Source organism: Mangrovihabitans endophyticus (assembly GCF_014646155.1).
Lineage (GTDB): Bacteria > Actinomycetota > Actinomycetes > Mycobacteriales > Micromonosporaceae > Actinoplanes > Actinoplanes endophyticus.
Genome location: NZ_BMMX01000010.1, coordinates 121873 through 176576, shown reverse-complemented (window position 1 = coordinate 176576; position 54704 = coordinate 121873). Strand labels below are relative to the sequence as shown.

68 protein-coding genes, 4 tRNA genes and 1 riboswitch (2 of these 73 only partly in view) are annotated in these 54704 nt (G+C 67.3%); of the genes, 66 read left to right on the top strand and 6 right to left on the bottom strand.

Features of this window, described 5'->3' with window-relative positions:
• Window positions 1–1038 carry the 3' portion of a DUF262 domain-containing protein gene (locus IEY73_RS14410; RefSeq protein WP_189079690.1) on the top strand. 771 nt of this gene lie to the left of the window's left edge, so the window shows 1038 of its 1809 coding nt (coding positions 772–1809); its start codon lies beyond the left edge, outside the window; its stop codon occupies window positions 1036–1038.
• Between the two features lie 19 nt (window positions 1039–1057).
• Here IEY73_RS14410 and IEY73_RS14405 read toward each other — a convergent pair whose 3' ends face one another.
• Together IEY73_RS14405 and IEY73_RS14400 are read right to left on the bottom strand one after the other, a co-directional pair.
• Window positions 1058–1570 (bottom strand): GNAT family N-acetyltransferase, encoded by a 513-nt coding sequence (locus IEY73_RS14405; RefSeq protein ID WP_189079689.1) that lies wholly within the window; start codon window positions 1568–1570, stop codon window positions 1058–1060.
• Window positions 1567–2076, bottom strand: a complete 510-nt coding sequence (locus IEY73_RS14400; protein WP_229715829.1) for a UTRA domain-containing protein — start codon at window positions 2074–2076, stop codon at window positions 1567–1569. Before IEY73_RS14400 ends, IEY73_RS14405 begins: the two co-directional genes overlap by 4 nt.
• A 9-nt stretch (window positions 2077–2085) precedes the next feature.
• Here IEY73_RS14400 and IEY73_RS33535 point away from each other — a divergent pair, with 9 nt between their 5' ends.
• The gene (locus tag IEY73_RS33535; protein WP_229715828.1) at window positions 2086–2970 is read left to right on the top strand and encodes a tyrosine-type recombinase/integrase; all 885 of its coding nucleotides are present in this window, start codon (window positions 2086–2088) and stop codon (window positions 2968–2970) included.
• Window positions 2971–3832: 862 nt separating this feature from the next.
• Here IEY73_RS33535 and IEY73_RS14395 read toward each other — a convergent pair.
• The gene (locus IEY73_RS14395) at window positions 3833–4657 is read right to left on the bottom strand and encodes a hypothetical protein (RefSeq protein WP_189079688.1); all 825 of its coding nucleotides are present in this window, start codon (window positions 4655–4657) and stop codon (window positions 3833–3835) included.
• A gap of 368 nt (window positions 4658–5025) precedes the next feature.
• Window positions 5026–5109, bottom strand: a tRNA-Tyr gene (locus tag IEY73_RS14390).
• A 143-nt stretch (window positions 5110–5252) separates the two neighbouring features.
• On the opposite strand from IEY73_RS14390, the gene IEY73_RS14385 reads away from it, so the two are divergent.
• Together IEY73_RS14385 and IEY73_RS14380 are read left to right on the top strand one after the other, a co-directional pair.
• The gene (locus tag IEY73_RS14385; protein ID WP_189079687.1) at window positions 5253–5747 is read left to right on the top strand and encodes a YajQ family cyclic di-GMP-binding protein; all 495 of its coding nucleotides are present in this window, start codon (window positions 5253–5255) and stop codon (window positions 5745–5747) included.
• A 30-nt stretch (window positions 5748–5777) separates the two neighbouring features.
• Window positions 5778–6581: a sulfurtransferase gene (locus tag IEY73_RS14380; protein ID WP_189079686.1), complete on the top strand. Its 804-nt coding sequence runs from the start codon at window positions 5778–5780 to the stop codon at window positions 6579–6581.
• Window position 6582: 1 nt separating this feature from the next.
• On the opposite strand, the gene IEY73_RS14375 is transcribed toward IEY73_RS14380, so the two are convergent.
• Window positions 6583–6903: a hypothetical protein gene (locus IEY73_RS14375; RefSeq protein ID WP_229715827.1), complete on the bottom strand. Its 321-nt coding sequence runs from the start codon at window positions 6901–6903 to the stop codon at window positions 6583–6585.
• 252 nt (window positions 6904–7155) lie between these two features.
• On the opposite strand from IEY73_RS14375, the gene IEY73_RS14370 reads away from it, so the two are divergent.
• The 56 genes from IEY73_RS14370 to truA all read left to right on the top strand — a co-directional run bounded on the left by IEY73_RS14370 (window position 7156) and on the right by truA (window position 49057).
• The gene (locus IEY73_RS14370; protein ID WP_189079685.1) at window positions 7156–7323 is read left to right on the top strand and encodes a hypothetical protein; all 168 of its coding nucleotides are present in this window, start codon (window positions 7156–7158) and stop codon (window positions 7321–7323) included.
• Between the two features lie 38 nt (window positions 7324–7361).
• The gene (locus tag IEY73_RS14365) at window positions 7362–9902 is read left to right on the top strand and encodes a putative bifunctional diguanylate cyclase/phosphodiesterase (RefSeq protein WP_373292785.1); all 2541 of its coding nucleotides are present in this window, start codon (window positions 7362–7364) and stop codon (window positions 9900–9902) included.
• Between the two features lie 91 nt (window positions 9903–9993).
• Window positions 9994–10066: transfer RNA gene (locus IEY73_RS14360), tRNA-Thr, on the top strand.
• Window positions 10067–10090: 24 nt separating this feature from the next.
• A tRNA-Met gene (locus tag IEY73_RS14355) sits at window positions 10091–10163 on the top strand.
• A 105-nt stretch (window positions 10164–10268) separates the two neighbouring features.
• On the top strand, window positions 10269–10436 hold the full coding sequence (rpmG, locus tag IEY73_RS14350) for a 50S ribosomal protein L33 (RefSeq protein ID WP_189079684.1): 168 nt from the start codon (window positions 10269–10271) through the stop codon (window positions 10434–10436).
• An 86-nt stretch (window positions 10437–10522) separates the two neighbouring features.
• Window positions 10523–10972, top strand: a complete 450-nt coding sequence (locus IEY73_RS14345; RefSeq protein ID WP_189079683.1) for a MaoC family dehydratase N-terminal domain-containing protein — start codon at window positions 10523–10525, stop codon at window positions 10970–10972.
• Window positions 10969–11367: a MaoC family dehydratase gene (locus IEY73_RS14340; protein ID WP_229715826.1), complete on the top strand. Its 399-nt coding sequence runs from the start codon at window positions 10969–10971 to the stop codon at window positions 11365–11367. Before IEY73_RS14345 ends, IEY73_RS14340 begins: the two co-directional genes overlap by 4 nt.
• Window positions 11368–11488: 121 nt before the next feature.
• Window positions 11489–11561: transfer RNA gene (locus IEY73_RS14335), tRNA-Trp, on the top strand.
• 85 nt (window positions 11562–11646) lie between these two features.
• Window positions 11647–12036, top strand: a complete 390-nt coding sequence (gene secE / locus IEY73_RS14330; RefSeq protein WP_373292784.1) for a preprotein translocase subunit SecE — start codon at window positions 11647–11649, stop codon at window positions 12034–12036.
• Between the two features lie 26 nt (window positions 12037–12062).
• Complete coding sequence (nusG, locus tag IEY73_RS14325; protein ID WP_189079682.1) at window positions 12063–12818, top strand: transcription termination/antitermination protein NusG; 756 nt, start codon at window positions 12063–12065, stop codon at window positions 12816–12818.
• Between the two features lie 74 nt (window positions 12819–12892).
• Window positions 12893–13606, top strand: coding sequence for a 50S ribosomal protein L1 (gene rplA, locus IEY73_RS14320; protein WP_189079681.1), 714 nt, complete (start codon window positions 12893–12895; stop codon window positions 13604–13606).
• Window positions 13607–13676: 70 nt separating this feature from the next.
• Entirely contained in the window at window positions 13677–14399 is a 723-nt protein-coding gene (locus tag IEY73_RS14315; RefSeq protein ID WP_189079680.1) for an ATP-binding cassette domain-containing protein, read from the top strand.
• Window positions 14396–15088 carry a hypothetical protein gene (locus IEY73_RS14310; RefSeq protein ID WP_189079679.1) on the top strand — a complete coding sequence of 231 codons (693 nt, stop codon included), beginning with the start codon at window positions 14396–14398 and terminating at the stop codon, window positions 15086–15088. Before IEY73_RS14315 ends, IEY73_RS14310 begins: the two co-directional genes overlap by 4 nt.
• Window positions 15089–15432: 344 nt before the next feature.
• Window positions 15433–15972, top strand: coding sequence for a 50S ribosomal protein L10 (rplJ, locus tag IEY73_RS14305; RefSeq protein ID WP_189079678.1), 540 nt, complete (start codon window positions 15433–15435; stop codon window positions 15970–15972).
• Window positions 15973–16035: 63 nt separating this feature from the next.
• Window positions 16036–16425, top strand: a complete 390-nt coding sequence (gene rplL, locus IEY73_RS14300) for a 50S ribosomal protein L7/L12 (protein ID WP_189079677.1) — start codon at window positions 16036–16038, stop codon at window positions 16423–16425.
• Window positions 16426–17127: 702 nt separating this feature from the next.
• On the top strand, window positions 17128–20568 hold the full coding sequence (rpoB, locus tag IEY73_RS14295) for a DNA-directed RNA polymerase subunit beta (protein WP_189079676.1): 3441 nt from the start codon (window positions 17128–17130) through the stop codon (window positions 20566–20568).
• A gap of 90 nt (window positions 20569–20658) precedes the next feature.
• Entirely contained in the window at window positions 20659–24546 is a 3888-nt protein-coding gene (locus tag IEY73_RS14290) for a DNA-directed RNA polymerase subunit beta' (protein WP_189079675.1), read from the top strand.
• Between the two features lie 148 nt (window positions 24547–24694).
• Window positions 24695–25006, top strand: coding sequence for a hypothetical protein (locus tag IEY73_RS14285; protein WP_189079713.1), 312 nt, complete (start codon window positions 24695–24697; stop codon window positions 25004–25006).
• A gap of 62 nt (window positions 25007–25068) precedes the next feature.
• Entirely contained in the window at window positions 25069–25527 is a 459-nt protein-coding gene (locus IEY73_RS14280; protein ID WP_229715825.1) for a hypothetical protein, read from the top strand.
• Between the two features lie 384 nt (window positions 25528–25911).
• The gene (gene rpsL, locus IEY73_RS14275) at window positions 25912–26286 is read left to right on the top strand and encodes a 30S ribosomal protein S12 (RefSeq protein WP_014440718.1); all 375 of its coding nucleotides are present in this window, start codon (window positions 25912–25914) and stop codon (window positions 26284–26286) included.
• 1 nt (window position 26287) lies between these two features.
• Entirely contained in the window at window positions 26288–26758 is a 471-nt protein-coding gene (gene rpsG / locus IEY73_RS14270) for a 30S ribosomal protein S7 (protein WP_071803316.1), read from the top strand.
• Between the two features lie 117 nt (window positions 26759–26875).
• Complete coding sequence (gene fusA / locus IEY73_RS14265) at window positions 26876–28972, top strand: elongation factor G (protein ID WP_189079674.1); 2097 nt, start codon at window positions 26876–26878, stop codon at window positions 28970–28972.
• Window positions 28973–29101: 129 nt separating this feature from the next.
• Entirely contained in the window at window positions 29102–30295 is a 1194-nt protein-coding gene (tuf, locus tag IEY73_RS14260; RefSeq protein ID WP_189079673.1) for an elongation factor Tu, read from the top strand.
• A gap of 336 nt (window positions 30296–30631) precedes the next feature.
• A complete protein-coding gene (gene rpsJ, locus IEY73_RS14255) occupies window positions 30632–30940 on the top strand; it encodes a 30S ribosomal protein S10 (protein ID WP_007073037.1) in 309 nt (102 codons plus the stop codon).
• Between the two features lie 12 nt (window positions 30941–30952).
• Window positions 30953–31603, top strand: coding sequence for a 50S ribosomal protein L3 (rplC, locus tag IEY73_RS14250; RefSeq protein ID WP_189079672.1), 651 nt, complete (start codon window positions 30953–30955; stop codon window positions 31601–31603).
• Window positions 31600–32247 (top strand): 50S ribosomal protein L4, encoded by a 648-nt coding sequence (gene rplD / locus IEY73_RS14245; RefSeq protein ID WP_189079671.1) that lies wholly within the window; start codon window positions 31600–31602, stop codon window positions 32245–32247. The genes rplC and rplD overlap by 4 nt, the downstream gene beginning before the upstream one ends.
• Window positions 32244–32546: a 50S ribosomal protein L23 gene (rplW, locus tag IEY73_RS14240; RefSeq protein WP_189079670.1), complete on the top strand. Its 303-nt coding sequence runs from the start codon at window positions 32244–32246 to the stop codon at window positions 32544–32546. The genes rplD and rplW overlap by 4 nt, the downstream gene beginning before the upstream one ends.
• Before the next feature lie 13 nt (window positions 32547–32559).
• The gene (rplB, locus tag IEY73_RS14235; protein ID WP_189079669.1) at window positions 32560–33399 is read left to right on the top strand and encodes a 50S ribosomal protein L2; all 840 of its coding nucleotides are present in this window, start codon (window positions 32560–32562) and stop codon (window positions 33397–33399) included.
• Window positions 33400–33412: 13 nt separating this feature from the next.
• Entirely contained in the window at window positions 33413–33694 is a 282-nt protein-coding gene (gene rpsS, locus IEY73_RS14230) for a 30S ribosomal protein S19 (RefSeq protein WP_071803322.1), read from the top strand.
• A gap of 39 nt (window positions 33695–33733) precedes the next feature.
• Window positions 33734–34207 carry a 50S ribosomal protein L22 gene (gene rplV / locus IEY73_RS14225; protein WP_189079668.1) on the top strand — a complete coding sequence of 158 codons (474 nt, stop codon included), beginning with the start codon at window positions 33734–33736 and terminating at the stop codon, window positions 34205–34207.
• The gene (rpsC, locus tag IEY73_RS14220; RefSeq protein ID WP_189079667.1) at window positions 34207–35082 is read left to right on the top strand and encodes a 30S ribosomal protein S3; all 876 of its coding nucleotides are present in this window, start codon (window positions 34207–34209) and stop codon (window positions 35080–35082) included. Before rplV ends, rpsC begins: the two co-directional genes overlap by 1 nt.
• Before the next feature lie 3 nt (window positions 35083–35085).
• Window positions 35086–35511 (top strand): 50S ribosomal protein L16, encoded by a 426-nt coding sequence (gene rplP / locus IEY73_RS14215; protein ID WP_189079666.1) that lies wholly within the window; start codon window positions 35086–35088, stop codon window positions 35509–35511.
• Complete coding sequence (gene rpmC, locus IEY73_RS14210; RefSeq protein ID WP_189079665.1) at window positions 35511–35744, top strand: 50S ribosomal protein L29; 234 nt, start codon at window positions 35511–35513, stop codon at window positions 35742–35744. The genes rplP and rpmC overlap by 1 nt, the downstream gene beginning before the upstream one ends.
• Before the next feature lie 37 nt (window positions 35745–35781).
• A complete protein-coding gene (gene rpsQ, locus IEY73_RS14205) occupies window positions 35782–36057 on the top strand; it encodes a 30S ribosomal protein S17 (RefSeq protein WP_189079664.1) in 276 nt (91 codons plus the stop codon).
• Between the two features lie 146 nt (window positions 36058–36203).
• Window positions 36204–36572, top strand: coding sequence for a 50S ribosomal protein L14 (gene rplN, locus IEY73_RS14200; protein ID WP_189079663.1), 369 nt, complete (start codon window positions 36204–36206; stop codon window positions 36570–36572).
• Window positions 36569–36889 (top strand): 50S ribosomal protein L24, encoded by a 321-nt coding sequence (gene rplX / locus IEY73_RS14195; RefSeq protein WP_189079711.1) that lies wholly within the window; start codon window positions 36569–36571, stop codon window positions 36887–36889. Before rplN ends, rplX begins: the two co-directional genes overlap by 4 nt.
• Window positions 36889–37458 (top strand): 50S ribosomal protein L5, encoded by a 570-nt coding sequence (gene rplE / locus IEY73_RS14190; protein WP_189079662.1) that lies wholly within the window; start codon window positions 36889–36891, stop codon window positions 37456–37458. The genes rplX and rplE overlap by 1 nt, the downstream gene beginning before the upstream one ends.
• Before the next feature lie 2 nt (window positions 37459–37460).
• Complete coding sequence (locus tag IEY73_RS14185) at window positions 37461–37646, top strand: type Z 30S ribosomal protein S14 (RefSeq protein ID WP_189079661.1); 186 nt, start codon at window positions 37461–37463, stop codon at window positions 37644–37646.
• A 109-nt stretch (window positions 37647–37755) separates the two neighbouring features.
• Complete coding sequence (gene rpsH, locus IEY73_RS14180) at window positions 37756–38163, top strand: 30S ribosomal protein S8 (protein ID WP_189079660.1); 408 nt, start codon at window positions 37756–37758, stop codon at window positions 38161–38163.
• 13 nt (window positions 38164–38176) lie between these two features.
• Window positions 38177–38719 (top strand): 50S ribosomal protein L6, encoded by a 543-nt coding sequence (rplF, locus tag IEY73_RS14175; RefSeq protein WP_189079659.1) that lies wholly within the window; start codon window positions 38177–38179, stop codon window positions 38717–38719.
• Window positions 38716–39111 carry a 50S ribosomal protein L18 gene (gene rplR / locus IEY73_RS14170; RefSeq protein WP_444543374.1) on the top strand — a complete coding sequence of 132 codons (396 nt, stop codon included), beginning with the start codon at window positions 38716–38718 and terminating at the stop codon, window positions 39109–39111. The genes rplF and rplR overlap by 4 nt, the downstream gene beginning before the upstream one ends.
• 12 nt (window positions 39112–39123) lie before the next feature.
• Complete coding sequence (gene rpsE / locus IEY73_RS14165; RefSeq protein ID WP_189079658.1) at window positions 39124–39744, top strand: 30S ribosomal protein S5; 621 nt, start codon at window positions 39124–39126, stop codon at window positions 39742–39744.
• A complete protein-coding gene (gene rpmD, locus IEY73_RS14160) occupies window positions 39744–39926 on the top strand; it encodes a 50S ribosomal protein L30 (RefSeq protein ID WP_189079657.1) in 183 nt (60 codons plus the stop codon). Before rpsE ends, rpmD begins: the two co-directional genes overlap by 1 nt.
• The gene (rplO, locus tag IEY73_RS14155) at window positions 39926–40369 is read left to right on the top strand and encodes a 50S ribosomal protein L15 (protein ID WP_189079656.1); all 444 of its coding nucleotides are present in this window, start codon (window positions 39926–39928) and stop codon (window positions 40367–40369) included. The genes rpmD and rplO overlap by 1 nt, the downstream gene beginning before the upstream one ends.
• A gap of 292 nt (window positions 40370–40661) precedes the next feature.
• Complete coding sequence (secY, locus tag IEY73_RS14150) at window positions 40662–42008, top strand: preprotein translocase subunit SecY (protein WP_189079655.1); 1347 nt, start codon at window positions 40662–40664, stop codon at window positions 42006–42008.
• Between the two features lie 68 nt (window positions 42009–42076).
• Window positions 42077–42730, top strand: coding sequence for an adenylate kinase (locus IEY73_RS14145; protein ID WP_189079654.1), 654 nt, complete (start codon window positions 42077–42079; stop codon window positions 42728–42730).
• Between the two features lies 1 nt (window position 42731).
• Window positions 42732–43580, top strand: a complete 849-nt coding sequence (gene map / locus IEY73_RS14140; RefSeq protein ID WP_189079653.1) for a type I methionyl aminopeptidase — start codon at window positions 42732–42734, stop codon at window positions 43578–43580.
• Between the two features lie 21 nt (window positions 43581–43601).
• Window positions 43602–44069, top strand: coding sequence for a DUF1707 SHOCT-like domain-containing protein (locus IEY73_RS14135; RefSeq protein WP_229715824.1), 468 nt, complete (start codon window positions 43602–43604; stop codon window positions 44067–44069).
• Window positions 44070–44307: 238 nt separating this feature from the next.
• Window positions 44308–44529: a translation initiation factor IF-1 gene (gene infA, locus IEY73_RS14130; protein WP_007073013.1), complete on the top strand. Its 222-nt coding sequence runs from the start codon at window positions 44308–44310 to the stop codon at window positions 44527–44529.
• 38 nt (window positions 44530–44567) lie between these two features.
• Complete coding sequence (gene rpmJ, locus IEY73_RS14125; protein WP_189079652.1) at window positions 44568–44681, top strand: 50S ribosomal protein L36; 114 nt, start codon at window positions 44568–44570, stop codon at window positions 44679–44681.
• Between the two features lie 170 nt (window positions 44682–44851).
• Window positions 44852–45232 carry a 30S ribosomal protein S13 gene (gene rpsM / locus IEY73_RS14120; protein ID WP_189079651.1) on the top strand — a complete coding sequence of 127 codons (381 nt, stop codon included), beginning with the start codon at window positions 44852–44854 and terminating at the stop codon, window positions 45230–45232.
• A gap of 78 nt (window positions 45233–45310) precedes the next feature.
• Window positions 45311–45718 (top strand): 30S ribosomal protein S11, encoded by a 408-nt coding sequence (gene rpsK / locus IEY73_RS14115; RefSeq protein WP_014440747.1) that lies wholly within the window; start codon window positions 45311–45313, stop codon window positions 45716–45718.
• Between the two features lie 16 nt (window positions 45719–45734).
• Window positions 45735–46361, top strand: a complete 627-nt coding sequence (gene rpsD / locus IEY73_RS14110) for a 30S ribosomal protein S4 (protein ID WP_189079650.1) — start codon at window positions 45735–45737, stop codon at window positions 46359–46361.
• Window positions 46362–46453: 92 nt separating this feature from the next.
• Window positions 46454–47476 carry a DNA-directed RNA polymerase subunit alpha gene (locus tag IEY73_RS14105; protein WP_189079649.1) on the top strand — a complete coding sequence of 341 codons (1023 nt, stop codon included), beginning with the start codon at window positions 46454–46456 and terminating at the stop codon, window positions 47474–47476.
• Between the two features lie 43 nt (window positions 47477–47519).
• Window positions 47520–48092 (top strand): 50S ribosomal protein L17, encoded by a 573-nt coding sequence (gene rplQ, locus IEY73_RS14100; protein ID WP_189079648.1) that lies wholly within the window; start codon window positions 47520–47522, stop codon window positions 48090–48092.
• An 89-nt stretch (window positions 48093–48181) separates the two neighbouring features.
• A complete protein-coding gene (gene truA / locus IEY73_RS14095) occupies window positions 48182–49057 on the top strand; it encodes a tRNA pseudouridine(38-40) synthase TruA (protein ID WP_189079647.1) in 876 nt (291 codons plus the stop codon).
• Here truA and IEY73_RS14090 read toward each other — a convergent pair.
• Entirely contained in the window at window positions 49054–49983 is a 930-nt protein-coding gene (locus IEY73_RS14090) for a hypothetical protein (RefSeq protein ID WP_189079646.1), read from the bottom strand. The genes truA and IEY73_RS14090 overlap by 4 nt on opposite strands.
• Before the next feature lie 95 nt (window positions 49984–50078).
• Between IEY73_RS14090 and IEY73_RS14085 the strand changes: the two genes are divergently transcribed.
• From IEY73_RS14085 to IEY73_RS14060, 6 genes are all read left to right on the top strand, one after another.
• A complete protein-coding gene (locus tag IEY73_RS14085) occupies window positions 50079–50687 on the top strand; it encodes a class I SAM-dependent methyltransferase (RefSeq protein ID WP_189079645.1) in 609 nt (202 codons plus the stop codon).
• A gap of 32 nt (window positions 50688–50719) precedes the next feature.
• The gene (locus IEY73_RS14080) at window positions 50720–52366 is read left to right on the top strand and encodes an ABC-F family ATP-binding cassette domain-containing protein (RefSeq protein WP_189079644.1); all 1647 of its coding nucleotides are present in this window, start codon (window positions 50720–50722) and stop codon (window positions 52364–52366) included.
• Between the two features lie 42 nt (window positions 52367–52408).
• Window positions 52409–52520, top strand: a riboswitch (TPP riboswitch).
• Window positions 52514–53152 carry a thiamine phosphate synthase gene (locus tag IEY73_RS14075; protein ID WP_268240447.1) on the top strand — a complete coding sequence of 213 codons (639 nt, stop codon included), beginning with the start codon at window positions 52514–52516 and terminating at the stop codon, window positions 53150–53152. It overlaps the preceding riboswitch by 7 nt.
• Window positions 53149–54180 carry a glycine oxidase ThiO gene (gene thiO, locus IEY73_RS14070; protein WP_189079643.1) on the top strand — a complete coding sequence of 344 codons (1032 nt, stop codon included), beginning with the start codon at window positions 53149–53151 and terminating at the stop codon, window positions 54178–54180. The genes IEY73_RS14075 and thiO overlap by 4 nt, the downstream gene beginning before the upstream one ends.
• Window positions 54171–54371 carry a sulfur carrier protein ThiS gene (gene thiS, locus IEY73_RS14065; RefSeq protein WP_189079642.1) on the top strand — a complete coding sequence of 67 codons (201 nt, stop codon included), beginning with the start codon at window positions 54171–54173 and terminating at the stop codon, window positions 54369–54371. Before thiO ends, thiS begins: the two co-directional genes overlap by 10 nt.
• Window position 54372: 1 nt before the next feature.
• On the top strand, window positions 54373–54704 hold the 5' end (the start) of the coding sequence (locus tag IEY73_RS14060) for a thiazole synthase (protein WP_189079641.1). 409 nt of this gene lie beyond the right edge of the window; the window shows 332 of its 741 coding nt (coding positions 1–332); its start codon is at window positions 54373–54375; the stop codon falls past the right edge of the window.

Here is a 54704-nt window from a genome sequence, read left to right as displayed (position 1 = left end):
AGCAGTGATGCGCGGGATGAATATTATAATTTTTCAGAGAATGTCGAGGGAGAGGACGATAGTGCTCGTTCGTGCCAAATAACGGCGGCCATAACCGCCTATGGCCGTGACGATTTAGAACGAGATGTTATGCGTTCCTACGATGTTCTTAGGGGTGTTCTCGACGATCGTGATGCGCGTTTTGCAACGCTCGTGGGCGTGAGGCGTGGAGGATACTCTCCGCGATACTTCCACGCGATCTTTATGGCGATCTTTGAACTGATGTTTAAGGAGCGCATGCGTGTTAAAGATGCACAGATGATTGCCGACAAACTCTCTGGGATCACCCGGGGCCAAGGCCCACTTTCTATACCCGGCGGCAGCGATTGGACTGGCGATGCCAAAAGGGCTTCGTTCGATGCTGTTAAAGGTGTCCTTCGACCGGCCTTCGAAGATGCGGGCCATTCGGAAGACTTTGGACGCTACGGCTGGGCGTGGCAAGTAGAGACAATTATGGGTAACGCTTTAGTCGAACAGCAAATGTTTGACTGCAAACAAGGTCTTTTGCGACTGGATCAGAGCCGCGAATTTGACTCGTCTTGTCTGGGCAAAATCACTAAGACAATGTCGGCTATGGCTAATATGGGCCGGGATTCTGTCGGTTATATTATGCTGGGAATTGCAGACAAGCAAGAAGACGCCAACCGAATTGCCTCAATTGATGGTATTTCTGTCCAGCACTTTAAAAAGCGATTTGCGATTGTTGGAATTGAGCGCGAGGCGGTCGTTCGAGGCGAAGATATGAACATTTATTGGACATGGTTAATGCAGAAATTGCGAGAGGCGAAAACTTTGGATAGGCGGCTGGCGGCCCAAGTTGTTGCCGATGCACGTCTTGCAAACTATGCAGGTCATCTTGTCGGGATCCTCAAAGTGAGATCAATTGGCGAGCCAGCATTCTATGGTCAAGATCTCTATGAGCGGAGTGGATCGGAAACTCGGAAGCTCTCTACTCCGGATTACACGCGAGTGTTCAGCCGCTTTCTGGGTGCTAACTGATATGGAAATCCCAATGTCTTTAAATGGCCGTACGCTGAAATAGGGCTCCCGAGCCCCGGTGCGCGAGATTGATCACCCTGACAGGCCGGAAGCTTTTCCTTACGTAATATCTGTGTAGTGGTTCGTTGGTGCGCCAAGCGTCTAGCCGCAACCACACCTTGCCCGCCTTCGCCGCCACCGCCTCGGCGTAGTCTAGGAGTAGGCCACCCACGTCCCGCCCTGCTGCGGAACGTTCCACCATCATCCGGTGCACGTAAAGCGCCGTCTCCGGCTTGTCCTCCGCACTCCAGAACTCAGGATCGGCGAAGTCGTCGACGGTGATCGTCCCGATCACGCGGCCGTCTTCTTCGGCTACGTAGCACTCACCCCGGGAGATGGCGTCAGCCAGCCGCCCGCGTACCCGCTCCGGCGGATTGGTCGCCCACTGGTCGGACCCCATCTCGGCGAGCCACTTCCGTGTTGCCCGGAACAGGTCGACCAGGGTGTCGAGGTCGGCCGGCGTGGCTGGCCGGATGGTGGGGGAGTCGGTCATCGTTCGTCGGTGTTCATGCCGTTGCGTTCGTAGACGATGACGTGCCGGTCTCCGGGCAGGATGTTGACCACCACGCGGACCGGGGTGCCGTCCGGGCATACGCCGGTGCAGATGTGGCAGGAGATCGGCGTTCCGGGTGCCAGCTTGAGCCGCTGGATCTCATCGGGTGACGGCATCCGGGCGTAGATCTCGTCCAAGAGTCGCACCTGGGGGTAGCCGGCCTCGGCCAAGACCTCGTTGGCGCCCCGGGCGATGTCCGCCGGCCGCATGATCTCGGTGTTCTGGACCATCGCGAGCGGGAAGTAGCTGTCGTTGGTGTTGAACGGCTCGCCGTCCAGGTAGAGGACCCGCCGGCGCACGGCGGCCAGCTCGCCGTCTGCCAGTTTGAGGCGCTGCTTCAACAAGCCGCGCCGTACGGCCGGACCGCCGCCGGCGGAACTGGCAAGCGCGGTGACGTGGCTTGAGGCCAACACCGTCTCGCTGTCCGACCTGGCGGAACCGGCCACCGTCGGAAGGTGCTCGACGACCTGGCCGTGAAGCTCGACGGCACCGCCGCCGCAGCGAGCACCATCGGGCGCAAGAAGGCCGTGTTCAGCGGGGCGCTCCGCTACGCCGTCGAGCTGGGTCACCTGCCCGCGCACCCGATGAACCGGGTGAAGTGGACCGCCCCGAAGAAGTCCGACGAGGTCGACCGGACGGCAGTCGCCAACCCCGAACAGGCCGCCCGCCTGCTACGCGCCGTCCGGGACAGCACACCAGAACTGGAGGCGTTCTTCGGCGCCATGTACTACGCCGGACTCAGGCCCGAGGAAGTGCTGAACCTGCATGATCTGCACTACGAACGGTCGACCTGGCCGGACGGGTGGGGGTGGCTTCACCTCGGCGGGGCGGCTGTCGAGGTCGGCAGTGGGTGGACCGACGACGGGGGAGCGATCGAGTACCGGGCACTCAAGCACCGGGGCGTGAAGGACACCCGGGACGTCCCCGCCGAACCGGCGCTGTGCGCACTGCTCGACCGGCACATCGAGCAGTTCCCGCCCGGCCCGGACGGCCGGCTGTTCGTCACCCGGCGCGGTCCCGGCGGGATGTACCGGCCGACCAACGGCCGACCGGTTACCGCGAACGCCCGGCACACGGCCTGGCGGAAGGCCCGGGAGCGTGGCCTCACCCCGGCCGAGCGAAAGGCCGGCGTGGCGCCGGTGCCGTACAGCCTGCGGCATGCCTGCCTCTCGGGGTGGCTCAACGCGGGTGTTTCGGCCGCCCTGGCTGCCACGTGGGCGGGACACAGCATCGCCGTACTGCTCAAGATCTATGCGAAGTGCCTCTACGGCGAGCAGGAAGCGGCGCTGCGCCGAATCGATGCCTTCCGGGCTGAATTTGGCTGGCCCGGCACCGCCTGATCGACACCGAGTCTTGCGGGACGTATGGCGGACTACTAGCGAGATCGAACCGTCTCGGATGAGATCAAGTGAGACTCACGAACAGGGCCTCTCTCTGCTGTCTCGGCAGAGAGAGGCCCTGTTTCGTCCTGGTGGTGGCGGAGTGAAGGAGCTGCGACAGGCGTGGCTAGCCCTGCATGATCGCTAGGCGGCAGCCAAGAGTAAAAGGTGGCATGGGGTTTTCATTAGCACGGGCTTATGCGCGTCAGTTCGGCTGCTAAGCGCCAAGCTGCGGTCACGAACTCTTTCGTTTCGTCTTGGGTTACTGTGGGCCGAGAGTGCACAATCTCATTCCGGATCTTGGACAAACGCTCATAGAGTGCTAGAACATCGGCTGTGATCGTTCCTCTATCTCGGAGACTCCGCAAAATGGCTCGCTCAGTTCGGCCCTCGACTCCCGTCGACGTAGCGGCTCCGGTGATCGCAACCGAAACTTCGCGCCAAGCAATAAGAGCGCCTAGCAGCGGGTTTTCATCTACTTGGTTCAGTACGTCAGCGAGGGTAGTTGGATGGCCATCCTCATCTGTCGAGCTGATGCTGAGTTGCTCCGGCACGTCGGGAGTAATCGCTTCTGCGAGATCGCTCGCAGTCTCTACCCGCTGGTGAAACTCAGCTTCGACGCCTGCACCAGTTACCCGAGTGAGTCGCATGATCAATTCCTTGATCTGCGGTTTGAGAAGCAGAACGCAAACAAGTACGACGATCGGCCAAGCCCAACTAGTTAAGACCGCGACTACGCCCTCGACCCACCCCATGATTGCGTAGTGTATCGGGGGTCAGGGCGGCCTGGTGGCGTGGGGTGTGGGTGAGACTTGGGCGAAGTTTAGGTGCGCCCATCAAGATCCGAGTTTTTGTTGTTAAAGTTGCGTCGGAGATCGCGGTACCGGCGAAGACTACTTCTAGGTGAGCGGACCCAGACTGGTGCGCCGACCAAGATCCGGTCAACCGGATCGTCTAGCGACCAGCGATCTTGATCTAGGTTGACATCACTGTAAATTTCCGCCAGCCACTCCGAATCTGAAGCGTCGCCAAATGTGTATCCACGATTCCATGGTCTGTCTGGATCGTCTTGATATTTATTATTGTTCCCCTGTTCTAGTGCAATCTTCATTGCTTCGACTGAGATCGACTCTGGATCGTCCCACTGAGAGTCATTTTCGGAACATCTACTCGCCAGCCAGTCCGTGACAGAGAACATGGCTGAAGAGCTCCATCCCGCCGGACTCGGGTCGTGCACGCCTACGAATCCTGGAACGTTGTCTTGGCTGCCGAACATGCATATGACAACGTTCGTCCCATCAGACGCCTGCGTCCTCGCGTTGAGAACTACCCTGCCTGGCTCGGTGGATACAAAGTGAGAAAACTGGACGAGGCCAGTTCCCTTAGCGAACTTCACAGGAGGAGGGGTGACAAAGTCCTCGACAGCTAGGTCGCCGAGGGCGCGTTCGACTCGCGCCGCGATCTCGTTGCGGTGTGGTGTGCGCGGTGCACTTTCGAAGTCGATGCCGGTCGAGATCAGCGGCACCTTGAAGACCGTGATCTTGGTTTTCCAGCCGGGATCTGTCTTGATCTCAAGGTCGCGTGCGAGGTCCTTGACGCGACGCTCGGACCAATATGTGTACCGGGTGAAGCTACCTCGCTCAGTCATGTTGCGCCGACCCTCCTGCTTCCCAGGTAGACACTGCCCCTTGGGGCGTCCAACCCGCCGGCCCATGCCTGCTGGAGCTTGCAAGTGAAACAAGGTTCGTCTCTCATTACATCAGGTCACGAGAACGCGTTTTCGGTTCGCCCGTTTGACCTGGTTGCCGCCACTGATGCAGTCGGCGTAGACACACCCGGCGCTGTGGCCGATCCGCCGGGTGGCCTCAGCCTGACCCCGGCTGATCGACCCCGAAATTCCGGGGGACGTATGGGGGACAGCTAGCGAGATCGAACCGTCCCGGGTGAGATCGAGTGAGACTCACGAAGAAGGCCCCTCTCTGCTGTTTCAGCAGGTGAGGGGCCTTGTCGTGCCGGTGGTGGCGGGTGAAGGATTCGAACCTTCGAAGCTTTCGCGACGGATTTACAGTCCGCTCCCATTGGCCGCTCGGGCAACCCGCCTGGGCACGCCACCGCAGTCTCCCGCGGCGCGCGGACATCAGGATAGCCGCACCGCCGCCCGTACTCGCAACCGGGTACGGTCAGCATGCCGGGCGGCGCTGGTCCGCCCATCCTCCGAGACGCCACGAAACGGGAGTTTGATCATGGCAGCCAGCCCGTCGTTCGACATCGTGAGCAAGGTCGACCGGCAGGAGGTCGACAACGCGTACCACCAGGCGGAGAAGGAGCTGGGCACCCGCTTCGACTTCCGCGGGACCGGGACCGGCATCGCCAAGTCGGGGGAGTCGGGCGTGACCATCACCTCGGAGACCGAGGAGCGTGCCGCCGCCGCCCTCGACGTCTTCAAGGAGAAGCTGGTGAAGCGCAACATCTCGCTGAAGTCGCTGGACGCGGGCGAGCCGAAGCAGTCCGGCAAGACCTACCGGATCGAGTGCAAGGTTATCGAGGGCATCGAGACGGACAAGGCGAAGGCGATCAGCAAGAAGATCCGCGACGCCGGCCCGAAGGGTGTGCAGGCGCAGATCCAGGGTGACCAGTTGCGGGTCACCGGGAAGAAGCGGGACGACCTGCAGGCGGTCATCTCGCTGCTCAAGCAGGAGGATTTCGGAGTAGCGCTGCAGTTCACCAACTACCGCTGAGCGGCGACGCCGGATCGAAGGGACAAGGACGTGATCGAACCGGTCGTCAGCCGGCGGCGGGCGCAGGATTTGGGTGCCCGCGTGGTGTACGCCGACGTGCGCTGGTATCTGGACGGCCGGTCCGGCCGTGCCGCGTACGAGGAAGGTCATCTGCCCGGCGCGGTCTTCGTCGATCTGGACGCGGTGCTGGCCCGGCACGGTGCCCCGGAAGAGGGCCGGCACCCGTTGCCGGATCCGGAGACGTTCGCCGCGGGCATGGCCGCCCTGGGTATCGGTGACGACGACATCGTGGTCGCGTACGACGACGGTGGGGGTGTCATCGCCGCCCGTCTGGTCTGGATGCTCCGCGCCACCGGCCACGATGCGGCGTTGCTGGACGGCGGGCTTCTCGGGTATGCGGGCGAGCTGGTCCGGGAGGAGCCGCAGCGTCCGGAGGCGACGTTCACGCCGCGCCCGTGGCCGGGGGAACGGCTGGCGGACCTGGACGACGTGACGGACGGTTCGGCGGTGGTGGTGGACGCGCGCGACGCCGGCCGGTTCCGTGGTGCGGTGGAGCCGGTCGATCCGCGCGCCGGGCACATCCCGGGGGCGCGGAGCCTGCCGTGCCGGGAGAATGTGGGCGCCGACAGCCGCTTCCTGCCGGTGGAGCAGTTGCGGGAGCGTTTCCGGGCGGTGGGCGCAGGTGCGGGCACGATTTCCTACTGCGGTTCCGGAGTCACCGCGTGCCACAATCTGATCGCCTTGGAGCACGCGGGCCTCGGCGTGGGGCGTCTCTATCCGGGGTCCTGGTCGGCGTACAGCAACACCGACCGTCCCGTGGCCACGGGGGACTGAATCACGGGCTTCGCCGGTCGCTCCACCGCCGGTGCGACTCCCACGCGGATTGCTTGGTGGTGCCCAGCGCGTCCCCGATCTCCGTCCAGGATGCGCCGGCGGTGCGTGCGGTGTGCACCATGGTCTGTCGCCCGTGTCCGATCTTGCGCACGACCACCTCGCTGAGGGCGAGGAGTTCGAGCGTTTCGTCGTGGGTCAGCGGCTCGGCGGACAGGGGTGCGAGCGCGTCGCGCATGCGGAGCTCGTCGTATCGGGCGGTGGCCGTGGCGAGGGTGTGCCGGTGTTCCAGTTCGTCGGGTGTCACGGGTTCGTCCGGGGCCACCACGGCAGTCTTTCGTCAAGCCTTCCTGACGTCAAACGCCCCTGACAGGTGCGCGCCGTCCGGAGGGTCATAAGCGGGCGAAGCGGACTAAAATCTTCAAATTGATCTCTCATTAGTTCACCCGAGCCTCAGCCGTTCAGCCAGGTTTTTCGGATGTGCGGCTTCGACCCGCCGAACAGCACTGCCCGACGCTCATGGGGTGTGGCACCATCATGAAGCCCGCCAGAACTGGCCCTCTTACAGGAGTTCGATATGTCCGCGAAGAAGCTGGGCCGCTTTGCCGGCTTGGTTTTGATGCTGGCTGCGCTGATCGGCGGTGTAGGCACGGCCGGCCAAGCAGCCGAGCCCAACAGTGCAGGTGCGCACCGCGCGCAGCCCGCGACGACCTTGGCCAGCCAGGGCGACATCGTCTGGGATTGATCGCCGGCGGGGCAACGAGAGCCTGACAAGATCGACTGATGGGGGACGCCATGGCCAGTCGGCGGACATCCCCACGGCGCTCCTCGCAATACGCCTGGCTCATCACCTACCCTCTCGCGGTCTTCGTCCTGGTGTCGGCCGCGGTGTTCTGGGCGGTCGAGCCCGACTGGTACCACGCCTGGCTGGGCGGACTGCTCGCGACCATCGCCCTGATCATCACGAACGTCGGCGTGCTCAACGTGGTGATCCGCCGCGAGGGCTTCATGGTGCTGGTGAACGAGGTCCCCCTCGTCCTGGCCATCTATTTCTTACCGCCGCTGGCGGTCATCTTCGCGGCCACCGTCGCCATGGTGGTGACGCAACTGCGCGCCCGCATCGGCGTCCACAAGATGTGGTTCAACGTGGCCAAGTCGGCCGCCAGCGCCTCGGCCGCGCTCATCGTGGTCGCCGCGCTGCCGCCCATGCGCGGCGCGGGCCCGGGCACGTGGGGCATTCTCTTCGCGGCCGGCATCACCAACGCCGTCGTCGGGATCGCCACGGTCGCCGGTGTGATCGGCGTCGTCCAGGGCCGGCGTGCCGGCCAGGCGACCCTTCGGGCCAGCGCGACGTCCCTGATCACCGCGGCGATCAACATCGTGGTCGGTCTGGTCTTCCTGGTCGCCCTCGTCGCCACCGGCTGGGCTGCGGCGCTGCTCGCCGTGCTGGTCGTCGCCATGATCCTGGTGTTGCGGTCGTTCGCCGAATTCTTCCGGCAGTACCGCACGCTGGCCGACGTCTACGAGCTGACGGTGGCGGTGCGCGAGCGGGGCGGCGACGGCGGCCTTCCGGACGCGCTGCTGGGCCGGGTGCGGGCCCTGATGAGATCCGAGTACGCGACACTCTGGCTCCCGGCTCGTGGCCGGCATCCCGAGGTCCTGCTCACATCCCGGGTGGACGACCAGGGGCTGCTGGACATCTCGCCCAGCCCGGCGCCGCTGCGCGAGCAGGCCATCGCCAGCGGCGACGCAGTGGCGGTCGGCGCCCGCTTCGACAGCACGGTGGGGCTGCGGCACCTGTTGCGCGAAAGCAAGATCAAGGATGTCATCGCGGTGCCGCTGTTGTCCGGGCAGACCACCATCGGCAGCCTCGAAGTCGTCAACCGGCTCGGCGACTCGCGCACCTTCCGCGACACCGACGTGCAGGTGCTGGAGACCATCGCGGCGCACGCCGCCGTCGCCGTGGAGAACTCGAGGCTGGTCGAACGGCTGCGCTACGACGCCTACCACGACCGCCTCACCGCCCTGCCGAACCGTCGCCGGATCGTCGACGCGCTGTCCGAGTCGGTGGGGGTGCGCGCCGCCGACGAGGTGATCGCGGTGCTCGTCTTCGACGTGGACGGTTTACGCGCGGTCAACGAGTCGATGGGGCACGCCGCGGGGGACAAGCTGCTCACCGAGGTGGCTGAGCGGTTGCGGGCGATTGCCGGGTCCGGGTCCCTGGTCGGCCGGATCGGCGGCGACGAGTTCGTTGTCACGATGCGGGCGTCCAGCACCGAGACCACCGTCCAATTGGCCACCCAGATGCGCGAGCAACTGCGCGGGACGATGGTGGTCGGCTCGCTCACCCTGGACGTGGACACCGCGGTGGGCGTGACCGTGCAGCCCGACCACGGCGACGACGTGGAGGCCCTGCTGCGCCGTGCCGAGCTGGCGGCCAATGCGGCCAAGGCGGTGCCGTACGGCGTGCAGCTCTTCCACCCGGCTCTGGAATCGCGGGCGGTACGCCGACTGGGCATCGCCGGCGATCTGCGGACCGCGCTGGAGGACGGGCAGCTCGACGTCTACTTCCAGCCCAAGGTGACCATCCGGGACCGGCATCTGGTCGGCGTGGAATGCCTGGCGCGCTGGACTCATCCGGCGCACGGCGAGGTCGCGCCGCAGGATTTCGTCGCGGTGGCCGAGCACACCGGACAGCTCTCCCGCCTCACCGAGGCGGTCATCACGGAGGGGTTGCGGCGCTGCCGCGAGTGGGTGGACGCCGATCGGCCGCTGGGGGTGGCGTTCAACCTGTCCGCCCGCACGCTGCTCGACACCCGCTTCCCGGATCTCGTCCACGAGTTGCTCAAGCAGTACGACGTTCCGGCCGGCCAGCTCACCTTCGAGATCTCCGAGCGGGGCGTGGTGGGCGAGATCGAGCGCGCCCTGCCGACCCTGTTCCGGCTGCGGGACCTGGGGGTGCGGCTGTCGATCGACGACTTCGGCACCGGCGTGTCGTCGCTGTCGCATCTGCGCCAGCTCCCGGTCGACGAGATCAAGATCGACGATAGTTTCGTGCAGGGCATGGCCACCGACTCGGGTGACCTGGCAATCGTGCGCGCGGTGATCGGCCTGGCCCGCGAGTTCGGGCTGACCGTCGTCGCCGAGGGCGTGGAGAGCGAGCTCACCCTGGACCTGCTCGCCGATTTGGGCTGCGAGAACGGTCAGGGCTACTTCTTCAGCCGGCCCTTGCCGTACGAGCGGCTGGAAGCGTGGTTGAGCGCTCAGACGGAGACCGAGTCGACGCCTGCCGGTGAGGTCCGTCGCCTTCGCGCAGTGGTCTGACCTGCAATTTCGCCCCATGGGGTATCCGATTTCACGGGCGAGTCCGGGACGTGTAGGCTTACTTCTGCGCATCACGCGAGAGATCGCGCGCGCCCCCTTAGCTCAGTCGGCAGAGCGTCTCCATGGTAAGGAGAAGGTCTACGGTTCGATTCCGTAAGGGGGCTCTTCCCGGGTGTGAAACTCGGCGCGGCGGTGTAGCTCAGATGGCAGAGCAAGCGGCTCATAATCGCTGTGTCGCCGGTTCAAGTCCGGCCACCGCTACTTGCACCACCCGGGCGTCTCAGGCGCCCGTTTTGCATGTCCGCGACCCCAGCGGCTACGCTGGCTTGTCGACCCGAGAACTGTTGAGCAGGAAGGCACCCCGCCGTGGCCAAGGCGACCGACGTCCGTCCGAAGATCACTTTGGCGTGCACGGAGTGCAAGGACCGGAATTACATCACCCGCAAGAACCGCCGCAACGACCCGGACCGCATCGAGATGAAGAAGTTCTGCCCCCGGGACGGTCGGCACACCTTGCACCGCGAGACGCGCTGATCGCGCCGCGGCCCTGCTCGGGCTGACACTTCGACTTCCACGCTGCGGCGACCGGCTCCCGGTCGCCGCAGAGTATTTTGGTGGTCATGCCCCTCGACCCGTCTTTTGTCGGCCGTAGCTGGCCGCCCTCCGATCCCTACCTCGTCGGCCGCGAGAAGATCCGGGAGTTCGCTCGCGCCATCGGCGCTGAGGACCCGGAATACCACGACCCGGAGGCGGCTCGCCGCGCCGGATATGCGGACGTGGTGGCACCCCCGACGTTCCCGGTGGTGATCACCATGAGCAGCAGCCGGCAGATCATTCGCGACCCCGAGCTCGGTTTGGACTACAGCCGGGTGGTGCACGGCGACCAGAAATTCGCGTACGAGCGTCCGGTGGTGGCCGGCGACGCGCTGGTGTGTCAGAACTTCGTCGACGAGGTCATGCAGCGCGGCGGGCACGACTTCATCACCACGCGCACCGAGGTGCGGACGGAGTCCGGCGAGCGAGTGCTCACCGCGTGGGCCAAGCTTGTGCAGCGAGGGGAGGACAAGTGAGCGACACTGGGCTGCCGCCGCACACATTCACCGTCACCCGGGCGGACCTGGTGCGATACTGCGGCGCTTCGGGGGATTTCAACCCCATCCACTGGAGCGAGCGCACCGCGACCGATGTGGGGCTGCCCGGCGTGATCGCCCATGGGATGTACACCATGGCGCTGGCCGGCCGGGCCCTCACCGCCTGGGCCGGGGGCAGCGACGCGGTGGTCGAATTCAGTGTGCGTTTCAGCCGCCCGGTGCCGGTCCCGGATACCGACGAGGGCACCGAAGTGGTGGTCTCCGGCACGGTCAAGGAAGTGACCGAGGACGGGCTGACCAAGATCAGCCTCACTGCCACCTGCCATGGCGAGAAGGTGCTGTCCCTGGGTCAGGCCATCGTCCGCAAGCGGTAGGGCCGGGTTGGGAAAGTCGACGGCGTACCCGTACACTGATTCGCCGTGGGGTGATGACCCCTGCTCGATCGTGAGCCCACTCCGGTGCGGTGCGTGATCGCGCGCCGGTCAACCGCCGCACAGGGGTGTAGCTCAAATGGCAGAGCAGCGGTCTCCAAAACCGCAGGTTGCAGGTTCAAGTCCTGTCACCCCTGCATAGGTCCAGCCGGGACTGTCGCCGACACCGAGCGCCGGGGACTGCGCCCGCACTGTTCAGCATCGACGACGGGAGAGGGCGAAGTGGCGAGGAAGCGACCCGGTGACGACGCCGCAGACGAGCGCCCCGAGGACGGGGTGGTCGACGAGACCGTCGCCGACGACGACGTGCCCGCTGATGACGAGAGCCAAGACGAGCCGCTGAGCCGTGGTGGCACCGCGGTGCGGGAGCGCACGGCGAGCTCCGACAGCCCGGCGAAGAATAAGCCGGTGCGCCGGGGTGGTCTGTTCGGCCGCATCGGCGGATTCTTCCGCGAAGTCGTGAGCGAGCTTCGTAAGGTCATCTGGCCGACCCGCAAGGAGCTGCTGACCTACACGAGCGTGGTCATCGTCTTCGTCACCGTGATCACGGCGCTCGTGGCGGGCCTCGACTACCTGTTCGCCCGCGGCGTTCTGTGGGCGTTGGGCAACTAGGAAAAACGTGAGGGAAGCGAGCAAGCGTGCCTGAGTACGACGACGAGACCGCCTCGGCCGCGGACGAGCAGTCCGTGGAGGCGACGGCGGAGACCGGCGAGTCGGCGGAGGCCGCCAGCGAGGACGTGGCACAGGCCGCGCCCGCCGATGAGGACGAGGCCGTGGTGGACGCCGCGCCCGCCGAGGAGGACTACGACCCGGTCGCGGAGTTGCGGCAGAAGCTGAGGTACGCACCCGGCGACTGGTACGTGGTGCACTCGTACGCCGGCTACGAGAACAAGGTCAAGACCAACCTCGAAACCCGGATCACCAGCCTGGACATGGAGGATTTCATCTTCCAGGTCGAGGTGCCCACGCGTGATGAGGTCGAGGTCAAGAACGGCAAGCGTCTCCAGGTTCAGAACAAGGTCTTCCCCGGCTACATTCTGGTCCGGATGGATCTCATCCCCGAGTCCTACTCCTGCGTGCGTAATACGCCGGGGGTCACCGGCTTCGTGGGTGCCACCGACCGGGTCGACCGGCCGGCGCCGCTGTCGCTGGACGAGGTGCTGAAGTGGCTCGCCCCGGTGGTGCAGGCCGAGGAGAAGAAGGCCAAGCCGGAGGTCAAGGTTCTGGACTTCGAGGTGGGCGACTCGGTGACGGTCACCGACGGCGCGTTCGCTTCGCTGCCCGCCTCCATCAGCGAGATCAACGCCGACCAGCAGAAGCTGAAGGTCCTGGTGTCCATCTTCGGTCGAGAGACGCCGGTCGAGCTGAACTTCAACCAGGTCACCAAGATCTAGCCGTCCGCCCCCCGGGCGGTCAGTGGGAGGGGCGCAGTCCGCGCACCCGCCATCTACCACAGGAGTACACCGAAATGCAGCGCAGCAAGGGCTACCGCAAGGCAGCCGACCAGATCGACGCCAGCAAGCTTTACGAGCCCGCCGAGGCCATCAAGCTGGCGAAGGACACGAGCCCCAGCAAATTCGACGCGACCGTCGAGGTGGCCATGCGCCTCGGCGTCGACCCGCGGAAGGCCGACCAGATGGTCCGCGGCACCGTCAACCTGCCGCACGGCACCGGTAAGACGGCTCGCGTGATCGTCTTCGCACAGGGCCCGAAGGCCGAGGAAGCGGTCGCTGCCGGTGCCGACGAGGTGGGCACCGACGACCTCGTCGCCCGCATCCAGGGCGGATGGCTGGACTTCGACGCCGCCATCGCCACTCCGGATCAGATGGCGAAGATCGGCCGGATCGCCCGGATCCTAGGCCCGCGTGGCCTGATGCCGAACCCGAAGACGGGCACGGTGACGATGGACGTGACCAAGGCCGTCGCGGACATCAAGGGCGGAAAGATCGCCTTCCGGGTCGACAAGCACTCCAACCTGCACCTGATCATCGGCAAGGCCTCCTTCCCGGAGGACAAGCTGGTGGACAACTACGCCGCCGTGCTGGACGAGGTGATGCGGGCCAAGCCGTCCGCCGCCAAGGGCAAGTACCTCAAGAAGGTCACCGTCACCACGACGATGGGTCCGGGCGTTCCGATCGACCCCAACGTGACGAAGAACCTGCGCGAGATCGCCGACGCCTGATCGGCCAACGGCATCAAAGGCCCCCGGGATGTGCTCCGGGGGCCTTTCGCGTCTGTGCGAAGCTTCGTTCGTGCGTTTCGATCAGGTCTGGTTCCGGTACGCGCGGCGCGCACAGTGGACGCTGCGCGCCGTGGAGCTGAGCGTCGAGCCGGGGCAGGCCGTGGTCGTGCTCGGCCGCAACGGGGCGGGCAAGTCCACGTTGCTCCAGCTCGCCGCCGGGGTGCTTCGCCCGGTGCGCGGCGCCGTGCGGGACCGGCCTGCGGTCGTCGGCTGGGTGCCGGAGCGCTTCCCCGCCGATCAGCCGTTCACCGCGGAGCAATACCTGCGCATTATGGCGGCGATGCGCGGGGCCTCCGGCGTGGCACGGTGGATGGATCGTCTGAAGCTCACCGAGCACCGCGGTACGCGTCTCGCGGATCTGTCCAAGGGCACCGCCCAGAAAGTGGGATTGGCCCAGGCGCTGCTGACGCCACCCGGCCTGCTCGTGCTGGACGAGCCGTGGGAGGGCCTGGATTCGGGCGCCCGTGACCTGGTGCCGGAGATCGTGGCCGAGGTGACCGCGGCTGGCGGGTCCGTGTTGATCAGCGACCATCGCGGCGAGGTGGCCCGGCTGATGGAGGCCGCCTGCTGGACGGTCGCCGAGCAGTCCGTACGGGCCGAGGTCCCGGCACCCGGCAGCGACCATGTCGTGGTGGAAGTCGCGGTCCGCCGTGCGGACGCCGACCGCACGGTGGCCCGGTTGCGCGCCGACGGATATGACGTGCTCGGGACGCGGCAGGAGGACCCACGGTGATCGCCCTCGCCCGGATGCGGCTGAACGCGTACGCGAAAGGTGGTCGGGTCTGGCCGCCGGCGATCGCCACCGTGGTCCTGCTCGGGATCATGTATGGCGGTGGCGTCGGACCGCCCGCGCCGACCTTCGGCTACGCCGCGCTTGTCCTTTTCCCGGTGATCGCCTGGCAGAGCAAACTCGTGCTGGACGCCGAACCGGATGTGCAGCGCCGCCTCGCCCGGGTGAGCGTGGGTGCGCCTCGGGAGGCGCTGGCGGGCATCGCCTGCGCGCTCGTTGCCGGGCTGGCCGTCTCCGCGGCGGCGGTCGTCGTGCCGTTGCCGCTGCTGCTGGCCCGGGAACCGGCGCCGGGCCGGCCCACCATGACGACCGGGACCGCCGCCGGGGTGCTGGCGCACCTACTGATGATCCCGGCCGCGGTCGCGGTCGGCGCGCTGGCTAGCCGGGCGGTCACTCGCGCGGCGGGCAACGGCGTCGCGGTGCTGGTCAGCGGCGTTGTCCTGATCATCGTGTTGGGGCTGCACGGGTCGGTGGCGCCGTGGTTGGCGCCGCCGATCATGGCCATGTCCCGGTCCCTCGCGGCGCCGGTGTTTCCGTCCGCCGGCGCATTCCTGCTTCTGTGCGGCTGGGCCGTTGCCTGGTGCGCGGTGGCCTTCACGGCGTACGCGGTGGTGCGCCGAAGCCGCACGTAGGGCCGGTCCCGACGGCCCCGGCCGAGCGGGCCGGGGCCGGATTTGGCGCACCGGTGCGTGACGCGTATTATCTCTTGCGAAGTTCCACCCAAAGACCGCTGGTCATCGCTTCCCGTCATGCGACTTCACCGTCTTGACGACCTCACCGTCCTAACGACGTCACCGTCGCGCGGCCGGAGGCGATCGAAGGTCCCGCAGCCATGTGGGCGACCCGCGCAGGGCAGAACGGTCAGCGATCATGACGGCGCGCAGTTCCGCGTCCATGTCTCGCCCCGTGCGCCTTGCGCCGGGGCGTTTCTCATCTGCGGCCTGATCAGCGGGCAGAGCGATGAGAGAGGAGGGACATGGCGGACAAGCCGGTCCGGGCCGACAAGGCCACTGCCGTCGCCGAACTCACGGATCAGTTCCGGAACTCGGCGGCCACCGTGCTGACCGAGTACCGCGGCCTGTCGGTTGCGGAGATCACGGAGCTGCGGCGTTCCCTGGGCGCGCAGACGAAGTACTCCGTGTCGAAGAACACGCTCGCCAAGCGGGCGGCCAGCGATGCGGGCATCGAGGGCCTCGACGCGCTGTTCACCGGTCCTACCGCGCTCGCCTTCGTCAGCGGCGACCCGGTCGAGGCGGCCAAGGGGCTTCGCGCCTTCGCCAAGGCCAACCCCGCCCTGATCATCAAGGGCGGCGTCTTCGAGGGCAAGGCCATCTCGGCCGACGAGGTCAGCAAGATCGCGGATCTCGAGTCCCGAGAGGTGCTGCTGTCCAAGCTGGCCGGTGCCATGAAGGGCAACCTGACCAAGGCTGCGGGTCTCTTCCAGGCCCCGCTGTCGCAGGTCGCGCGCCTCGCCGCGGCACTGCAGGAGAAGCGCGAGAAGGACGGCGCCGAGTAAGGGCCGACCGCCCTTGCACAGCCATCCACCCAGACGAGAGAACAACACGAAAGGTTGCCTGATATGGCGAAGCTCAGCAACGACGAGCTGCTCGATGCGTTCAAGGAGATGACGCTGATCGAGCTCTCCGAGTTCGTCAAGCAGTTCGAAGAGGTCTTCGACGTCACCGCCGCTGCTCCGGTCGCGATCGCCGCGGCCGGCGCCCCGGCCGCCGGTGGCGAGGCCCCGGCCGCCGTCGAGCAGGACTCGTTCGACGTCGTGCTGGAGGCCGACGGCGGCAAGAAGATCCAGGTCATCAAGGTCGTGCGTGAGCTGACCGGCCTGGGCCTGAAGGAGGCCAAGGACACCGTCGAGAGCGCCCCGAAGGCGATCCTTGAGGGCGTCAACAAGGAGAAGGCCGAGGAGGCCAAGGCCAAGCTCGAGGGCGAGGGCGCCAAGGTCACCCTCAAGTGATCTGACGCGACTGGTCGCGAAGGCGGGAGCCCGGTGGGTTCCCGCCTTTCGCGTTTCCTGAAGGCGCGCCTCCAGCGCCGGGGTGGGCGTCGACGGTGACCGGGCGGCATCGGGAAGACGACCCACAAACACCGACAAGCTCCACTTTTGGTGCGCTATTGTCGCTAGGTCGCGTCCGCAGGGCGACGGCGCGCGGTGCAGCCCTTGACTGAGTGTCCGCTGACAGGCACGCTGACATCAGCAAGTTTCCGCGCTTGCGAGAGCCCGGCCACGGGTTGCCGCAGGTCTTCGCCCCGGATTTCCGGCAGTGTTCCGGATCGACGGTCGTGAGGTCCTCGGCGTCGGGGTCTCCGGCATCGGAGGTCTCGTGGATCAGGAGGAGCCGCACGGATCGCGGTGCGGGTCTTCCGGGTCGCCGGTGGCAGGACCAGCAGGGGAGCAGCGTCTTGAGCGGCTCCGCGTGTGGCGATGGCGTTCGACGCCGGTGGCCCGCGGGGACACGTTCCGCAGCACCCGCCGGTTGGGGCTGGACAGCGGTTAGCCATGCGGCTACACTGCTAGTTTGCGCTGCCTTCTGTCATGAGCCCTGCCAGGGATAAGTCCCTGGGGGGTCCATTGGAGTGCACGCAGACAGGCTGCACCCGCAGCTCAACACCCGCAGCTCAGCCGCATCAGCAGCACCGGTCCTCGGAAGGACGCATCTTGGCAGCTTCCCGCCCTGCGAAGACCAGCCGTACGTCGAGCGCTTACGCACCCCGCCGTATTTCTTTCGGCAGGATCACCGAGCAACTTGAGGTTCCCAACCTCCTCGCCCTCCAGACGGAGTCCTTCGACTGGCTGGTCGGAAACGAGGCTTGGCAGGCCCGATCGACGGACGCTTCGAACGCCCACTCGGGCCTCGCAGAGATCCTCGAAGAGATCAGTCCCATTGAGGACTTCTCCGGCACCATGTCGCTGTCTTTCTCCGCCCCGCGCTTCGACGAGGTCAAGGCCTCGATCGAGGAGTGCAAGGAGAAGGACCTGACCTACTGCGCGCCGCTGTTCGTGACCGCGGAATTCACCAACAACACCACCGGTGAGATCAAGAGCCAGACGGTGTTCATGGGTGACTTCCCGATGATGACGCCCAAGGGCACCTTCGTCATCAACGGCACCGAGCGCGTCGTGGTGAGTCAGCTCGTCCGGTCGCCAGGTGTCTACTTCACCAAGGAGCCGGACAAGACCTCCGACCGCGATCTGTCCAGTGTCAAGGTCATCCCGAGCCGGGGCGCGTGGCTCGAGTTCGACATCGACAAGCGTGACACCGTCGGCGTCCGGATCGACCGCAAGCGCCGGCAGGCCGTCACCGTCCTGCTCAAGGCGATCGGCTGGTCGGCGGACCAGATCCGGGAGCGGTTCGGCTGGTCCGAGCTGCTCATGACGACGCTGGAGAAGGACCACATCGCCGGGCAGGACGAAGCCCTGCTCGACATCTACCGCAAGCTCCGCCCGGGTGAGCCCCCGACCCGGGAGAACGCGCAGACCCTGCTCGACAACCTCTTCTTCAACCCGAAGAGGTACGACGTCGCCAAGGTCGGCCGCTACAAGTTCAACAAGAAGCTGGGTATCGACGTCTCGATCGAGCGTGGCACCCTCACCGAAGAGGACGTCGTCCGCACCGTCGAATACCTCTGCCGGCTGCACGCCGGTGAGGAGGGCTACGAGGCCGACGACATCGACCACTTCGGCAACCGGCGCTTGCGCACCGTCGGTGAGCTCATCCAGAACCAGGTCCGTGTCGGCCTGTCCCGGATGGAGCGGGTCGTCCGCGAGCGGATGACCACGCAGGACGTCGAGGCGATCACGCCGCAGACCCTGATCAACATCCGTCCGGTGGTGGCGGCGATCAAGGAGTTCTTCGGCACCTCCCAGCTATCCCAGTTCATGGACCAGACCAACCCGCTGGCGGGCCTGACCCACCGGCGCCGGCTGAGCGCGCTCGGCCCCGGCGGTCTGTCCCGTGAGCGGGCCGGCTTCGAGGTCCGCGACGTGCACCCGTCGCACTACGGCCGGATGTGCCCGATCGAGACGCCGGAGGGCCCGAACATCGGCCTGATCGGCGCGCTGTCCACGTTCGCCCGGGTCAACCCGTTCGGCTTCGTGGAGACGCCGTACCGCAAGGTGGAGAGCGGCGTGGTCACCGACCAGGTCGACTACCTCACCGCGGACGAAGAGGACCGCTTCATCAAGGCGCAGGCGAACGCCCCGCTGAAGAGCGACGGCACCTTCGCCGCGGACCGGGTCCTGGTCCGTCGTAAGGGCGGCGAGGTCGACTACGTGCCCGGTACGGACGTCGACTACATGGACGTCTCGCCGCGGCAGATGACCTCCGTGGCAACCGCCATGATCCCGTTCCTGGAGCACGACGACGCGAACCGCGCGCTGATGGGCGCGAACATGCAGCGCCAGGCGGTGCCGCTGGTCCGCGCCGAGTCGCCGCTGGTCGGCACCGGCATGGAGTACCGCGCGGCGGTGGACGCCGGCGATGTCGTGGTGGCCGAGGTCGGCGGCGTCGTCGAGGACCTCTGCGCGGACTACGTCACGGTGCACCAGGACGACGGCCACCGCCGTACCTACCTGCTGCACAAGTTCCGCCGCAGCAACGCCGGCTCGTGTGTCAACCAGAAGCCGGTGGTCTTCGAGGGTGACCGGGTCGAGGCCGGCCAGGTCATCGCCGACGGCCCGTGCACCGACGACGGGGAGATGGCTCTCGGCCGCAACCTGCTCGTCGCGTTCATGTGCTGGGAGGGCCACAACTACGAGGACGCGATCATCCTGTCGCAGCGCCTCGTTCAGCAGGACGTGCTCACCTCGATCCACATCGAGGAGCACGAGGTCGACGCGCGTGACACCAAGCTGGGCCCGGAGGAGATCACCCGCGACATCCCCAACGTCAGCGAGGAGATGCTCGCCGACCTGGACGAGCGCGGCATCATCCGGATCGGCGCCGAGGTTGTGCCGGGCGACATCCTGGTCGGCAAGGTCACGCCCAAGGGCGAGACGGAGCTGACGCCCGAGGAGCGGCTGCTGCGCGCGATCTTCGGTGAGAAGGCCCGGGAGGTCCGGGACACCTCGCTGAAGGTGCCGCACGGTGAGAACGGCACGGTGATCGGTGTCCGCACCTTCTCCCGTGAGGACGGCGACGAACTGCCGCCGGGCGTCAACGAGCTGGTTCGGGTCTACGTGGCGCAGAAGCGCAAGATCCAGGACGGCGACAAGCTGGCCGGTCGGCACGGCAACAAGGGCGTCATCTCGAAGATCCTGCCGATCGAGGACATGCCGTTCCTGGAGGACGGGACCCCGATCGACATCGTGCTCAACCCGCTGGGCGTGCCCAGCCGGATGAACATCGGCCAGGTCCTGGAGACCCACCTCGGGTGGATCGCCAAGACCGGCTGGCAGGTGGACGGCGAGGACGCCGACTGGAAGCGCCAGTTGCGCGCCATCGAGGCGCACGAGTCGCCGCAGGACAGCAACGTGGCCACCCCCGTCTTCGACGGCGCCCGCGAGGAAGAGATCAAGGGCCTGTTGGAGTCGACGCTGGTCAACCGTGACGGCAAGCGGCTGGTCAACGGTGACGGCAAGGCGCAACTGTTCGACGGCCGCAGCGGCGAGCCGCTGCCGGACCCGATCGCGGTGGGCTACGTCTACATCCTCAAGCTGAACCACCTGGTCGACGACAAGATCCACGCGCGGTCGACCGGCCCCTACTCGATGATCACCCAGCAGCCGCTGGGCGGTAAGGCGCAGTTCGGTGGCCAGCGGTTCGGCGAAATGGAGTGTTGGGCCATGCAGGCCTACGGCGCCGCCTACGCGCTGCAGGAACTGCTCACCATCAAGTCCGACGACGTCCTGGGCCGGGTCAAGGTCTATGAGGCGATCGTCAAGGGCGAGAACATTCCGGAGCCGGGAATCCCCGAGTCGTTCAAGGTGCTGCTCAAGGAGCTGCAGTCGCTGTGCCTCAACGTCGAGGTGCTGTCCAGCGACGGCGTGGCCCTGGAAATGCGCGAGACCGACGACGAGGTCTTCCGGGCCGCGGAAGAACTCGGCATCGACCTGTCCCGGCGCCCCAACGAGGGCGTCAGCAGCGTCGAAGAGATCTGACGGAGCGCGTCCCGGTGACGGTCACCTCACCGGGACGTCCCCGCCGGCCTGGAAACCCATCCGAGCAACGAAACACGAGGGATAGACCAAGTGCTCGACGTCAACTTCTTCGACGAGTTGCGCATCGGCCTGGCGACCGCTGACGACATCCGGCAGTGGTCGCACGGCGAGGTCAAGAAGCCCGAGACGATCAACTACCGAACGCTCAAGCCCGAAAAGGACGGACTCTTCTGCGAGAAGATCTTCGGTCCGCAGCGGGACTGGGAGTGTTACTGCGGAAAATACAAGCGAGTCCGGTTCAAGGGCATCATCTGTGAGCGCTGCGGCGTCGAGGTGACCCGGTCCAAGGTCCGCCGTGAGCGGATGGGGCACATCGAGCTGGCCGCCTCGGTCACCCACATCTGGTACTTCAAGGGCGTGCCGAGCCGGCTGGGATACCTGCTCGACCTGGCCCCGAAGGACCTTGAGAAGATCATCTACTTCGCCTCGTACGTGGTCACGAAGGTGGACGCCGAAGCGCGCCACCGGGACATGTCCACCATCGAGAACGAGATCTTCGCGGAGAAGCGGCAGTCCGAGAACGGTCGCGACTCGGAGATCGAGAAGCGCGCCGCCAAGCTTGAGCAGGATCTCTCGGAGCTGGAAGCCGAGGGCGCCAAGGCGGACGTGCGCCGCAAGGTCAAGGAGGCCGGCGAGCGCGAGATGCGCCAGATCCGCGACAAGGCGCAGCGCGAGATCGACCGTCTCGACGAGGTGCTCGACACCTTCCGCAAGCTGGATGCCAAGCAGTTGGTCACCGACGAACTGCTGTACCGCGAGCTGCGTGACCGCTTCGGGGAGTACTTCGAGGGCGGCATGGGCGCCGAGGCGATCAAGGCGCTGCTGGAGAACCTCGACCTGGACGCCGAGGCCGAGTCGCTGCGGGAGACCATCCGGACCGGTAAGGGCCAGCGCAAGATCCGTGCCCTCAAGCGGCTCAAGGTGGTCGCGGCGTTCCTGAACACCCGCAACTCTCCGCTCGGCATGGTGCTGGACTGCGTACCGGTCATCCCGCCGGACCTGCGGCCGATGGTGCAGCTCGACGGTGGCCGGTTCGCGACCAGTGACCTGAACGACCTGTACCGCCGGGTGATCAACCGGAACAACCGGCTCAAGCGCCTGATCGACCTGGGCGCTCCCGAGATCATCGTCAACAACGAGAAGCGGATGCTGCAGGAGGCCGTCGACGCGCTGTTCGACAACGGCCGCCGCGGCCGGCCCGTCACCGGGCCGGGTAACCGTCCGCTGAAGTCGCTGTCCGACATGCTCAAGGGCAAGCAGGGCCGCTTCCGGCAGAACCTGCTGGGCAAGCGCGTCGACTACTCCGGCCGCTCGGTCATCGTCGTCGGCCCGCGGCTCAAGCTGCACCAGTGCGGCCTGCCGAAGCAGATGGCGCTGGAGCTGTTCAAGCCGTTCGTGATGAAGCGCTTGGTGGATCTCAACCACGCGCAGAACATCAAGTCGGCCAAGCGGATGGTGGAACGCCAGCGGCCGGTCGTGTGGGACGTGCTGGAAGAGGTCATCAGCGAGCACCCGGTGCTGCTGAACCGTGCGCCGACCCTGCACCGCCTGGGCATCCAGGCGTTCGAGCCGCAGCTCGTCGAGGGCAAGGCCATCCAGATCCACCCGCTGGTCTGTACCGCGTTCAACGCCGACTTCGACGGTGACCAGATGGCGGTGCATGTGCCGCTGTCCGCCGAGGCGCAGGCCGAGGCGCGGATCCTGATGCTGTCGTCGAACAACATCTTGAAGCCCGCGGACGGCAAGCCCGTCACCATGCCCACCCAGGACATGGTGATCGGCCTCTACCACCTGACCCACATGACGCCCGGCAACAAGGGCGAGGGACGGGTCTTCAGCTCGGGCTCCGAGGCGGTGATGGCGTACGACAACGGCGAGCTGCACCTGCAGGCACCGGTGAGGATCCGCCTCACCGAGGTGACCGAGGTGGACAACGGCGCCGGCAGCGAGGCCTGGCAGGCCCCCGAGGGCTGGACGCCGGGCGAGCCGGTGATCGTGGAGACCACGCTGGGCCGGGTCATCTTCAACGAGACGCTGCCGCAGGGGTACCGCTTCGTCAACTACGAGATCCGCAAGGGGCAGTTGTCCCGGATCGTCAACGACCTGGCCGAACGGTTCCCGAAGGTCAGCCTGGCGGCGACCCTGGACGCGCTCAAGGAGGCCGGTTTCCACTGGGCCACCTGGTCCGGCGTGACGATCGGCATGGGCGACGTCATCGGCCCGCCGCGCAAGCCGGACATCCTCGGCCGTTACCAGGTCGAGGCCGACCGGATCGACAAGCAGTACCAGCGGGGTCTGATGACCGCCGAGGAGCGTCGCGGCGAGCTCATCGAGATCTGGACCAAGGCGACCAACGAGATCTCCAAGGAGATGGAGACCGCGCTGCCGCACGAGAACCCGCTCTGGGTGATGATCAACTCGGGTGCGCGCGGTAACCTCCTCCAGCTCCGGCAGATCGCGGCCATCCGTGGCCTGGTCGCCAACCCCAAGGGTGAGATCATCCCGCGGCCGATCACCTCGTCGTACCGCGAAGGTCTGACCGTGCTGGAGTACTTCATCTCCACGCACGGTGCCCGTAAGGGTCTGGCCGACACCGCGCTGCGTACCGCCGACTCGGGTTACCTGACCCGGCGTCTGGTGGACGTCTCGCAGGACGTCATCATCCGCGAGGAGGACTGCGGCACCGACCGGGCGATCTCCATGACGATCGCGGACCGGCTGGACGGCAAGCTGATGGTGCACACGCACGCCGAGACCGGTGTGCACGCCCGGACGCTGGCCGATGACGTGAGCGACCCCGACGGCAACGTCGTGGTTCCGCGCGGTGCGGACCTCAACTCGATCCTGGTCGACAAGATCGTCGGTGCGGATGTCGAGTCGGTCCGGGTGCGCAGCGTGCTGACGTGCGAGTCCAAGCTGGGCGTCTGTGCCGCCTGCTACGGCCGTTCGTTGCCGACCGGCAAGTCGGTCGACATCGGTGAGGCGGTCGGCATCATCGCCGCCCAGTCCATCGGTGAGCCGGGTACTCAGCTCACCATGCGGACCTTCCACACCGGTGGCGTCGCGGGTGAGGACATCACCCAGGGTCTGCCGCGTGTGCAGGAGATCTTCGAGGCTCGCGTGCCCAAGGGCAAGGCGCCCATCGCCGACACCCCGGGACGCATCCGCATCGAGGACGGCGAGCGCTCGCGGAAGATCATCGTGATCCCGGACGACGGCAGCGACGAGATCGTCTACGACAAGATCTCCAAGCGCGTCAAGCTGCGGGCGCACGACGGCGACCACGTGGGCGTCGGCGAGAAGCTCACCGAGGGCACCATCGACCCGCACGAGCTGCTGCGGATCATGGGCCCGCGTGCGGTGCAGGTCCACCTGACCCAGGAGGTTCAGGAGGTCTATCGCTCGCAGGGTGTGCTGATCCACGACAAGCACATCGAGATCATCATCCGGCAGATGCTGAAGCGGGTGACGGTCATCGACTCCGGCGCGTCCGAGTTCCTGCCGGGTGTGCTGGTCGACCGGGCGCTGTTCGAGTCGGAGAACCGTCGGCTCGTCGGCGAGGGCGGCGAGCCCGCCGCCGGTCGCCCGGTGCTGATGGGCATCACCAAGGCCTCGCTGGCCACCGACTCCTGGCTCTCGGCGGCCTCCTTCCAGGAGACCACCCGGGTGCTGACCGACGCGGCGATCAACTCGCGGAGCGACTCGCTGGTCGGCCTCAAGGAGAACGTCATCATCGGTAAGCTCATCCCGGCCGGTACGGGCATCAGCAAGTACCGCAACATCCGGGTGGAGCCCACTGAGGAGGCGAAGGCAAAGGTCTATTCGATGACGGGCTACCCGGAGACCGACTACGGCTTCGGGCCCGCCAGCGGGCAGGCCGTGCCGCTGGACGACTTCGATTTCGGGTCGTACCGCTAGGCACATCGCGACGAGGCAGGGGCTGCTGCCGAGGCGCCTTCGGGCGGAGCTGCCGACAAGGGCGGCCGTGCGCATTGCACGGCCGCCCTCGTCGTTGACCTAAAATGGCGCGGTGACTACTCCGGTCGGCGTGCCGACGCGCCATCCGATGGATCCGGATCCGGTGCCCGCCTCCAAGGCGCGTGCCGTGTTCGCCCTCGGCCTGGTGGCGCTGCTGACCGGCGCGTTCATCGGCGGCGTGATTCCCGCCACAATGGCGCTGCTGCTGGCTCGTCAGGCGGCACGCGAGGCGTACGCGGCCGACGGTTATCTGCTCGGGTCCCGCCGGCTGACCCGTGGCCGGCGACTCGCCTGGGCCGGCATCATCCTCGCCCTCACCTCCCTGGTGATCGCGGTGATCGCCGGTCTGCTCCACGTGGCCGGGACGCCGGGGCAGGATTTCGACGCCAACACCGACTGATCGTCCGGCGCGAGCGGCGTCCCGGGCTGCGGTGGTGCACGTGCGGGTGACATGCTCGGGTCATGACGCAGCAGACCGGCGGGCCTCCCTTCGCGGTGCCGCCCCCGTCGCCCGCGGAGCGATGGAAGCCCGCACGCATGGATCCGCTGCCCGGCACCCAGTTCGGGTTGGTCCAGTTGGAGATCCCGGCCGTGCATTCCGGGCTGGCCACCGGAGCGCTGATCGCGGGAATCGGTTCGGTGCTGGTGTCCGTGCTGGTCCTCTGCTTCGGGGTGGCGGGCGCCTCGGACTCCTGGGGCGCCCTGGTGGCCGGCGCCTTCTGCCTGCTCGCGGTGCTGGTCGGCGGCGGCGGCGTGGGTTTGGGGTTGTCCTCGATGCGACAGATCCGCCGTTCCGGGGCTCCGGGCCGGATCCGTTTCACCGGCAAGGGCGTGGCGGTGGCCGGTCTGTCGTGCGGCGCGGCAGGGATGGGAATAGCATTGCTGGGGCTCGTGTTGAGCCTCCTGTTGCAGTTCACGTGAGGGTTGTGTCGACGGGGTGCACCGCCGGTGGGTTGCCATCGCGGGACACCCGGTACACTTGATAATCGGAGATGTCCATCAGGGGGTTGCGGTCTCGTTTTGACCTGCGTCCCACCGGTGGGTACTCTTTCCCCTCGTGCCCGGGCTCGCCCGGGCAACTCGTGCGTGCGCCCGAGTGATCGACAGGCGGGGCATCGGCACGACGGGCTGCTAAGCCCAGACAAAGACAAACCCGATGCGCGTGTCGAACGCGTGGGGGACCGTGGGCCGGACGACACGCCCGACCGCGGGTGTCGGACGGTCCGCGACCGTACGGCGCATAAGAGGCATAACGAAGACGGTGCGGCCGCCGTAGGAAGCGGCCGAAGGGAGCGGAGAAACCCGGTGCCCACGATCCAGCAGCTGGTCCGCAAGGGCCGCCAGGCGAAGACGAGCAAGACCAAGACGCCGGCGCTGAAGGGAAGCCCTCAGCGGCGCGGCGTGTGCACGCGCGTGTACACCACCACCCCCAAGAAGCCGAACTCTGCGCTGCGCAAGGTCGCTCGTGTGAAGCTCAGCAGCCAGATCGAGGTGACCGCTTACATCCCGGGCGTCGGCCACAACCTGCAGGAGCACTCGATCGTGCTTGTGCGTGGCGGCCGTGTGAAGGACCTCCCGGGTGTCCGCTACAAGATCGTCCGTGGTTCGCTGGACACCCAGGGTGTCCGCAACCGCAAGCAGGCCCGCAGCCGTTACGGCGCGAAGAAGGAGAAGAGCTGACATGCCGCGTAAGGGCCCCGCTCCGCGTCACCCTGTGGTCCCGGACCCGGTCTACAACTCGCCGCTGGTCACCCAGCTGGTGAACAAGATCCTGGTCGGTGGCAAGCGCCAGCTCGCCGAGCGCATCGTCTACGGCGCCCTTGAGGGTTGCCGGGAGAAGAACGGCACCGATCCCGTGGTGACGCTGAAGCGCGCGATGGACAACGTGAAGCCGACCCTTGAGGTCCGCAGCCGCCGTGTCGGTGGCGCGACCTACCAGGTCCCGGTCGAGGTCCGCACCCCGCGTCAGACCACCCTGGGCCTGCGCTGGCTGGTGCAGTACTCGAAGGCCCGCCGGGAGAAGACCATGATCGAGCGGCTGCAGAACGAGCTGCTCGATGCGAGCAACGGCCTCGGCGCCGCGGTCAAGCGGCGCGAGGACACCCACAAGATGGCGGAGTCCAACAAGGCCTTCGCGCACTACCGGTGGTAATGAGAGTTTTTCAGAACCACCCTTGAGCCGACGGTTGCCGCCAGCTACACGGTTGGCCTCCACCGTTCTGGGAAATTCTCATTCAAACCACCGAACGACGACGAAGAGGGAATAGAAGTGGCCGCCGCAGACGCGCTCGCCAAGGTACGCAATATCGGCATCATGGCGCACATCGACGCCGGTAAGACCACGACGACCGAGCGGATCCTGTTCTACACCGGCATCACCTACAAGATCGGTGAGGTCCACGAGGGCGCCGCCGTCATGGACTGGATGGCGCAGGAGCAGGAACGCGGTATCACGATCACTTCCGCCGCCACCAAGTGCGAGTGGAAGGGTCACACGATCCAGATCATCGACACCCCGGGTCACGTCGACTTCACCGTCGAGGTGGAGCGCTCCCTGCGCGTGCTCGACGGTGCGGTGGCGGTCTACGACGGTGTGGCCGGTGTGGAGCCGCAGACCGAGAACGTGTGGCGGCAGGCGGACAAGTACCGCGTACCCCGGATGTGCTTCGTCAACAAGCTCGACCGAACCGGTGCGGACTTCTTCCGCTGCGTGCAGATGATGATCGACCGGCTCAACGCGACGCCGCTCGTTCTCCAGGTCCCGATCGGGCTGGAGGGTGACCACATCGGCGTGGTGGACCTCGTCGGCATGCGTGCGCTCACCTGGCGCGGCGAGACCGCCAAGGGCGAGGACTACGCGATCGAGGAGATCCCGGCGGATCTGGCCGACACCGTTGCCGAGTGGCGCGAGAAGCTGCTCGAGACGCTGGCCGACGTCGACGACTCGGTGATGGAGAAGTACCTCGAAGGCGAGGAGATCTCCGAGGCCGAGATCAAGGCGGCGATTCGGCGGGCCACCATCGGCAGCAAGGCGAACCCGGTGCTGTGCGGCTCGGCGTTCAAGAACAAGGGCGTGCAGCCCATGCTCGACGCCGTGGTGGACTACCTGCCGTCCCCGCTGGACGTGCCGGCCATCGAGGGCACCGCGACCGACGGCGAGACGCCGATGCAGCGTAAGCCGTCGAACGCGGAGCCGTTCTCGGCGCTCGCCTTCAAGATCCAGACCGACAAGCACCTCGGCAAGCTGACCTACGTCCGGGTCTACTCGGGCACCGTGGAAACCGGTTCTCAGGTGGTCAACTCCACCAAGGACCGCAAGGAGCGGATCGGCAAGATCTACCAGATGCACGCCAACAAGCGCGAAGAGCGTTCGTCGGCGCAGGCGGGGGACATCATCGCCGTCCAGGGGCTGAAGCAGACGACCACCGGCGACACGCTGTGTGATCCGTCGAGCCCGGTGATCCTGGAGTCGATGACCTTCCCGGAGCCGGTCATCCAGGTGGCCATCGAGCCGAAGACCAAGTCGGACCAGGAGAAGCTGGGCACCGCGATCCAGCGTCTGGCCGAGGAGGACCCGACCTTCCGCGTCTTCAACGATGAGGAGACCGGGCAGACGGTCATCGCCGGCATGGGCGAGCTCCACCTCGACATCCTGGTCGACCGGATGCGGCGTGAGTTCAACGTCGAGGCGAACATCGGCAAGCCGCAGGTGGCGTACCGCGAGACGATCCGCCGGTCGGTCGAGAAGATCGACTACGTGCACAAGAAGCAGACCGGTGGATCGGGCCAGTACGCCAAGGTGATCGTCACGGTCGAGCCGCTGGAGATGTCCTCGGACGGTCCCACGTACGAGTTCGTCAACGCGGTGACCGGCGGTCGCATCCCGAAGGAGTACATCCCTTCGGTGGACGCGGGTGCGCAGGACGCCATGCAGTACGGCGTGCTCGCCGGCTATCCGCTGGTCGGCGTCAAGCTGACGCTGGTGGACGGTCAGTACCACGAGGTCGACTCGTCCGAGATGGCCTTCAAGATCGCCGGCTCCATGGTGATGAAGGAGGCGGCCCGCAAGGCCGACCCCGCGCTCCTTGAGCCGATGATGTCCGTTGAGGTCACCACCCCGGAGGACAACATGGGTGACGTCATCGGTGACCTCAACTCCCGTCGTGGCATCATCCAGTCGATGGAGGAGCGCTCCGGCGCTCGCCTCGTCAAGGCGCTGGTGCCACTGTCGGAGATGTTCGGCTACGTCGGCGACCTGCGGTCGAAGACTCAGGGCCGGGCGAGCTACAGCATGCAGTTCGACTCCTACGCCGAGGTTCCGCAGGGCGTGGCGAAGGAGATCATCGCGAAGGCCACGGGCGCTTAAGCCAGCCGGAAGCGTTGAGGCGCGTGCGGTCCGTCATGGACCGCACGTGCACGAGCAGTCGACAGAGTCCTAAACGCCCAACCGGCGTGCCGGGCGAGAAGAAGAGACACAGTCCACAGGAGGACACCAGTGGCGAAGGCGAAGTTCGAGCGGACTAAGCCGCACGTCAACATCGGCACCATTGGTCACATCGACCACGGTAAGACGACGCTGACTGCGGCCATCACCAAGGTCCTGCACGACGAGTACCCGGACCTGAACCCGTACACGCCGTTCGACGAGATCGACAAGGCGCCCGAGGAGAAGGCCCGCGGCATCACGATCTCGATCGCGCACGTCGAGTACCAGACCGAGGCGCGTCACTACGCGCACGTGGACTGCCCCGGTCACGCGGACTACATCAAGAACATGATCACCGGTGCCGCCCAGATGGACGGCGCGATCCTGGTGGTCGCCGCGACCGACGGCCCGATGCCGCAGACCAAGGAGCACGTGCTCCTGGCCCGCCAGGTCGGCGTGCCGTACATCGTGGTGGCGCTGAACAAGAGCGACATGGTCGAGGACGAGGAGCTCCTGGAGCTCGTCGAGCTTGAGGTCCGCGAGCTGCTCAGCACCTACGAGTTCCCGGGCGACGACGTTCCGGTCGTGCGCGTCTCGGCGCTCAAGGCGCTCGAGGGCGACAAGGAGTGGACCGGCAAGCTCATGGAGCTGATGAACGCGGTCGACACCGCGATCCCGCAGCCCGAGCGCGAGACCGAGAAGCCGTTCCTGATGCCGATCGAGGACGTGTTCACGATCACCGGTCGTGGAACCGTCGTCACCGGCCGGGCCGAGCGCGGCATCCTCAAGCCGAACGAGGAAGTCGAGCTCGTCGGCATCCGGGAGAAGTCGTTCAAGACCACCTGCACCGGCATCGAGATGTTCCGCAAGCTGCTGGACGAGGCGCGTGCGGGTGAGAACGTCGGTCTGCTGCTGCGTGGTGTGAAGCGCGAGGACGTCGAGCGCGGCATGGTGGTCGTCAAGCCGGGCACCACGACCCCGCACACGGAGTTCGAGGGCCAGGTCTACATCCTCTCCAAGGAGGAGGGCGGCCGGCACACCCCGTTCTTCCAGAACTACCGTCCGCAGTTCTACTTCCGGACCACGGACGTCACCGGCGTCGTCACGCTGCCCGAGGGCACCGAGATGGTCATGCCGGGCGACTCCACCACCATGTCGGTCAAGCTGATCCAGCCGATCGCCATGGAGCAGGGCCTGAAGTTCGCGATCCGCGAGGGTGGCCGCACGGTCGGCGCCGGAACGGTCACGAAGATCAACAATTAGGGTCTGCGACCCCGATTAGCATTGCCGGAGAGAATCCGGCATACTAGTTGGGTTGCGTCCGCGCAGGGTGGTTGGTCGTTTCCATGGCTCGCGTCAGCGGGTCGGCCGAGGCGGTCAGCCACCCTCGCCCGGTGTCCGGCGTGTTTTTTGCCCGCCGGCACTGTCGATCCCCGTGATCAAGTAGCTCGAGGTTCATGTCGCCGGCCTGAGTCCGGTCATTGGCCGCGACACGCCCGACCGCGGGGGTCGGACATCGCAGGATCGACGGTCCTGCGGGCATGCGAGGGCCACCGCTTTCGCAGTTAGCGGCATCGAGAGAAGGAAACAGAAGCCACCATGGCGGGACAGAAGATCCGCATCCGGCTCAAGGCCTATGACCACGAGGTCGTCGACTCCTCGGCGCGGAAGATCGTCGAGACGGTGACGCGTACCGGGGCACAGGTTGCTGGCCCGGTGCCGCTGCCCACGGAAATCAACCGTTTCTGCGTGATCCGTTCGCCGCACAAGTACAAGGACTCGCGCGAGCACTTCGAGATGCGTACGCACAAGCGTCTGATCGACATCATCGACCCGACTCCGAAGACGGTCGACTCGCTCATGCGTCTCGACCTGCCGGCTGGCGTCGACATCGAGATCAAGCTGTAGGGATCTGCGACAATGGACAGGCAAGTGAAGGGCATCCTGGGCGCCAAGCTCGGCATGACCCAGGTATGGGACAACAACACGGTCGTCCCGGTCACCGTCGTGCAGGCCGGCCCGTGCGTCGTGACTCAGGTCCGCACCTCCGAGACGGACGGCTACTCCGCGGTCCAGTTGGCGTTCGGCCAGATCGACCCCCGGAAGATCAACAAGCCGAAGAGCGGACACTTCGCGAAGGCCGGCGTCTCACCGCGGCGTCATCTTGTGGAGCTGCGCACCACCGACGCCGGTGAGTACGAGCTCGGGCAGGAAGTCACCGTCGAGGCGTTCGCCCCGGGGACCACGATCGATGTCACCGGCAAGACCAAGGGCAAGGGCTTCGCGGGTGTGGTCAAGCGTCACGGCTTCCACGGTCTGCGCGCCAGCCACGGTGTGGAGCGCAAGCACCGCTCGCCCGGCTCGATCGGCGCCTGCGCCACGCCGGGACGCGTCTTCAAGGGCGTCCGGATGGCTGGCCGCATGGGTAGCAAGCGCTTCACCGTGCAGAACCTGACGGTGCAGGCGATCGACACGGAGAACAACCTCATCCTGGTCAAGGGTGCCGTGCCGGGTCCCAAGGGCGCGCTGATCCTGGTCCGCACGGCGGCGAAGAAGGGCGGTGTCCAGTGAGTTCGGTTGACGTGATCAACGCCGAGGGCAACAAGGCCGGCACCGTCGACCTGCCCGGCGAGGTCTTCGACGTGCAGGCGAACATCCCGCTGATGCACCAGGTCGTGGTGGCCCAGCAGGCGGCTGCGCGCCAGGGCACGCACAAGGCCAAGACGCGTGGCGAGGTCGCCGGCGGTGGCAAGAAGCCGTACAAGCAGAAGGGCACCGGTCGCGCCCGCCAGGGTTCGATCCGCGCGCCGCAGTTCGCCGGTGGTGGCGTCGTACACGGCCCGGTGCCGCGCGACTACAGCCAGCGGACGCCAAAGAAGATGAAGGCCGCCGCTCTGCGTGGCGCCCTCTCGGACCGGGCCCGTGACGGCCGCGTGCACGTGGTCGAGAGCTTCGTCACCGGCGAGGTGCCGTCGACCAAGGCCGCCCTGGCGACTCTCGGCAAGGCGACCTCGTCGGTCAAGGTGCTGGTCGTGCTGGCCGTCACCGACGAGCTGAACTGGATGTCGCTGCGCAACGTGCCGACCGTGCACCTCATCGAGGCCGGTCAGCTCAACACGTACGACGTGCTGGTCTCCGACGCGGTGGTGTTCACCAAGGCCGCGCTGGACGAGTTCCTCGGCACGTCCGACAGCAGCAAGGAGGCCGGCGCATGAGCACGATCGCCGATCCGCGCGACATCATCATCGCGCCCGTCATCTCCGAGAAGAGCTACAGCGTTCTCGACCAGAACTGGTACACGTTCCTCGTCCGCCCGGACGCGAACAAGACCCAGATCAAGATCGCGATTCAGCAGATCTTCGACGTGCAGGTGCTGACGGTGAACACCGCGAACCGCGAGGGCAAGCGCAAGCGCACGCGTACCGGCTGGGGCCAGCGCAAGTCGACCAAGCGCGCGATGGTCAAGCTTGCTGACGGTGACCGTATCGAGGCCTTCGGCGGCCCGGTCAGCTAAGGGGTTGTGATTCATGCCTATCCGTAAGTACAAGCCGACGTCGCCGGGCCGTCGTGGTTCCAGCGTCGCCGACTTCGCCGAGATCACCCGGTCCACGCCGGAGAAGTCGCTCGTCGTTCCGCTGCCCAAGAAGGGCGGGCGTAACGTGCACGGCCGCATCACCACGCGGCACCAGGGCGGCGGACACAAGCGCCAGTACCGATTGATCGACTTCCGGCGCAACGACAAGGACGGCGTGCCGGCCAAGGTCGCGCACATCGAGTACGACCCCAACCGCACCGCCCGCATCGCGCTGCTGCACTACGCCGACGGCGAGAAGCGCTACATCGTGGCGCCCAAGGACCTGCGCCAGGGTGACCTGGTGGAGTCCGGAGTCGGTGCGGACATCAAGCCGGGCAACAACCTGCCGCTGCGCAACATCCCGGTGGGTACCACGGTGCATGGTGTGGAACTCCGCCCCGGCGGTGGCGCCAAGCTGGCGCGTTCCGCGGGCGTCGGAATCCAGCTCCTCGGTCGTGAGGGCGCGTACGCCACGCTGCGCATGCCGTCCGGTGAGATCCGTCGCGTCGATGTGCGCTGCCGCGCCACCATCGGCGAGATCGGCAACGCCGACCAGTCGAACATCAACTGGGGCAAGGCCGGCCGCATGCGGTGGAAGGGCAAGCGCCCGACCGTTCGCGGTGTCGCGATGAACCCGATCGACCACCCGCACGGTGGTGGTGAGGGCAAGACCTCGGGTGGCCGCCACCCGGTCAACCCGGCCGGTAAGCCGGAAGGCCGTACCCGCCGCAAGGGCCAGGAGAGCGACCGCATGATCGTTCGTCGCCGCTACGCCACCCGCAAGCGCGGGTAACGGGAGTTAGAAGATGCCTCGCAGCTTGAAGAAGGGTCCGTTCATCGACGACCACCTGCTCAAGAAGGTGGAAGTCCAGAACGAGAAGAACTCGAAGAACGTCATCAAGACGTGGTCGCGGCGCTCCACGATCATCCCCGACATGCTCGGGCACACGATCGCCGTGCACGACGGCCGTAAGCACGTCCCGGTGTTCATCACCGAGGCCATGGTCGGGCACAAGCTCGGCGAGTTCGCCCTGACCCGTACGTTCAAGGGTCATGAGAAGGACGACCGCAAGAGCCGTCGTCGCTAACGCAGATACACGGATCAGAGGAACAAGGAGCTACAAGCGATGCCAACGAAGGGCGACGCTCCGGTGCTTCCGGGCGCGCGGGCGATTGCGCGTCACGTGCGCATCTCGCCGAGCAAGGCGCGCCGGGTGGTCAACCTCGTCCGCGGTCTGCCCGCGAAGGAGGCGCTGACGGTGCTGCAGTTCGCGCCGCAGGCCGCGAGCGAGCAGGTGTACAAGGTTCTCGCCAGCGCCATTGCGAACGCGGAGAACAATGAGCGGCTCGACCCGGACGCTCTGCTCGTCAGCGAAGCGTTCGTGGACGAGGGACCGACCCTGAAGCGGTTCCGGCCGCGGGCGCAGGGCCGGGCGTACCGGATCCGCAAGCGCACATGCCACATCACGGTCGCGGTCGAGGCGGTTCAGGTGACCCGTCCGGCGAAGAAGGCCGCGGCGAAGAAGGCCACCAAGGCTGCTGAGCCCAAGGCCGAGTCCGCGAGCACGGCCGAGTCCCCGAGCACGGAGGGTGCCGAGTAATGGGTCAGAAGGTTCACCCCACCGGGTTCCGTCTCGGCATCTCCACTGACTGGAAGAGCCGCTGGTTCGCGGACAAGCTCTACTCGGACTACATCGGCGAGGACGTCAAGATCCGCCGGATGATGTCCAAGGGCTTGGAGCGCGCCGGCATCTCCAAGGTCGACATCGAGCGCACCCGCGACCGGGTCCGCGTCGACATCCACACCGCCCGGCCGGGCATCGTCATCGGCCGTAAGGGCGCGGAGGCCGACCGCATCCGCGGCGAGCTGGAGAAGCTCACCGGCAAGCAGGTGCAGCTCAACATCCTTGAGGTGAAGAGCCCCGAGTCGGACGCTCAGCTCGTGGCGCAGGGCGTCGCCGAGCAGCTATCCAGCCGGGTCAGCTTCCGCCGGGCGATGCGTAAGGCCATGCAGTCGGCGATGAAGAACCCGGTCTGTAAGGGCATCCGGGTCCAGGTCTCCGGCCGCCTCGGCGGTGCCGAGATGAGCCGTACCGAGTTCTACCGCGAGGGTCGCGTTCCGCTGCACACGCTGCGGGCCAACATCGAGTACGGCTTCTTCGAGGCGCGTACCACGTTCGGCCGCATCGGCGTGAAGGTGTGGATCTACAAGGGTGACGCCGTGCCGGGCCGCGAGCCCGTGCAGGAGGCCCCGTCGCGTCCGCGCCGGGAGCGTTCCGACCGTCCGCGTCGTGGCCGTTCCGGTTCGTCCGGTACGACCGCTGGTGGCACCGACGCCGGTCGCGCCGCCGCGCAGTCGCAGTCTGCGCAGTCGCAGTCCGCGCAGTCTCAGGCTACGCAGTCGCAGGCTGCGCCGGCCGAGGCGTCCGACACCGCCGCTGCTCCGGCTGCGGCCGAAAAGCAGCAGGAGGGCTGACCAATGCTGATGCCGCGTAAGCCCCCGAAGGGCTTCCGCAAGCCGCACCACCCGGACCGCCACGGCGCGTCCAAGGGCGGCAACCGGGTCGTCTTCGGTGAGTTCGGTATCCAGGCTCTGGAGCCCGCGTACGTGACGAACCGGCAGATCGAGGCGGCGCGTATCGCGATGACCCGTCACATCAAGCGTGGCGGCAAGGTCTGGATCTCCATCTTCCCGGACCACGCGCTGACCAAGAAGCCGGCCGAAACCCGTATGGGTTCCGGTAAGGGCTCGCCCGAGTGGTGGGTGGCGAACGTCAAGCCCGGCCGCGTCCTGTTCGAGATGTCGTTCCCGAACGAGGCGGTCGCGCGCGAGGCCATGCGTCGCGCGATCCACAAGCTCCCGATGAAGTGCCGCATCGTGACACGCGAAGTGGGTGAAAGCTGATGGCAGCGGGCGTTAAGGCAGCCGAGCTGCGCGAGCTCTCCGACGAGGAGCTGATCTCGCGGCTGCGGGAGGCCAAGGCGGAGCTGTTCAACCTCCGCGTGCAGGGCGCGACCGGACAGCTCGACAACCACCGTCGACTGCAGGTCGTCCGCCGGGACATCGCCCGGATTTACACGATCATGCGTGAGCGCGAGCTCGGACTCTCGGTCGCGCCGGATGAGGTGTCGGCATGACCGAGCGCACCCAGGGCATGCCAAAGGAAGGCTCAGCATGAGTGACAACACCACCGCTACGCCGCGGTCCCAGCGCAAGGTGCGTGAGGGTCTTGTGGTCAGCGACAAGATGGACAAGACCGTCGTCGTCGAGATCGAGGATCGCGTCAAGCACGCGCTCTACGGCAAGGTGATCCGGCGGACGCGGAAGCTGAAGGCGCACGACGAGCAGAACACGTGCGGCATCGGCGACCGGGTTCTGATGATGGAGACCCGTCCGCTCTCCGCGACCAAGCGGTGGCGGATCGTCGAGATCCTCGAAAAGGCCAAGTGAGTGCGCCGGGCCGGCTCCGCACGGATCGGCCCGGTGTCCAGCCAACCACCCCGCCGCCGGACCCCTACCGGGCCGAAGGCGGGAACCGTCGTTCCGCCAAGCTTCGGTGAGCGTTTCGAAGAACTGGCAGACATAGGAGACCTCAAGTGATTCAGCAGGAGTCGCGACTCCGCGTAGCCGACAACACCGGGGCGCGGGAGATCCTGTGCATCCGTGTGCTCGGTGGTTCCGGTCGCCGTTACGCAAGCATCGGCGACGTCATCGTGGCCACCGTCAAGGACGCCATTCCCGGGGCCGGTGTGAAGAAGGGCGATGTCGTCAAGGCGGTCATCGTTCGCACGGCCAAGGAGAAGCGTCGGCCCGACGGCTCGTACATCCGTTTCGACGAGAACGCCGCTGTGATCATCCGTGACGGTGGAGATCCGCGCGGTACGCGCATCTTCGGCCCGGTCGGCCGAGAGCTGCGCAACAAGCGGTTCATGAAGATCATCAGCCTGGCACCGGAGGTGCTCTGACCGTGAAGATCAAGAAGGGCGACACGGTCGTCGTCATTGCCGGCAAGGACAAGGGTGCCAAGGGCAAGGTCATCGCCGCCTACCCGCGCCAGGACAAGGTCCTTGTCGAGGGCGTGAACCGCGTCAAGAAGCACGAACGGATCCGCACGACGCAGCGTGGTGCGAAGACCGGCGGCATCGTCACGCAGGAAGCCCCGATCCACATCTCGAACGTGCAGATCGTGGACGACCAGGGCAAGCCGACCCGGATCGGCTACCGCATCGACGACAGTGGCCAGAAGGTTCGCATCGCCCGTACCACCGGTAAGGACCTGTGATGACCGCCGCTACCCAGACCAAGACCCTGCCCCGGCTGAAGCAGAAGTACCGCGACGAGGTCATTTCTGCGCTCGCGGAGCAGTACAAGTACGGCAACCCCATGCAGATCCCCGGCCTGGTCAAGGTCGTCGTGAACATGGGTGTGGGCGAGGCCGCCCGGGACGCCAAGCTGATCGACGGCGCGGTCCGCGACCTCGCCACGATCACCGGCCAGAAGCCGCTGGTGCGCCGGGCGACCAAGTCCATCGCGCAGTTCAAGCTGCGCGAGGGCATGCCCATCGGTGCCAAGGTGACCCTGCGCAACGACCGGATGTGGGAGTTCCTGGACCGGCTGCTGTCCATCGCGCTCCCGCGTATCCGTGACTTCCGCGGCCTCGACGGGCGCAAGCTGGACGGCCACGGCAACTACACGTTCGGCCTGACCGAGCAGTCGGTGTTCCACGAGATCGACCAGGACCGCATCGACCGGGTCCGGGGCATGGACATCACCGTGGTGACCACCGCCAAGACCGACGACGAGGGCCGGGCGCTGCTCAAGCTCCTGGGCTTCCCGTTCAAGGAGAACTGAGTATGGCGAAGAAGGCGCTGATCCTGAAGGCCGCCGCGAAGCCGAAGTTCGGTGTGCGTGCGTACACCCGCTGCCAGCGCTGCGGTCGGCCGCACTCGGTGTACCGCAAGTTCGGACTCTGCCGGGTGTGCATCCGCGAGATGGCCCACCGCGGCGAACTCCCGGGCGTGTCCAAGGCCTCCTGGTAACCCGCCTACCGCGTCCGTGCGACGTGGCCACAAGGCAGAACCAATACCGCTTCGCCGTAGGCCCGCGGCAGGTCCCGGGAACCCCGGCGAGAAAGGTTGACGAATACCTATGACGATGACCGACCCGATCGCAGACATGCTTACTCGTCTGCGCAACGCCAACCAGGCGTACCACGACAAGGTGACCATGCCCTTCTCGAAGATCAAGGCGAACATCGCCGAGGTCCTCAAGGCCGAGGGCTACATCTCCTCCTGGTCGGCCGAGGAGCCGGAGGAAGGCGCCGTCGGCAAGCGGCTGGTCGTTGAGCTCAAGTACGGCCAGAACCGTGAGCGCAGCCTCGCCGGCATCAAGCGCGTCTCCAAGCCCGGCCTTCGGGTGTACGCCAAGTCCGACGAGCTCCCGCGCGTGCTCGGCGGCCTCGGTGTCGCGATCATTTCGACGTCCCAGGGACTGCTTACCGACCGGCAGGCCCGCAAGCGGAGCGTGGGCGGGGAAGTCCTCGCCTTCGTCTGGTAACGGAGACAAAGACATGTCGCGAATCGGACGCAAGTCGATCCCGGTCCCGGCCGGCGTCGACGTCACCATCACGGGCCAGACCGTCAAGGTCAAGGGCCCCAAGGGCGAGCTCTCGCACACCGTCATCGAGCCGATCTCGGTCGCGAAGACGGAGAGCGGCGAGCTGTCGGTCACCCGGCCCAACGACGAGCGCCGGGCGAAGGAACTGCACGGCCTCTCGCGTACCCTGGTCGCCAACATGATCACTGGCGTCACCGAGGGTTACACCAAGACGCTGGAGATCAACGGCACCGGTTACCGGGTGACCGCCCGGGGCAAGGACCTTGAGTTCGCCCTCGGTTTCTCGCACCCGGTCAACGTCACCGCGCCGGACGGCATCACGTTCTCGGTGGAGAAGCCGACGCAGTTCAGCGTGTCCGGCATCAACAAGCAGTTGGTCGGTGAGGTCGCTGCGAACATCCGGAAGATCCGTCCGCCGGAGCCCTACAAGGGCAAGGGCGTGAAGTACCAGGGCGAGGTCATCCGCCGTAAGGCTGGAAAGGCAGGTAAGAAGTGACCGCCACGCTGCTCAAGCGCCGCAATGGCGGCGGGGTCGCCTCCAAGCGGGCCGTCGGCAAGGCGCGTCGGCACTTCCGTGTCCGCCGGACCCTGCGCGGCACCGCCGAGCGCCCCCGCCTGGTCGTCTCCCGTTCCACGCGGCACATCACCGCGCAGATCATCGACGACGACAAGGGACACACGCTGGTGTCGGCCTCCACGCTCGACGCGTCCCTGCGGGGTGCGGAGGGCGACAAGAGCGCCCAAGCCACGAAGGTGGGTGCGCTGCTCGCCGAGCGCGCCAAGACCGCAGGTGTGTCCAAGGTCGTCTTCGACCGCGGCGGCAACAAGTACGCCGGGCGCATCGCCGCCCTGGCGGATGCCGCCCGGGAAGCCGGACTCGAGTTCTAGGAAGGAAGACCAATGCCTGGTCAGCAGCGCCGTGGCGGCGGGTCCGGCGGTAACAACGAGGGTGGCCGCCGGGACAACCGCCGCGAGGGCCGCGGTAACGCGCCCGTCGAGAAGACTCCGCACCTGGAGCGTGTCGTCGCGATCAACCGTGTCGCCAAGGTCGTCAAGGGTGGTCGTCGCTTCAGCTTCACCGCTCTGGTGATCGTGGGCGACGGCGACGGCACCGTGGGCATCGGATATGGAAAGGCCAAGGAGGTGCCCGCGGCCATCGCCAAGGGCGTCGAGGAGGCCAAGAAGCACTTCTTCAAGGTGCCGCGGATCGCGGCCACCATCCCGCACCCGGTCACCGGTGAGGCGGCCGCGGGTGTCGTGCTGCTCAAGCCGGCCTCCGCCGGTACCGGCGTCATCGCCGGCGGTCCGGTGCGCGCCGTGCTGGAGTGCGCCGGCATCCACGACGTGCTCAGCAAGAGCCTCGGGTCCTCCAACCCGATCAACATCGTGCACGCGACCGTGGCCGCTCTGAAGGGCCTTGAGTCGCCGGAGAAGGTCGCTGCCCGGCGCGGTCTGCCGGTGGAGGACGTCGCACCGGCAGCCATGCTGGCGGCGCGTGCGGAAGCGGCGGGGGTGCGCTGATGGCACGCCTGAAGGTCACTCAGGTCCGCTCCAACATCGGCCGCAAGCCGAAGCAGCGTGAGTCGCTGCGCTCGCTCGGCCTGAAGCGGATCAACGATGTGGTGGTCAAGGAGGACCGCCCCGAGATTCGGGGCATGATCTTCGCCGTGAACCACCTCGTGACTGTTGAGGAGGTCGAGTAATGGCGATCAAGGTGCATCACCTGCGCCCGGCGCCCGGCGCCAAGACGGCGAAGACCCGCGTGGGCCGTGGTGAAGGTTCCAAGGGTAAGACCGCCGGTCGCGGTACCAAGGGTTCGAAGGCCCGCAAGAACATCTCGGCGGCGTTCGAGGGTGGGCAGATGCCGATCCACATGCGCCTGCCGAAGATGAAGGGCTTCAAGAACAAGAACAAGGTCGTCTTCCAGGTCGTGAACCTGGACCGGCTCGCCGAGCTGTTCCCGCAGGGCGGCGAGGTCGGTCCGGCCGAGCTGGCCGAGGCGGGCGCGGTCCGCCGTGGCCAGCCGGTCAAGGTTCTCGGTTCCGGCGAACTGGGCGGCGTGTCGCTGACCGTCTCGGCGCACGCGTTCAGCGAGTCGGCGAAGGAGAAGATCGCCGCTGCCGGTGGCTCGGCCACCGAGCTGTAAGGACCGCAGGATGCCCGCCCTGACGTCGAAATGACGGCAGGGCGGCATTCCCTTTCCGGCTCAATGTCGCTAACCTCCTACTTTTGAGTGCAGGTGCGGAGCCCCTTACCGTCCCTCGGCCCGTTGTCCGCTCCGTCCGGTCGCCCCGGATGACCGCGGATGCGGCCACCGTGCCTGACCCCGGCCGCACCAGGCTGTTAGAGTCCGTTCCCAGCTAGGGAAATCGGTCGTCCGGACCGATGCCCACCCCCGTCCGCCTGATCCGGCGGTAACCTCGCGCAGGAGGAAGAAGTTGCTCTCCGCCTTTACCAGTGCGTTCCGGACGCCTGACCTGCGCAAGAAGCTGTTGTTCACCGTGGCGATCATCGGTGTCTACCGCCTCGGCGCCACGTTGCCCAGCCCTGGCGTGTCCTACACCAACGTCCGCAACTGCCTGGAGGCGGTGCAGACCTCGGACGCCGGCGGCGGCGTGTTGAACATCCTGAATCTGTTCTCTGGCGGAGCGCTGCTCCAGCTCTCGGTGTTCGCGCTCGGCATCATGCCCTACATCACCGCGTCGATCATCCTGCAACTGCTCACCGTGGTGATTCCCCGCCTGGAGCAGTTGCGCAAGGAGGGCCAGTCCGGCCAGGCGAAGATCACCCAGTACACCCGGTACCTGACGCTGGGCCTGGCGATCCTGCAGTCCTCGGCGTTCGTCGCGCTGGCCCGCTCCGGTCAACTGTTCGCCGGGGCGTGCCCGCAGGACAACGCGAAGTTCCAGATCATTCCGGAGAACACCGGGCTGCCGATGTGGCTGACCCTCGCGGTGCTGGTGACCACCATGACCGCGGGCACCGGCGTGGTGATGTGGCTGGGCGAGCTGATCACCGACCGGGGCGTCGGCAACGGCATGTCCGTGCTGATCTTCACCTCGATCACCGCGCGGCTCCCCGGTGAGGGCTGGACGATCAAGGAGTCCAGCGGCGTCGCCAAGTTCCTGCTGGTGATCGCCTTGGTGCTGGTCATCATCTGCGCGGTGGTCTTCATCGAGCAGGCACAGCGCCGGATCCCGGTGCAGTACGCGAAGCGCATGATCGGCCGACGGATGTACGGCGGCACCTCGACCTACATCCCGCTCAAGGTCAACCAGTCCGGCGTGGTGCCGGTGATCTTCGCGTCGTCGCTGCTCTACCTGCCGAAGCTCTACCTGCAGTTCTTCGACCCGAACAACCTCAAGGGTTACCAGCAGTGGATCCAGAACAACCTGGCGAACCCCAGCCACTGGATCTATATCACGACGTACTTCTTCCTGATCATCTTCTTCACGTACTTCTACGTCTCGATCACGTTCAACCCGACCGAGGTCGCGGACAACATGAAGAAGTACGGTGGTTTCGTACCGGGTATCCGGCCCGGTAAGCCGACCGCCGACTACCTGGACTTCATCCTCAGCCGGATCACCCTTCCCGGAGCGCTCTACCTGGGTCTGATCTCGGTGCTGCCGAACTTCTTCTTCATCTGGCTGGACAATCAGCAGTACCAGAACTTCCCGTTCGGAGGCACCGCAGTGCTGATCATGGTGGGTGTGGGGCTGGAAACGGTGAAGCAGATCGAAAGCCAGTTGATGCAGCGAAACTACGAAGGGTTCCTCCGGTAGTGGCGACGCGGAGCCGGGGGGCTCACGCGTTTGGAAAGACTCGTTCTCACCGAAGCGAGGCGATGTAGGTGCGGCTTGTACTCGTGGGCCCTCCCGGGGCCGGCAAGGGGACCCAGGCTGAGTTCATCGCCGCCCATCTGGCCGTGCCGAAGATCTCGACCGGCGACATCTTCCGGGCCAACGTCTCGCAGGGCACGCCGCTGGGCGTGGAGGCGAAGCGCTACATGGATGCCGGGCAGCTCGTGCCCGACGAGGTCACCATCAACATGGTCCGGGACCGGCTCGCCGAGCCGGACGCCGGTGATGGCTTCCTGCTGGACGGCTTCCCGCGTACCGTCCCGCAGGCCTCGGCGCTGGACAAGCTGCTCGCCGACCTCGGCACCGCGCTCGACCTGGTGATGGAGCTGGTGGTCGACGACGACGAGGTCATCCGACGGCTGTCCGGGCGGCGGACGTGCCGCGGCTGCGGCAAGATCTGGCACGTCGAGTTCGATCCGACCAGCAAGGACAACATCTGCGACAGGTGTGGCTCCGAGTTGTTCCAGCGCGACGACGACAAGGCCGACACTATTGCCAACCGGCTGGTGGAGTACTCCGACAAGACCGCGCCGCTGGTCGACTTCTACGGCGCTCAGGGCAAGCTGGTCGGGATCGACGCGACCGGGCCGGTCGAGGACGTGACCGTACGGGCCATCGACGCCCTGCGGTCCTACGGAGGCTGACATGCGCCGCCAGCAGCCGGACATCCAGATGAAGACACCCGAACAGATCGAGCTGATGCGGGGCGCCGGCCTGGTGGTGGCCGCGGCGCTGCAGGCGATGCGCGAAGCGGTGGCTCCCGGCGTGTCGACGGCGGACCTCGACGCGGTCGCCGAGAAGGTGATCCGCGATGCCGGCGCCGTCCCGTCCTTCAAGGGCTACATGGGCTTCCCGGCCTCGATCTGCGCCTCGGTCAACGAGCAGGTGGTGCACGGCATCCCGGCGCCGGATCAGGTGCTGCGCGAGGGCGACTTGCTGTCTCTGGACTGCGGGGCGATCCTGCACGGCTGGCACGGCGACGCGGCCATCACGGTCGGGGTAGGCGAGGTCGATCCGTCGCTGCTCACCATGGCAGCGGTGGCGGAGGACGCGATGTGGGCGGGGATCGCCGCTGCGGCCCGTGGGGCGGCCGGCGGCCGCGGACGGCTCACCGACATCTCGTACAGCGTCGAGAAGACCGTCCGCAAGGCCGGGCGGTACGGCATCGTCGAGGGCTACGGCGGGCACGGCATCGGCACCGAGATGCACCAGGATCCGCACGTGCTCAACCACGGCAAGCCCGGTAAGGGGCCCCGGCTGGTGGCGGGCATGGCGCTGGCCATCGAGCCGATGATCACCAAGGGTTCCCCGCGGACGTTGGAGCTGGACGACGGTTGGACGGTCATCACGCGTGACCGTTCGATCGCGGCGCACGTCGAGCACACCATGGCGCTGCTGGACGACGGCGTGTGGGTGACCACGGCGCCGGACGGTGGACGGGCCCGGCTGGGCGACCTCGTCACCTCTCGTCAGAGTGCCGACGTGATCAATTGATCGACCGCCTCGGGCGCTGTCATGCTGTACGCCATGGGCCCGGAGGACATGCGTGTCGGTGATGGCGACCGTGAGGCGGCGGCGGAGCGGCTGAAGGCGGCGCTCGACGAGGGACGCCTGGATCTGCACGAGTACGACGAGCGGGTGCAGCAGGCGTACACCGCGAAGACGTACGGGGACCTCAACGGGCTGTTCGCCGATCTTCCCGGGCCGGCTCCGGCCGCGCACTCGCAGGTCCAGCCGCATCAGACGGGTGGTTCTCCGGAGTCGGCTGCGGCAGGCAAGGAGCCCGCCCGGGGATTGCCGGGCTGGGTGTCGAGCTACGCTGCCGTGTTCATCGTCTGCGTGATCATTTGGGGAATCACGAGCGCGAGCTCCGGCCAATGGCAGTACTTCTGGCCGGTCTGGATGCTCATCCCGCTGGTGTTCGGCATCGTGGGCGGATGGGGCGGGGGATCGGGGCGGTCTCGTCGGCGCCGTGATCGCTGACTGAAACGGATAAACAGCTACTTACCGGGCGCAACACGCCCGACTCCGGGTGCGGGGGACCTCGGTTTGGTGTCTCACTTTGTGCGCGCGTACACTGGCTAGTCGGCGCGCAGCGTCCACTCTTTCGTGTCCATCAGCGCTTCGGTGGACCAAGGAGCCGCGGCTGGTCCAGACCCCCTCAGGCCTGGGATGAACGCTGTCGCCTGCCCTACGAACCCAGTGTCAGGTAGCGGAGGACATGCCAAAGAAAGACGGAGCCATCGAGATCGAGGGCCGAGTGATCGAGCCCCTGCCGAACGCCATGTTCCGGGTGGAGCTTGCCAATGGGCACAAGGTCTTGGCTCACATCAGCGGCAAAATGCGGCAGCACTACATCCGCATCCTTCCCGAGGACCGGGTCGTCGTCGAACTCTCGCCGTACGACCTGACCCGCGGGCGGATCGTCTACCGCTACAAGTAACGGGTTCTGTCCGTCCGACCGAGAGTTAAGGCAAAACCGTGAAGGTCAAGCCGAGCGTCAAGCCGATCTGCAACAAGTGTCGGATCATCCGCCGGCACGGCCGGGTCATGGTCATCTGCTCCGACCCGCGCCACAAGCAGCGCCAGGGCTGAGTCCCTCCGGCGCTGTCGGATCGCACCAAGAGAACAAGCTCGTCCCAGCCGCGGCATCACTTCAGCGATGAATCGCGGCCCCACCCCCGGTCGGAGGCCGGGGCCCGCCCGGGCAGGCGGGGCGTGGACGGGCGCAGACCTCCGAAGGACAACGAGGAGCACGCCCGCCAATGGCACGACTCGTCGGCGTCGATCTTCCCCGCGAGAAGCGGATGGAGATCGCGCTCACCTACATCTTCGGTATCGGCCGGACACGTGCGGTCGAAGCACTGACCGCCACCGCGATCGATCTGAACAAGCGCGCCAAGGACCTCTCGGACGAGGAGCTGGTTCAGCTCCGCGACTACATCGAGGCCAACTTCAAGGTCGAGGGCGACCTGCGCCGCGAGGTCGCCGCGGACATCCGCCGCAAGGTCGAGATCGGCTGCTACGCCGGCATCCGTCACCGCCGCGGTCTCCCCGTTCGGGGACAGCGCACGCGGACCAACGCGCGCACCCGCAAGGGTCCGAAGCGCACGGTCGCAGGCAAGAAGAAGCCGGGTCGCAAGTAGTAGGTCTCCCACCGCAAATCTGGCTGATGCCCGCAGCGGGTTGGCCAGACTCGTCAGCATTCAGGAGCGCACAGGAATATGCCACCAAAGGCACGCGCTGGGGCCGCCGTCAAGAAGGTCCGGCGCAAGGAACGCAAGAACGTCGCCCACGGGCAGGCGCACATCAAGAGCACCTTCAACAACACCATCGTGTCGATCACGGATCCGACCGGCGCGGTGATCTCCTGGGCCTCGTCCGGCCAGGTGGGCTTCAAGGGCTCGCGTAAGTCGACCCCGTTCGCCGCGCAGTTGGCCGCCGAGGCCGCCGCCCGGCGCGCGATGGAGCACGGCATGCGCAAGGTCGACGTGTTCGTGAAGGGACCCGGCTCCGGCCGGGAGACCGCCATCCGTTCGCTGCAGGCCGCGGGCCTGGAGGTCGGGCAGATCTCCGACGTCACGCCGCAGCCGCACAACGGATGCCGTCCGCCGAAGCGTCGCCGGGTCTGAGGGGGAGAACGAATTCATGGCTCGTTACACAGGTGCGGACTGCAAGCGCTGCCGCCGCGAAAAGATGAAGCTGTTCCTCAAGGGCAGCAAGTGCGACGGTCCGAAGTGCCCGTTCGAGTCCCGGCCGTTCCCGCCCGGGCAGCACGGCCGTGGCCGGACCAAGGAGACCGAGTACCTGCTCCAGCACCGGGAGAAGCAGAAGGCCCGGCGCGCGTACGGCGTACTCGAGAAGCAGTTCCGTGGCTACTACGAGGAGGCTGTCACCAAGCCCGGCAAGACCGGTGAGGTGCTGCTGCAGATCCTCGAGTCGCGACTGGACAACGTCGTCTACCGGGCGGGCTTCGCCGCGTCCCGGGACATGGCCCGGCAACTGGTCAAGCACGGCCACCTGCTGGTCAACGGCATCAAGGTGGACATCCCGTCCTACCGGGTCAAGGAGCACGACATCGTGCAGGTCCGGGAGAAGTCCAAGCAGCTCACCCCGTTCGTGGTGGCGCAGGCGCAGGCCGGATCGCGTCCGGTGCCGGCGTGGCTGGAGCCCATCCCGAGCGACATGAAGATCCTGATCCACACGCTCCCGGCCCGGCAGGTCATCGACACGCAGGTCCAGGAGCAGCTCATCGTCGAGCTCTACTCCAAGTAGCGCTCGAAGGGGATGCCGGTCACGGCCGGCATCCCCGACACACTGCGGACGGCCATCAAATAGCGGGTGGCCCGACAGAAAGAAGAAACAGCGTGCTCATCAGCCAGCGTCCCAGCCTCTCGGAAGAGTCGCTCAGCGAGACCCGTTCCCGGTTCACCATCGAACCGCTGGAGCCGGGCTTCGGCTACACCCTGGGCAATTCGCTGCGCCGCACCCTGCTGTCGTCCATTCCGGGCGCGGCGGTGACCAGCATCAAGATCGACGGCGTGCTGCACGAGTTCACCACGATCCCCGGCGTCAAGGAGGACGTGGTCGAGCTGGTGATGAACGTCAAGGATCTCACCGTCAGTTCCGAGCACGACGAGCCGGTCAGCATGTACCTGCGTAAGCAGGGTCCCGGCGACGTCACCGCGGGCGACATCCAGCCGCCGGCCGGAGTCTCGGTGCACAACCCCGATCTGAAGCTGGCCACCCTGAACAGCAAGGGTCGGCTGGACATGGAGCTCACCGTCGAGCGCGGCCGTGGCTACGTGACCGCGGCGCAGAACAAGAACGCCGGCGCCGAGATCGGCCGCATCCCGGTCGACTCGATCTACTCGCCGGTGATGAAGGTGACGTACCGCGTCGAGGCCACCCGTGTCGAGCAGCGTACGGACTTCGACCGGCTGATCATCGACGTCGAGTCGAAGGCGTCCATCTCGCCGCGCACCGCGTTGGCCTCGGCCGGCTCGACCCTGGTCGAGCTGTTCGGGCTGTGCCGGGAACTGGACGAGACCGCCGAGGGCATCGACATCGGACCGTCTCCGCAGGACGCGCAACTGGCCGCCGACCTGGCCCTGCCGATCGAGGAGCTGGACCTCACCGTCCGCTCGTACAACTGCCTCAAGCGCGAGGGCATCAACACCGTCGGCGAGCTGATCGGGCGCACGGAGGCCGACCTTCTCGATATAAGGAACTTCGGTCAGAAGTCCATCGACGAGGTCAAGATGAAGCTCGCCGGAATGGGCCTGGGACTCAAGGACAGCGCGCCGTCCTTCGACCCGGCGCACGTCGTGGACTCGTTCGGCGACGTGGACTACGACACCGACGACTACCGCGAGACCGAGCAGCTCTAGTCGCCGGCGATCCCGGACGGAAACCTCACAAGGAGCATCAGAAATGCCCACGCCCACCAAGGGTCCCCGCCTCGGCGGCAGCCCGGCGCACGAGAAGCTGCTGCTGGCCAACCTGGCCACGGAGCTCTTCCGGCACGGGAAGATCAAGACCACCGAGGCGAAGGCCAAGCGCCTGCGCCCGCTGGCTGAGCAGCTCATCACGAAGGCCAAGCGCGGCGACCTGCACGCCCGTCGGCGCGTGTTGACCGTCGTCAAGGACAAGGACGTCGTGTACGCCCTGTTCGAGCAGATCGCTCCGCGTTACGGCAACCGTCCGGGTGGCTACACCCGGATCACCAAGACCGGCCCGCGCCGGGGCGACGCCGCCCCGATGGCGGTCATCGAGCTGGTCGAGGAGCTGCAGATCGCGGCGAGCACCGGGTCGGCGGCGGGCAAGTCCGCCCGCAAGGCCGCCGCTCAGCAGAACAAGGTGGAGGCGCTGTCCCGCGAGGACGAGGCCCCGGCCGCCGCCGCGACCGCGGACCAGGACGCCGAGGCTCCGGTGAGCGCGTCCGGTGACAAGGGTGCCGAGGGCCCCGGCGACCAGGCCGAGGGCGAAGACACCAGCAAGGCCTGAGCCGTTCGTCGGTTCGGTGGGCCCGGCACCCCTGGAGGGGCGCCGGGCCCTTGCCGTTGCCAGCAGAGCCAGAGACGGGACAGCTCGCCATGCAGGAGGACAGCACCGTGCAGGCCCGGCCCGAGACCCCGGAGGGTGGTGCCGCGCAACGCCTTCGGCTCGACGTGTCGTACGACGGCACGGCGTTCTCCGGATGGGCGGTGCAGCCCACGCGCCGTACGGTCGCCGGGGTGCTGACCGCCGCGTTGGAGACGCTCACCGGCGCCGGGGTGCCGCTGGGCATGACGGTCGCCGGCCGCACCGACGCGGGCGTGCACGCCACCGGCCAGGTGTGCCACGTCGACGTACCCGGCGCGACGTGGGCGGAACTGCGCGATTCGCTGCTGCGGCGGCTGGCCGCGTTGATGCCGGCGGATGCCCGCGTCCGCGCGGTGACGCCCGTCCCGCCGTCGTTTGACGCGCGCTTCTCCGCCACCTTCCGGCGGTACGAGTACCGCGTCGCGGACACCGGTTGGGGACCGGAACCGCTGCGTCGGCACGACACCCTCGGCTGGGTGCGTCCGCTGGATCTGGAACGCCTGCGCGCCGCCGCCGCGGGCTTGGTCGGCGAGCACGACTACGCCGCGTTCTGCAAGCGCAAGGAGAATGCCACCACCGTCCGGGCCATCTCCCGTCTGGACTGGCGGCGCGATCCGGACGGCGTCGCCGTGGCGGTCGTGCAGGCCGACGCGTTTTGCCAGGCCATGGTTCGCAGCCTGGTGGGTGCCATGCTGGCCGCGGGTGACGGTCGCCGGGAGGTGTCCTGGCCGGCGTCCCTGCTGCGCCTGCGGGAACGGTCCAGCGCGGTCACCGTGGCACCCGCGCACGGGCTGACCCTGGTGGCGGTCGGCTACCCGGAGGAGGCCGAGTACGCCCGTCGGGCGGACGCCACCCGCCGGTTGCGAGTGCCGGACGCGATCGCCTAGGCGCTCAGCACGCCGCCGCTCAGGTACCGCTCCAGCAGGTCCTCGGCGATGCGCTGCCCAGTGGGGTCGCTCGCCGCGATCGGACGGCCATCCCGCGGCGACACCACGCAATAGAGCAGGTAGCGGTCGGTCACCTGCCAGCCCACCTGGGACGGAAGCTCCGGCGCGGGGGACAGGCCCGTGCCGAGCGGCGCGAAATTGCCCTCGCCGCCTTCCACCAGGGATCGGATGCGATCACGGACGCGCGCGGCGCCGTCCGCGTCCGGCAGGGTGAAGACTCCCGCGGTGACTCGGAACCGATCGCCGTACGGCGGAATCATCCGGGCACGTACCACCTGGCTGCAGCGATCTTCGGCGAGGATGTCGCCGAGGCCTCCGGTGACTGCCATGCGGCACTCGGTGTCGACCTGGGTCAGCTCGATCCGATAGGTCGCCGCACCGACGCTGATCTGCGTGCCGGGGAAGACCGCCCGCGGGTCCAACGGGCCGTCGGCGGCGCGGTTGCCGTGGTGGTGCGTCGCCGCACCCGGGCCGGTGGACTGCCCGGCCCGCGCGTCGGCGCCGTCGTCCTGCATCAGCAGGACGCTCGCGGCGCAGATCGTGATGACGATGACGGCGGTCAGCATGTTCCCCAGGCAACGTGCGGTGCGGCGCGGATGGCGCTCGGCCCGGTACACCCGCGGCGACGGGGAGGTCCGCTGGGGGAGAGCCACCGCAGCCGGGTACGCGTTGTCCGCCGAGCGGCGATGCGGTCGGGTGGCCGGATCGGTAGTCCGCTGCCGGGGCACCCGGTGCCGCACGAGCTGGGCGAGCGCGCCGTCCGGTGCCGCGCGATGGGCGGAGCCGCGACGCGGGGCACCGCGATGGACGGCACCGCGTCGAAGGGCACCGCGTCGAAGGGCATGGGGCGCGGAACCGAGCTGCATGGCGACCACCGTAGGGCGAAGTGGCAGATGGTGAACGCACACCATGTGCGGCACCCCGGAGACGGTCGATCGTTTATCCGCGGCAGAATTTATGGGTGACCGCCGACCATTATTTCAGCGCCGAACCGGCCGCCCCGGCCCGCCCGGTCGAGGTGGAGTTCCATGCCGCCGGTAAGGACTATGCGCTCGCCGCCGCCTCCGGAGTGTTCTCCGCCGGGCGGCTCGATCCGGGTACCGCGGTGCTGCTGCGCAAGGGCGACCTTCCCACGGCGGCGACCGGCGGCGCCGTGCTCGACCTGGGCTGCGGATACGGTCCGATCGCCTGCGTGCTGGCCTCCGAGGCGCCGCAGGCGACCGTGTACGCCGTGGACGTGAACGCACGGGCCCGCGACCTGACTCGGACCAACGCGGAGGCGCTCGGGCTGCGGATCCACGTCGGCGCCCCGGAGGAGGTGCCGGAGGACGTCGCGTTCGAGCAGATCTGGAGCAACCCGCCCACCCACGTCGGCAAGGCGGAGCTGCACGCGATGCTGGAACGGTGGCTTCCCCGGCTGCGGTCGGACGGCGTCGCGTGGCTGGTGATCAACCGTCACCTCGGCGGCGATTCGCTGCATGCCTGGCTGGTCTCGCTCGGCTGGCAGGTCGCCCGGGTGGCCAGCCAGAAGGGCTACCGTGTGCTGCGGGTGAGCGGAAAAACAGACTGACCGTTCCGGGTCCCGGCGGGCAGGATGACCGGGTGGGTTACGTGGATGTCGCCGGGGTGCGGCACGTGCTGCCGGACGGGCGTGAATTGTTCGCCGACGTCTCCTTCCGGGTCGGCGAGGGCGCCAAGGTCGCGCTGGTCGGCCCGAACGGCGCGGGTAAGACGACGTTGCTGCGGATGGTGGCGGGCGACCTCCCGGTCGCCGTGGGTGCGATCGCGCGCTCCGGCGGGCTCGGCGTGATGCGCCAGTTCATCGGCATGATCGGCGACGGCCGTACGCTCGGCGACCTGGCTCTGTCGTTGGTGGAGCCGGCGCTGCGTGAGGCCGGCTCGGCGCTCGCCAAGGCCGCCGCCGCGCTGGACGACGCGGAGAAGTCCCAGATCCGCTACGCCCATGCACTGGCCCGGTGGGGCGAGTGCGGCGGGTACGACGCGGAGGTGCTGTTCGACACGGTCGCCGTGGCGATCCTCGGCAAGGCGTGGGATGAGGTGCGGGACCGCCCGGTGCGGACGCTTTCCGGCGGGCAGCAGAAGCGCTTCGCGCTCGATCTGTTGCTGCGGGGCAGCGACGAGGTGCTGTTGCTCGACGAGCCGGACAACTTCCTCGACGTGCCCGGCAAGCGTTGGCTGGAGGCCCGGCTGCGCGACTCGGACAAGTCGGTGCTCTACGTCTCGCACGACCGGGAGCTGCTGGCCCAGACGGCCGATCGGGTGGTCGCCGTGGAGGGCGGCAGCGCCTGGACGCATCCGGGCGGGTTCGCGTCCTGGCACGAGGCGCGGGCGTCCCGGCACGAGCGGCTGGAGGAGAACCGGCGTCGCTGGGATGAGGAGCGTCAGAAGCTGCGCGAGCAGATGCTGATGTACAAGCAGAAGTCCGCGTACAACTCGGACATGGCCTCGCGCTATCAGTCGGCGCAGACCAAGCTGCGCAAGTTCACCGAGGCCGGTCCGCCGCCGCTGCCACCGCGGGAACAGACCCTGCGGATGCATCTGCGCGGTGGCCGTACCGGCAAGCGGGCGGTGATCTGCAGCAGCCTGGAGCTCGACGATCTGACGTTCCCCTTCGACCTGGAAGTCTGGTACGGGGATCGGGTCGCCGTGCTCGGCGCCAACGGCACCGGCAAGTCGCACTTCCTGCGGCTGCTCGCGGCGGGTGGCTCGGCGCCGGAGGCGGAGAACCGGCCGGTGACCGGCGGCCCGCTCGCTCCGGTGGCGCACACCGGCTCGGCCCGGCTGGGCGCCCGGGTGCGGCCCGGTCATTTCTCCCAGACCCACGACCGTCCGGAGTTGGTGGACCGGACGTTGGTGGAGATTCTCTGGCGTGGTGACGACCATCGGGACGGCCGGGACCGGGCGCTCGCGATGCGCGCCCTCAACCGCTATCAGCTCGCCGGGCAGGGTGACCAGCGGTTCGGCACGTTGTCCGGCGGTCAGCAGGCACGCTTTCTGGTGCTGTTGCTGGAGCTGTCCGGCGCGACGGTGCTGCTGCTGGACGAACCGACGGACAACTTGGACCTGGCGTCGGCCGAGGCGTTGGAGGAGGGCCTGGGCAAGTTCGAGGGAACGGTGATTGCGGTCACGCATGATCGGTGGTTCACCCGCGCTTTCGACCGCTTCGTGGTCTTCCAGGGCGACGGCGAGGTGATCGAAACACCCGCACCGGTGTGGGACGTGCGCTGAGGTCTTTACGCAGCGGCCAGTTCGAGTTACGTTCCGTTTTGGAAACAACCCCACGGGAGTCCGGCGAACCGGGCTGAGAGGGGGGCTGATGCGGCCCCCGACCGTCGAACCTGATCCGGGTCATGCCGGCGCAGGGAGGAGCATGTTGTGGACCGAACGTTCCCGTGCCTGCACGTGATCACCGGCCATCGTCCCGAGGAGACGGTCCGCGCCGTGGTCGCCGTCGCGGCCCGGCTCGGCGCCACCGACCGGCTCGCCGTGCAGGTGCGCGTCGACGACGACATGTGTGACCGGGAAGCCTTCGAGCTCACCTCCCGCATCCTCGGCCGGTGCCGCCCGCAGGGCGTGCTCTGCCTGGTCAACGACCGGCTCGATGTGGCGCTGGCGGCCGGTGCGGACGGCGCGCACGTGGGTGCCGAGGATCTGCCGGTGGCGGCGGCGCGGCGAGTGCTCGGACCGGCCGCGGTGCTCGGCGCCACCTGTCGCACCCCCGCCGCGGCCCGAGCGGCGCGCGACTGCGGCGCGACCTATGTGGGCGTCGGACCGGCGTACGCGACCGCCACCAAGACGGGCCTGCCGGACCCGATCGGTCCGGACGGGGTGGCCGCCGTGGTGCGGGCGGTGCCGGACATGCCGGTGGTGGCCATCGGCGGCGTCACCGTCGAGCGATTGCCCGAACTCGTCGGCTGCGGCGTCGCGGTGATCGGGGCGCTGCGTGCCGATCCGGACGGGGCGGCACAACGGTTCCTCACTGCCCTGTCCCGGCCGCTGAGCAGGATCGCATGAACGTCTCGATCATCGGCGGTGGAATCATCGGCCTGTCCGTCGCGTGGCGCCTGATCGACCGGGGAGCCCGGGTGACCGTGCACGATCCCGGCGGTGTGGACGGGGCCTGGCACGTCGCCGCGGGCATGCTCGCTCCGGGCCGGGAGAGTGGCTTCGAGGATCCGGCGCTGATCACCCTGCTGGACGAGTCGGCCCGCCGGTGGCCGGACTTCGCCGGACGGCTCGGCACCGATGTCGGCTTCGACACGTCGGGCACCCTGGGCGTCGCGCTGACCGCGGACGACGCCGCCGAGGCGGGGCGGTTCTGGCCGGCCGAACGGCTCGGCCCGACCGCGCTGCGGGAGCGCGAACCGGCGCTGTCCCCGCGCCTGCGGGCGGGTGTCCATCTGCCCGCCGACCGGCAGGTGGATCCCCGGCGCGTGGTCGCCGCGCTGCGCGCTCGGCTGCGTGGCCACCTGGTGCCGGAATGCGTCGGCAAGGCGACCGATCTGGACGCCGACGTGGTCGTGGTGGCAGCCGGGTGCGGCACGGCGGACCTGACCGGGCTGCCGGTGCGGCCGGTCAAGGGACAGTTGCTGCGCCTGCGTGGCGAGCCCGGCCTGCTGCGGCACGTGATCGACGGGGCGGCCGACGGCCGGCACGTCTATCTGGTGCCCCGCGCGGACGGCGAGGTCGTGGTGGGCGCCACCCAGGAAGAACTCGGGGACCGGACGGTCACCGCGGGTGGGGTGCTCGACCTGCTCCGCGCGGCAGTCGATCTGGTGCCCGCGCTCGCCGACTTCGCCCTCGCCGAGACCACGGCCGGCCACCGACCCGGCACGCCGGACAACATGCCGCTGCTGGGGACGCTTCCGCGGTACGCGCGGGGTGGCGCCGCGGGACCGCGGATCGTGGTGGCCGCGGGGCACCACCGCAACGGGATCCTGCTCGCCCCGATCACCGCCGACCTGATCGCCGACCTGGTGCTGACCGGGCGAGCCGACCCGTCACTCGCCCCCTTCGATCCCGGGAGGTTCGAGTGCGATTGACCGTGAACGGCGCGAGCCGGGAGATCCCCGAGGACTGCCGGGTCGCCGACCTGGTGGCCACCCTCACCGAGGCGCGTCGCGGCGTGGCGGTGGCGGTCAACGGCGAAGTGGTGCCCCGCTCCGCATGGGCGGCGGCGGGCCTGCGCGACGGCGACCGGGTGGAAGTGCTCACCGCGGCGCAAGGAGGATGAGATGTTCAAGGATTCCCGGCTGATCCTGGGCACCGGAGGGGCGACCAGCCTGGCGTCGCTGGAGGCGGCGATCGTGGCCTCCGGCACCGATCTCGTCACGGTCGCGCTGCGCCGCGTCGACGCGGCCGGTCCGGGGCTGTTGCCGATGCTGTCCCGCCTCGGTGTGCGCCTGCTGCCGAACACGGCGGGCTGCTACACCGCCGCGGATGCGGTCAAGACCGCGCGGATGGCGCGCGAGGCGTTCGAGACCGATCTGCTGAAACTGGAGGTGATCGGCGACGACCGCACCCTGCTGCCGGACGGCCTGGAACTGCTGCGGGCGGCCGAGACATT

Coding starts and splice junctions, on each gene's coding strand:
- thiO (WP_189079643.1), top strand. CDS start 53,149: ATGAACGTCTCGATCATCGGCGGTGGAATCATCGGCCTGTCCGTCGCG.
- IEY73_RS14090 (WP_189079646.1), bottom strand. CDS start 49,983: ATGCAGCTCGGTTCCGCGCCCCATGCCCTTCGACGCGGTGCCCTTCGA.
- rpsE (WP_189079658.1), top strand. CDS start 39,124: ATGCCTGGTCAGCAGCGCCGTGGCGGCGGGTCCGGCGGTAACAACGAG.
- IEY73_RS14280 (WP_229715825.1), top strand. CDS start 25,069: ATGACGCAGCAGACCGGCGGGCCTCCCTTCGCGGTGCCGCCCCCGTCG.
- rplP (WP_189079666.1), top strand. CDS start 35,086: ATGCTGATGCCGCGTAAGCCCCCGAAGGGCTTCCGCAAGCCGCACCAC.
- rplJ (WP_189079678.1), top strand. CDS start 15,433: ATGGCGGACAAGCCGGTCCGGGCCGACAAGGCCACTGCCGTCGCCGAA.
- IEY73_RS14135 (WP_229715824.1), top strand. CDS start 43,602: ATGCTGTACGCCATGGGCCCGGAGGACATGCGTGTCGGTGATGGCGAC.
- rplV (WP_189079668.1), top strand. CDS start 33,734: ATGCCAACGAAGGGCGACGCTCCGGTGCTTCCGGGCGCGCGGGCGATT.
- rplO (WP_189079656.1), top strand. CDS start 39,926: ATGGCGATCAAGGTGCATCACCTGCGCCCGGCGCCCGGCGCCAAGACG.
- IEY73_RS14345 (WP_189079683.1), top strand. CDS start 10,523: ATGCCCCTCGACCCGTCTTTTGTCGGCCGTAGCTGGCCGCCCTCCGAT.
- truA (WP_189079647.1), top strand. CDS start 48,182: ATGCAGGAGGACAGCACCGTGCAGGCCCGGCCCGAGACCCCGGAGGGT.
- rplQ (WP_189079648.1), top strand. CDS start 47,520: ATGCCCACGCCCACCAAGGGTCCCCGCCTCGGCGGCAGCCCGGCGCAC.
- rpsK (WP_014440747.1), top strand. CDS start 45,311: ATGCCACCAAAGGCACGCGCTGGGGCCGCCGTCAAGAAGGTCCGGCGC.
- rpmD (WP_189079657.1), top strand. CDS start 39,744: ATGGCACGCCTGAAGGTCACTCAGGTCCGCTCCAACATCGGCCGCAAG.
- rplF (WP_189079659.1), top strand. CDS start 38,177: ATGTCGCGAATCGGACGCAAGTCGATCCCGGTCCCGGCCGGCGTCGAC.
- rpsC (WP_189079667.1), top strand. CDS start 34,207: ATGGGTCAGAAGGTTCACCCCACCGGGTTCCGTCTCGGCATCTCCACT.
- rpsJ (WP_007073037.1), top strand. CDS start 30,632: ATGGCGGGACAGAAGATCCGCATCCGGCTCAAGGCCTATGACCACGAG.
- IEY73_RS14385 (WP_189079687.1), top strand. CDS start 5,253: ATGGCAGCCAGCCCGTCGTTCGACATCGTGAGCAAGGTCGACCGGCAG.
- rpmC (WP_189079665.1), top strand. CDS start 35,511: ATGGCAGCGGGCGTTAAGGCAGCCGAGCTGCGCGAGCTCTCCGACGAG.
- IEY73_RS14395 (WP_189079688.1), bottom strand. CDS start 4,657: ATGACTGAGCGAGGTAGCTTCACCCGGTACACATATTGGTCCGAGCGT.
- rpsM (WP_189079651.1), top strand. CDS start 44,852: ATGGCACGACTCGTCGGCGTCGATCTTCCCCGCGAGAAGCGGATGGAG.
- IEY73_RS14285 (WP_189079713.1), top strand. CDS start 24,695: ATGGATCCGGATCCGGTGCCCGCCTCCAAGGCGCGTGCCGTGTTCGCC.
- rplC (WP_189079672.1), top strand. CDS start 30,953: ATGGACAGGCAAGTGAAGGGCATCCTGGGCGCCAAGCTCGGCATGACC.
- rplL (WP_189079677.1), top strand. CDS start 16,036: ATGGCGAAGCTCAGCAACGACGAGCTGCTCGATGCGTTCAAGGAGATG.
- rplB (WP_189079669.1), top strand. CDS start 32,560: ATGCCTATCCGTAAGTACAAGCCGACGTCGCCGGGCCGTCGTGGTTCC.
- rpsH (WP_189079660.1), top strand. CDS start 37,756: ATGACGATGACCGACCCGATCGCAGACATGCTTACTCGTCTGCGCAAC.
- rplE (WP_189079662.1), top strand. CDS start 36,889: ATGACCGCCGCTACCCAGACCAAGACCCTGCCCCGGCTGAAGCAGAAG.
- map (WP_189079653.1), top strand. CDS start 42,732: ATGCGCCGCCAGCAGCCGGACATCCAGATGAAGACACCCGAACAGATC.
- rplA (WP_189079681.1), top strand. CDS start 12,893: ATGCAGCGCAGCAAGGGCTACCGCAAGGCAGCCGACCAGATCGACGCC.
- IEY73_RS14185 (WP_189079661.1), top strand. CDS start 37,461: ATGGCGAAGAAGGCGCTGATCCTGAAGGCCGCCGCGAAGCCGAAGTTC.
- IEY73_RS14405 (WP_189079689.1), bottom strand. CDS start 1,570: ATGACCGACTCCCCCACCATCCGGCCAGCCACGCCGGCCGACCTCGAC.
- rpsS (WP_071803322.1), top strand. CDS start 33,413: ATGCCTCGCAGCTTGAAGAAGGGTCCGTTCATCGACGACCACCTGCTC.
- rplW (WP_189079670.1), top strand. CDS start 32,244: ATGAGCACGATCGCCGATCCGCGCGACATCATCATCGCGCCCGTCATC.
- rpsD (WP_189079650.1), top strand. CDS start 45,735: ATGGCTCGTTACACAGGTGCGGACTGCAAGCGCTGCCGCCGCGAAAAG.
- IEY73_RS14365 (WP_373292785.1), top strand. CDS start 7,362: ATGGGGGACGCCATGGCCAGTCGGCGGACATCCCCACGGCGCTCCTCG.
- IEY73_RS14370 (WP_189079685.1), top strand. CDS start 7,156: ATGTCCGCGAAGAAGCTGGGCCGCTTTGCCGGCTTGGTTTTGATGCTG.
- rpsG (WP_071803316.1), top strand. CDS start 26,288: ATGCCGCGTAAGGGCCCCGCTCCGCGTCACCCTGTGGTCCCGGACCCG.
- rpsQ (WP_189079664.1), top strand. CDS start 35,782: ATGAGTGACAACACCACCGCTACGCCGCGGTCCCAGCGCAAGGTGCGT.
- infA (WP_007073013.1), top strand. CDS start 44,308: ATGCCAAAGAAAGACGGAGCCATCGAGATCGAGGGCCGAGTGATCGAG.